The 57,671-nt window shown below is 67.5% G+C and carries 44 protein-coding genes, 1 pseudogene and 1 riboswitch (1 of these 46 only partly in view); of the genes and pseudogenes, 21 read left to right on the top strand and 24 right to left on the bottom strand.

Features of this window, described 5'->3' with window-relative positions; translation table 11 throughout:
• The 13 genes from leuD to J7J50_RS08425 form a co-directional block, all read right to left on the bottom strand.
• A protein-coding gene (gene leuD, locus J7J50_RS08485) for a 3-isopropylmalate dehydratase small subunit (RefSeq protein ID WP_215055666.1) crosses the window boundary here: on the bottom strand, nucleotides 1–369 show its 5' portion. The gene continues 276 nt to the left of window position 1, outside the view; only the first 369 of its 645 coding nucleotides appear in the window; the start codon lies at nucleotides 367–369; its stop codon lies off the left edge, out of view.
• On the bottom strand, nucleotides 369–1,805 hold the full coding sequence (leuC, locus tag J7J50_RS08480; protein ID WP_215055665.1) for a 3-isopropylmalate dehydratase large subunit: 1,437 nt from the start codon (nucleotides 1,803–1,805) through the stop codon (nucleotides 369–371). The genes leuD and leuC overlap by 1 nt, the downstream gene beginning before the upstream one ends.
• A 186-nt stretch (nucleotides 1,806–1,991) precedes the next feature.
• Nucleotides 1,992–3,578: a 2-isopropylmalate synthase gene (locus J7J50_RS08475; protein WP_215055664.1), complete on the bottom strand. Its 1,587-nt coding sequence runs from the start codon at nucleotides 3,576–3,578 to the stop codon at nucleotides 1,992–1,994.
• Nucleotides 3,575–4,723: a threonine dehydratase gene (locus tag J7J50_RS08470; protein WP_215055663.1), complete on the bottom strand. Its 1,149-nt coding sequence runs from the start codon at nucleotides 4,721–4,723 to the stop codon at nucleotides 3,575–3,577. The genes J7J50_RS08475 and J7J50_RS08470 overlap by 4 nt, the downstream gene beginning before the upstream one ends.
• Before the next feature lie 2 nt (nucleotides 4,724–4,725).
• On the bottom strand, nucleotides 4,726–5,763 hold the full coding sequence (locus tag J7J50_RS08465) for an aminotransferase class IV (RefSeq protein ID WP_215055662.1): 1,038 nt from the start codon (nucleotides 5,761–5,763) through the stop codon (nucleotides 4,726–4,728).
• Nucleotides 5,754–5,990 carry an ACT domain-containing protein gene (locus J7J50_RS08460; RefSeq protein ID WP_036111253.1) on the bottom strand — a complete coding sequence of 79 codons (237 nt, stop codon included), beginning with the start codon at nucleotides 5,988–5,990 and terminating at the stop codon, nucleotides 5,754–5,756. Before J7J50_RS08460 ends, J7J50_RS08465 begins: the two co-directional genes overlap by 10 nt.
• Complete coding sequence (gene ilvG, locus J7J50_RS08455) at nucleotides 5,974–7,728, bottom strand: acetolactate synthase 2 catalytic subunit (protein ID WP_215055661.1); 1,755 nt, start codon at nucleotides 7,726–7,728, stop codon at nucleotides 5,974–5,976. Before ilvG ends, J7J50_RS08460 begins: the two co-directional genes overlap by 17 nt.
• Nucleotides 7,728–8,753, bottom strand: a complete 1,026-nt coding sequence (gene ilvC / locus J7J50_RS08450; protein ID WP_215055660.1) for a ketol-acid reductoisomerase — start codon at nucleotides 8,751–8,753, stop codon at nucleotides 7,728–7,730. The genes ilvG and ilvC overlap by 1 nt, the downstream gene beginning before the upstream one ends.
• 57 nt (nucleotides 8,754–8,810) lie before the next feature.
• Nucleotides 8,811–10,544 (bottom strand): dihydroxy-acid dehydratase, encoded by a 1,734-nt coding sequence (locus tag J7J50_RS08445; RefSeq protein WP_215055659.1) that lies wholly within the window; start codon nucleotides 10,542–10,544, stop codon nucleotides 8,811–8,813.
• Nucleotides 10,545–11,064: 520 nt separating this feature from the next.
• Nucleotides 11,065–12,360 carry a threonine synthase gene (thrC, locus tag J7J50_RS08440; RefSeq protein ID WP_215055658.1) on the bottom strand — a complete coding sequence of 432 codons (1,296 nt, stop codon included), beginning with the start codon at nucleotides 12,358–12,360 and terminating at the stop codon, nucleotides 11,065–11,067.
• Between the two features lie 192 nt (nucleotides 12,361–12,552).
• Entirely contained in the window at nucleotides 12,553–13,548 is a 996-nt protein-coding gene (locus J7J50_RS08435; protein WP_215055657.1) for a homoserine kinase, read from the bottom strand.
• A complete protein-coding gene (thrA, locus tag J7J50_RS08430; RefSeq protein ID WP_215055656.1) occupies nucleotides 13,545–16,118 on the bottom strand; it encodes a bifunctional aspartate kinase/homoserine dehydrogenase I in 2,574 nt (857 codons plus the stop codon). The genes J7J50_RS08435 and thrA overlap by 4 nt, the downstream gene beginning before the upstream one ends.
• A gap of 347 nt (nucleotides 16,119–16,465) precedes the next feature.
• Nucleotides 16,466–17,050, bottom strand: coding sequence for a YbhB/YbcL family Raf kinase inhibitor-like protein (locus tag J7J50_RS08425; RefSeq protein ID WP_215055655.1), 585 nt, complete (start codon nucleotides 17,048–17,050; stop codon nucleotides 16,466–16,468).
• Nucleotides 17,051–17,103: 53 nt separating this feature from the next.
• Between J7J50_RS08425 and J7J50_RS08420 the strand changes: the two genes are divergently transcribed.
• Entirely contained in the window at nucleotides 17,104–17,283 is a 180-nt protein-coding gene (locus J7J50_RS08420) for a hypothetical protein (RefSeq protein ID WP_215055654.1), read from the top strand.
• Nucleotides 17,284–17,504: 221 nt separating this feature from the next.
• Nucleotides 17,505–18,668: a M23 family metallopeptidase gene (locus J7J50_RS08415; protein ID WP_215055653.1), complete on the top strand. Its 1,164-nt coding sequence runs from the start codon at nucleotides 17,505–17,507 to the stop codon at nucleotides 18,666–18,668.
• A 25-nt stretch (nucleotides 18,669–18,693) separates the two neighbouring features.
• Here the strand turns inward: J7J50_RS08415 and J7J50_RS08410 are convergent, their stop codons facing one another.
• Nucleotides 18,694–19,341, bottom strand: a complete 648-nt coding sequence (locus tag J7J50_RS08410; protein WP_251043989.1) for a hypothetical protein — start codon at nucleotides 19,339–19,341, stop codon at nucleotides 18,694–18,696.
• A gap of 162 nt (nucleotides 19,342–19,503) precedes the next feature.
• A riboswitch (TPP riboswitch) is annotated at nucleotides 19,504–19,607 on the top strand.
• 66 nt (nucleotides 19,608–19,673) lie between these two features.
• Between J7J50_RS08410 and thiC the strand changes: the two genes are divergently transcribed.
• The 8 genes from thiC (at nucleotide 19,674) to J7J50_RS08370 (ending at nucleotide 33,750) form a co-directional block, all read left to right on the top strand.
• Nucleotides 19,674–21,566, top strand: coding sequence for a phosphomethylpyrimidine synthase ThiC (gene thiC, locus J7J50_RS08405; RefSeq protein WP_215055652.1), 1,893 nt, complete (start codon nucleotides 19,674–19,676; stop codon nucleotides 21,564–21,566).
• Between the two features lie 274 nt (nucleotides 21,567–21,840).
• Nucleotides 21,841–22,527 carry an ion channel gene (locus J7J50_RS08400; protein WP_215055651.1) on the top strand — a complete coding sequence of 229 codons (687 nt, stop codon included), beginning with the start codon at nucleotides 21,841–21,843 and terminating at the stop codon, nucleotides 22,525–22,527.
• A gap of 288 nt (nucleotides 22,528–22,815) precedes the next feature.
• Nucleotides 22,816–25,149 carry a winged helix-turn-helix domain-containing protein gene (locus J7J50_RS08395; protein WP_215055650.1) on the top strand — a complete coding sequence of 778 codons (2,334 nt, stop codon included), beginning with the start codon at nucleotides 22,816–22,818 and terminating at the stop codon, nucleotides 25,147–25,149.
• A 143-nt stretch (nucleotides 25,150–25,292) separates the two neighbouring features.
• The gene (locus J7J50_RS08390; RefSeq protein ID WP_215055649.1) at nucleotides 25,293–26,207 is read left to right on the top strand and encodes a helix-turn-helix domain-containing protein; all 915 of its coding nucleotides are present in this window, start codon (nucleotides 25,293–25,295) and stop codon (nucleotides 26,205–26,207) included.
• An 805-nt stretch (nucleotides 26,208–27,012) separates the two neighbouring features.
• Nucleotides 27,013–29,937 (top strand): TonB-dependent receptor, encoded by a 2,925-nt coding sequence (locus J7J50_RS08385; protein WP_215055648.1) that lies wholly within the window; start codon nucleotides 27,013–27,015, stop codon nucleotides 29,935–29,937.
• Nucleotides 29,938–30,373: 436 nt separating this feature from the next.
• The gene (locus tag J7J50_RS08380) at nucleotides 30,374–31,738 is read left to right on the top strand and encodes a S8 family peptidase (protein ID WP_215055647.1); all 1,365 of its coding nucleotides are present in this window, start codon (nucleotides 30,374–30,376) and stop codon (nucleotides 31,736–31,738) included.
• A gap of 40 nt (nucleotides 31,739–31,778) precedes the next feature.
• Entirely contained in the window at nucleotides 31,779–32,876 is a 1,098-nt protein-coding gene (locus J7J50_RS08375; protein ID WP_215055646.1) for a M35 family metallo-endopeptidase, read from the top strand.
• A 241-nt stretch (nucleotides 32,877–33,117) separates the two neighbouring features.
• Entirely contained in the window at nucleotides 33,118–33,750 is a 633-nt protein-coding gene (locus J7J50_RS08370) for a hypothetical protein (RefSeq protein WP_215055645.1), read from the top strand.
• A gap of 135 nt (nucleotides 33,751–33,885) precedes the next feature.
• Here the strand turns inward: J7J50_RS08370 and J7J50_RS08365 are convergent, their stop codons facing one another.
• A complete protein-coding gene (locus tag J7J50_RS08365) occupies nucleotides 33,886–35,280 on the bottom strand; it encodes a serine protease (RefSeq protein WP_215055644.1) in 1,395 nt (464 codons plus the stop codon).
• Nucleotides 35,281–35,534: 254 nt separating this feature from the next.
• Nucleotides 35,535–36,083 carry an inorganic diphosphatase gene (gene ppa, locus J7J50_RS08360; protein WP_215055643.1) on the bottom strand — a complete coding sequence of 183 codons (549 nt, stop codon included), beginning with the start codon at nucleotides 36,081–36,083 and terminating at the stop codon, nucleotides 35,535–35,537.
• A 334-nt stretch (nucleotides 36,084–36,417) separates the two neighbouring features.
• Between ppa and J7J50_RS08355 the strand changes: the two genes are divergently transcribed.
• The 4 genes from J7J50_RS08355 (at nucleotide 36,418) to J7J50_RS08340 (ending at nucleotide 40,588) form a co-directional block, all read left to right on the top strand.
• Entirely contained in the window at nucleotides 36,418–37,413 is a 996-nt protein-coding gene (locus J7J50_RS08355; RefSeq protein WP_215055642.1) for a sterol desaturase family protein, read from the top strand.
• Nucleotides 37,410–37,910: a discoidin domain-containing protein gene (locus J7J50_RS08350; RefSeq protein WP_215055641.1), complete on the top strand. Its 501-nt coding sequence runs from the start codon at nucleotides 37,410–37,412 to the stop codon at nucleotides 37,908–37,910. The genes J7J50_RS08355 and J7J50_RS08350 overlap by 4 nt, the downstream gene beginning before the upstream one ends.
• A gap of 132 nt (nucleotides 37,911–38,042) precedes the next feature.
• The gene (locus J7J50_RS08345; RefSeq protein WP_215055640.1) at nucleotides 38,043–39,581 is read left to right on the top strand and encodes a M91 family zinc metallopeptidase; all 1,539 of its coding nucleotides are present in this window, start codon (nucleotides 38,043–38,045) and stop codon (nucleotides 39,579–39,581) included.
• A 449-nt stretch (nucleotides 39,582–40,030) separates the two neighbouring features.
• Entirely contained in the window at nucleotides 40,031–40,588 is a 558-nt protein-coding gene (locus tag J7J50_RS08340; protein ID WP_215055639.1) for a hypothetical protein, read from the top strand.
• A gap of 91 nt (nucleotides 40,589–40,679) precedes the next feature.
• Here the strand turns inward: J7J50_RS08340 and J7J50_RS08335 are convergent, their stop codons facing one another.
• From J7J50_RS08335 to J7J50_RS08330, 3 genes and pseudogenes are all read right to left on the bottom strand, one after another.
• The gene (locus tag J7J50_RS08335) at nucleotides 40,680–41,639 is read right to left on the bottom strand and encodes a prolyl oligopeptidase family serine peptidase (protein ID WP_215055638.1); all 960 of its coding nucleotides are present in this window, start codon (nucleotides 41,637–41,639) and stop codon (nucleotides 40,680–40,682) included.
• Nucleotides 41,640–42,094: 455 nt separating this feature from the next.
• The gene (locus tag J7J50_RS24745) at nucleotides 42,095–42,553 is read right to left on the bottom strand and encodes an OmpA family protein (protein WP_251044014.1); all 459 of its coding nucleotides are present in this window, start codon (nucleotides 42,551–42,553) and stop codon (nucleotides 42,095–42,097) included.
• A gap of 45 nt (nucleotides 42,554–42,598) precedes the next feature.
• Nucleotides 42,599–44,623: pseudogene (locus J7J50_RS08330) on the bottom strand (sodium-translocating pyrophosphatase); the annotation flags it as partial.
• A 620-nt stretch (nucleotides 44,624–45,243) separates the two neighbouring features.
• Between J7J50_RS08330 and J7J50_RS08325 the strand changes: the two are divergent.
• Both J7J50_RS08325 and J7J50_RS08320 read left to right on the top strand, forming a co-directional pair.
• On the top strand, nucleotides 45,244–45,435 hold the full coding sequence (locus tag J7J50_RS08325; RefSeq protein WP_215055636.1) for a hypothetical protein: 192 nt from the start codon (nucleotides 45,244–45,246) through the stop codon (nucleotides 45,433–45,435).
• 192 nt (nucleotides 45,436–45,627) lie between these two features.
• Nucleotides 45,628–46,161, top strand: coding sequence for a hypothetical protein (locus J7J50_RS08320; RefSeq protein WP_215055635.1), 534 nt, complete (start codon nucleotides 45,628–45,630; stop codon nucleotides 46,159–46,161).
• Between the two features lie 77 nt (nucleotides 46,162–46,238).
• Here J7J50_RS08320 and J7J50_RS08315 read toward each other — a convergent pair whose 3' ends face one another.
• From J7J50_RS08315 to J7J50_RS08300, 4 genes are all read right to left on the bottom strand, one after another.
• Nucleotides 46,239–47,048, bottom strand: coding sequence for a hypothetical protein (locus J7J50_RS08315; RefSeq protein ID WP_215055634.1), 810 nt, complete (start codon nucleotides 47,046–47,048; stop codon nucleotides 46,239–46,241).
• Between the two features lie 221 nt (nucleotides 47,049–47,269).
• Nucleotides 47,270–47,734: a VOC family protein gene (locus tag J7J50_RS08310; protein WP_215055633.1), complete on the bottom strand. Its 465-nt coding sequence runs from the start codon at nucleotides 47,732–47,734 to the stop codon at nucleotides 47,270–47,272.
• Nucleotides 47,735–48,208: 474 nt separating this feature from the next.
• Nucleotides 48,209–49,117 carry a helix-turn-helix domain-containing protein gene (locus J7J50_RS08305; RefSeq protein WP_215055632.1) on the bottom strand — a complete coding sequence of 303 codons (909 nt, stop codon included), beginning with the start codon at nucleotides 49,115–49,117 and terminating at the stop codon, nucleotides 48,209–48,211.
• 9 nt (nucleotides 49,118–49,126) lie between these two features.
• Nucleotides 49,127–50,431: a 6-phosphofructokinase gene (locus tag J7J50_RS08300; protein ID WP_215055631.1), complete on the bottom strand. Its 1,305-nt coding sequence runs from the start codon at nucleotides 50,429–50,431 to the stop codon at nucleotides 49,127–49,129.
• 184 nt (nucleotides 50,432–50,615) lie between these two features.
• On the opposite strand from J7J50_RS08300, the gene J7J50_RS08295 reads away from it, so the two are divergent.
• From J7J50_RS08295 to J7J50_RS08285, 3 genes are all read left to right on the top strand, one after another.
• Nucleotides 50,616–51,194 carry an adenylate kinase gene (locus J7J50_RS08295; protein WP_215055630.1) on the top strand — a complete coding sequence of 193 codons (579 nt, stop codon included), beginning with the start codon at nucleotides 50,616–50,618 and terminating at the stop codon, nucleotides 51,192–51,194.
• A gap of 250 nt (nucleotides 51,195–51,444) precedes the next feature.
• On the top strand, nucleotides 51,445–52,824 hold the full coding sequence (mpl, locus tag J7J50_RS08290; RefSeq protein WP_215055750.1) for a UDP-N-acetylmuramate:L-alanyl-gamma-D-glutamyl-meso-diaminopimelate ligase: 1,380 nt from the start codon (nucleotides 51,445–51,447) through the stop codon (nucleotides 52,822–52,824).
• A gap of 134 nt (nucleotides 52,825–52,958) precedes the next feature.
• Nucleotides 52,959–53,549, top strand: coding sequence for an LON peptidase substrate-binding domain-containing protein (locus J7J50_RS08285; protein WP_215055629.1), 591 nt, complete (start codon nucleotides 52,959–52,961; stop codon nucleotides 53,547–53,549).
• Here J7J50_RS08285 and J7J50_RS08280 read toward each other — a convergent pair.
• Entirely contained in the window at nucleotides 53,525–55,570 is a 2,046-nt protein-coding gene (locus tag J7J50_RS08280; protein ID WP_215055628.1) for a bifunctional DedA family/phosphatase PAP2 family protein, read from the bottom strand. The genes J7J50_RS08285 and J7J50_RS08280 overlap by 25 nt on opposite strands.
• Nucleotides 55,571–55,763: 193 nt before the next feature.
• On the opposite strand from J7J50_RS08280, the gene J7J50_RS08275 reads away from it, so the two are divergent.
• A complete protein-coding gene (locus J7J50_RS08275) occupies nucleotides 55,764–56,426 on the top strand; it encodes a serine/threonine protein kinase (RefSeq protein ID WP_215055627.1) in 663 nt (220 codons plus the stop codon).
• A gap of 156 nt (nucleotides 56,427–56,582) precedes the next feature.
• Nucleotides 56,583–57,401: an NAD(P)-dependent oxidoreductase gene (locus tag J7J50_RS08270; RefSeq protein WP_215055626.1), complete on the top strand. Its 819-nt coding sequence runs from the start codon at nucleotides 56,583–56,585 to the stop codon at nucleotides 57,399–57,401.
• Nucleotides 57,402–57,671: the final 270 nt, after the last annotated feature.

Raw genomic sequence — 57,671 nt, 5'->3', positions numbered from 1 at the left:
CTTGAGCGAATTGCTGCGGAAGATGTCCGCGATCTCGCTGCTGATCACCGCGCGCAGGCCCAGGTCGGTCAAGGCCCACGGCGCGTGTTCGCGCGAGGAGCCGCAGCCGAAATTGCGCCCGGCGACCAGGATCGCCGCGCCGGCGTTGTGCGGCTTGTTGAGTTCGAAGGCGGGATTGAGCGAGCCGTCGGCGAGATAGCGCCAGTCGTTGAAGGCGAAACGTCCCAGGCCCTTGCGCTCGGTAGTGGTGAGGAAACGCGCGGGAATGATCTGGTCGGTGTCGATGTTGCGTTCGCGCAGGACCACGGTGCGCGATACCAGTTCGACGAAACCCTGCGTGCCCGAAGGCGGATTGACGGAAGCGGACATCACGCGACATCCTTGACGACGGCGTTGAGATAATCGCGCGGATCGACCACATGGCCGGCGACCGCGCAGGCCGCCGCGGTCAGCGGCGAGGCCAGCAAGGTGCGCGCGCCCTTGCCCTGGCGGCCTTCGAAATTGCGGTTGCTGGTGGACACGGCCAACTGGCCGGGGCCGACCAGATCGCCGTTCATGGCGATGCACATCGAACAACCCGGCTCGCGCCATTCGGCGCCGGCCGCGCGCATGATCGCGTCGATGCCTTCGGCTTCGGCGTCGCGCTTGACCTGCTCGGAACCGGGAACCACCAGCATGCGCACGCGCGGATGCACGTGGCGGCCGCGCAGCACGTCGGCGGCCTGGCGCAGATCCGACAGGCGCGAGTTGGTGCAGCTGCCGATGAACACCACATCGACCGGACGCCCGGCCATGGTCGCACCGCCGTCGAAGCCCATGTAGGCCAGCGCCTTGGCTTCGTCGGGATCGTTGGCCTGCGGCAGGCGCGCGTCGATCGCCGCGACCTGGCCCGGATGCGTGCCCCAGGTCAGCGTCGGCTTGATCTTGCTCGCGTCGATATGCACGTGGCGGTCGAACACCGCACCGTCGTCGCTCTTGAACTGGCTCCAGCGCGCGACCGCGCGATCCCAGTCGGCGCCGCGCGGCGCGCGCGGGGTCTTGGCGAGATAGTCGTAGGTGACCTGATCCGGCGCGATCAGGCCGGCGCGCGCGCCGGCTTCGATCGACATGTTGCAGACCGTCATGCGCTCGTCCATCGACAAGGCGCGGATGGTCGAGCCGCGGTATTCGATGACGTGGCCGGTGCCGCCGTTGACGCCGATCTCGCCGATGATGTGCAGGATCAGGTCCTTGGCGCCGACGCCGGGCGACAGTTCGCCTTCCACCTCGATCGCCAGGGTCTTGGCGCGGCGTTGCAGCAGGCACTGCGTGGCCAGCACGTGGCCGACTTCGCTGGTGCCGATACCGAAGGCCAGCGCGCCGAACGCGCCGTGAGTGGCGGTGTGGCTGTCGCCGCAGACGATGGTCTGGCCCGGCTGGGTGAGGCCGAGTTCGGGACCGATCACGTGGACGATGCCGCGGTGCGGGCCGTCGTAGTCGAACAACTCCACGCCGTAGCGCGCGCAGTTGCCGCGCAGCGTATCGACCTGATGCTCGGCCTCGGCGGTGAAGAACGGCAGGCGGCCGTCGGCGCCGGCCGGCAGGGTCGGGGTGGAGTGGTCGAGCGTGCCCTTGGTCAGATCGGGCCGGCGCGGCGACAGGCCGCGCGATTCGAGTTCGGAGAAGGCCTGCGGCGAGGTGACCTCGTGGATCAGATGCAGGTCGATGTAGAGCACGGCGGGCGCGGTGTCGCTTTCGGGCGATACCAGGTGCGCGTTCCACAGTTTTTCGAACAAGGTGGTGGGATGAGGCGAGGTGGTGGTCATGGAGTCCGATGTTCTGCTTTGGCTGCTATGGCTGGAGCGGTTGTTGTACGGCTCTTGTTTTTGGCTCCTTCTCCCGCTCGCGGGAGAAGGCTGGGATGAGGGCGCCTTTGCTGTTGTTTACATCATCGGTTGGTGCCGAAGGCCCTCACCCCAACCCCTCTCCCGCAAGCGGGAGAGGGGTCCAAGTCAGGCCGTTGCGATGAGTTTGGGCGGCGACTGCTGCGTGCGATGCACCCGGTTAGCCACCTCCAACCACGCCAGCGCGCTGGCTTCGATGATGTCGGTGCTGGTGCCCGAACCGGTCAGCTCCACGCCGTTGACGCGCGCGGTCACGCTGGCCTGGCCTTGCGCGTCGTCGCCGGTGGTCACGCTGGACACGTTGTAGCTGTCGATGCGCAGGGCCACGCCGGTCGCGCGCGCCAGCGCCGCGAACAAGGCGTGCACCGGGCCGTCGCCGACCGCGGCTTCGCTGACGGTGGAACCCTCCGGCTCGACCAGTTGCACGCTCGCCGTCGGCAGGCTGCCGTCGGAGACACCGGTGCTGACGTGAGCGCGCACCAGACGATAGCCGCGCGCGGCCTTGGCGTCGGCGCCCAGCACCAGCGCTTCCAGGTCGGCGTCGAACACTTCGCGCTTCTTCTCGGCCAGGGCCTTGAAGCTGGCGAACACCGCGTTCAAGCGCGCTTCGTCCAGGCTGAAGCCCAGGGTCTGCAGGCGATCGTTCAAGGCGGCGCGGCCGCTGTGGCGGCCCATCACCATCTGCGATTCGGCCCAGCCCACGTCTTCCGGATTCATGATCTCGTAGGTGCCGCGATGCTTGAGCATGCCGTGCTGATGGATGCCCGACTCGTGCGCGAACGCGTTCTGGCCGACGATGGCCTTGTTGCGCTGGACCACCATGCCGGTGATGCGCGAGAGCAGGCGCGAGGTCGGCACCAGCCGGCGCGTGTCGATGCGGGTGGTCGCGCCGTAGTAAGCGTTGCGCACGCGCAGCGCCATCACCAGTTCTTCCAGCGCGCAGTTGCCGGCGCGTTCGCCGATGCCGTTGATGGTGCATTCGACCTGGCGCGCGCCGCCTTCGATCGCGGCCAGGCTGTTGGCGACCGCCAGGCCCAGGTCGTTATGGCAGTGCGCGCTGAACACGGCCTTGTCGGCGCCGCGGACGTTGGCGCGCAGGTATTCGAACAAAGCGCGGATTTCGCCCGGCGTGGTGTAGCCGACGGTGTCGGGAATGTTCAGGGTGCGCGCGCCGGCGGCGACCGCGGCGCTGCACACTTCGACCAGATAGTCGTGCTCGGTGCGCAGCGCGTCCTCGCAGGAGAATTCGACGTCATCGACATAGCCGCGCGCCTGCTCGACCGCGGCGACCGCGCGCTCCAGCACCTGCTGCTTGTCCAGGTTGAGCTTGTGCTGGCGATGCAGCGGGCTGGTCGAGATGAACACGTGGATGCGCGGCTTGGCCGCGCCTTCGAGCGCGCGCGCGCAGGCTTCGATGTCGCCCGGATGGCAGCGCGCCAGGGTGGCGAGGGTGGAGCCGCGCACTTCGCGCACGATCGCGCGCGTGCCTTCCAGATCGGCCTCGGAGCTGGCCGGGAAACCGGCTTCGATCACGTCCACGCCGAGTTCCGACAGCGCGTGGGCGAAGCGCAGCTTCTGGCTCGCGGTCATGCTGCAGCCGGGCGATTGCTCGCCGTCGCGCAGGCTGGTGTCGAAGATGGTGACGTGGTGTGAAGCCTCGGTAATGGGCGTTACCAGGCCGGGCGAGTCGTTCATGCGGGAATTTCCTCTGTTACGACTGGATGCTGGGAATGGTTTGCGATGACGGCGTCGGGCTGCGTGGCCTTGCGCTCGAATGACAGGTTGGCGAGTTGGTAAATGTCCGCCTCGACGGTTGCGGTTTCGCGACCGACGGCGTCGCGGGTGCGGCGGCGCGGACGGCGCGGCGCGCGCGGGCGCACTTCCGAGAGCAGGCGCGCGAGCACGCCGGCATCGAGATTGCCGCCGGAGACCACCGCGCACTTGCGCTTGGCGGCGATGCGGCGGCCGGCGGCCAGCGCCAGGGCGCCGGCGCCTTCGGCGATGATGTGTTCTTCCAATGCCAGCCGGACCAGGGTTTCGCGCAGCTCGGCTTCGCGCACGATGACCACGTCGTCCAGCAGCGTGCTCAGCACGCGCTCGGTCAGGCGACCGGGGTCCTTGACCCGCACGCCGTCGGCCAGGGTCGCGGCCGGTTCGATCAGGCGGCGATCGCCGCGCAGCGCGCGCGCCATCGAGTCGACGCCTTCGACCTGCGCGCCGATCACGCGCACGCGGCGCGCGGCGGCCGAGCCCGACAGCAATTCGGATTTCAGCGCCAGCGCGACGCCGGCGGCCAGGCCGCCGCCGCCGATCGGCACCAGCACCACGTCGGGCGCGAACGCGGCCAGTTCCAGCGCGACCGTGCCTTGGCCGGCGATGACGTCGGGATCGTCGAAGGCCGACAGCAGGCGGTAATCGTGTTGTTGCGCCAGCTCGATCGCGAACGCCTTGGCTTCGTCGTAGCTGTCGCCGTGCAGGCGCACGGTGGCGCCCCAGTGGGCGACGCCGGCGATCTTGGTCTGCGGCGCGGTGCTCGGCATCACCGTGATCGCGTTGACGCCCAGGCGGTACGCCGCCCAGGCCAGGCCTTGCGCGTGGTTGCCGGCGGAGGCGGCGATCACGGTGCGGTGATCGCCGCGTTCGCGCGCGGCCAGCAGCGCGTTCAAGGCGCCGCGCACTTTGTACGAACCGGTGCGCTGCAGGTTCTCGAGCTTGAGCCAGCAGCCGAAACGTTCGGCGTGGTGCAGCGGCGTGGGGTCCAGGTAGCGGCGCAGCCGCGCTTGCGCCGCCAGCAGGTCGGCGGCGCTTACTTGGGCCATGCGGGCTACGTCGCCGTCCATGATCAGACCGCGGTCAGCCAGGAGGCGTAACGCGTTTCCTGCCCGCGCACGACGCGGCCGTACAGCGCCGCCAGTTCGCGCGTGACCGGGTTGTCGCCGAATTCGCGGCGATCCAGCACGGCGATCGCGGTGGCTTCGGCGGCGGTGCCGCAGACGAAGACTTCGTCCGCGTCCAGCAGCTCGTGCAGGGTCACTTCGCGCGATTGCGCGCCGGACAACTCGATCATGGTGTCGCGGGTGATGCCAGGCAGCGCGTCGCGGTGATCGACCGAGGTCACCACGCCGTTCTTGACCATGAACACGTTGGCGCCGGTGCATTCGACGACATAGCCCTTGTCGTCGGTGAACAGCGCCTCGTCGAAGCCGCGCTGCTTGGCTTCGCGCTTGGCCAGGATCGAGTTGACGTAGGCGCCGCTGAGCTTCAGCGGCGGCATCGAGGTGGCCGGATTGCGCTTCCACGGCGACACCGTCAGGCGCGTGCGCGCGCCGCCCAGGTGCACGACTTTCGCCATCGTCGCGATCATCAGGTGCTGGCTCAGCGGATCGACGTCCAGGCCGATGCTGCCGGTGCCCATCCAGGTCAGCGGACGGATGTAGGCGTCGCGGTGGCCGTTGGCGCGCAGCGTCGCCAGGGTGGCCTGGGTCGCGCGCTCGGCATCGAACTCGATACCGAACATGTCCGCGCCCTTGCGCATGCGCTCCATGTGCTCGGGCAGGCGGAACACCGCCGCGCCGCCGTCGGCGGTGGCGTAGCTGCGGATGCCTTCGAACACCGCGGTGCCGTAATGCATGGCGTGGGTGGTCAGCGGGGCTTCCGGAGCATCGCCGGCGATGAAATTACCGTCGAACCAAATGAGTGGTTGATTCGCCGGATTCGGGACTTCACCCCGAGCATGGGACTCGGAACGCCCGGCCCCGGCCGACTTGCCCTCGATCTGACTGGGCGCATAAGCACGCTCACGAACCGCGGACGCCGCGAAGCCCCCATGCGCCGCTTCGGTGGCGGCCGGTTGATTGGCGATTTCGGTGTTCAGCTGCATGGAGAAACCTCAACGGCAAGACAGTCGTAAAGCTTGGCGAGCTGACTCTGCAGGGCGGTGTCGGCGCGATCGCCTTCCACCGTCATGCGCAGATGCCAGCGATCGCCGTCGGGTTGCGCTTCGCCGTCCACGGAAAGCGGACGGAAACCGCGGCGTTCGGCGGCGCCCAATACGCGTGCCAGCGCGCCTTCGGCCTGGCGCAGGGTCAGTTCAAGCTGGTATCGCATCGGCGTCCTCCTTTTCGGCGGTGGTGGGTGGCGTGAGGCTGGTGATGGCGTCCGCGTCGCCCGCTTCCGGGTCGAGCATCTGCGCGTTGTTGTGATTCGGCGGGACCAGCGGCCAGACGTTGGCGGCCTGGTCGATGGCCACGTGCAGCAGCACCGGGCCCGGGGTTTCCAGCATGTAGGTCAGCGCTTCCTCGACCGAGTCGGCGCGATCGACATACATCGCCTTGACCCCGAACGCGGCGGCCAGCGCGCAGAAATCCGGGTTGTCGGACAGGTCGATCTCGGAATAGCGGCGTTCGAAGAACAGCTCCTGCCACTGCCGCACCATGCCCAGCGCCTGGTTGTCGAGCAGCACGATCTTCACCGGCAGGCGATAGCGCGCGATGGTCGCCAGCTCCTGCACGTTCATCAGGAACGAGCCGTCGCCGCTGACGCAGATCACCTGCGCCTGCGGGCTTTCCAGTTGCGCGCCCAACGCGGCCGGCACGCCGAAGCCCATCGCGCCCAGCGCGCCGCTGGTCAGGTGCTTGCGCGGATCGTTGAACTGCCAGTGCTGCGCGACCCACATCTGATGCTGGCCGACATCGCACGAGACGATGGCTTCCGGCGCCAGTTCCGACAGGCGGCGCAGCAGCGCCGGCGCATACACGGTTTCGCCGGGCGCGTCGTAGCGCGGCGCGCATTCGCGCTTGCGCTGCAGGCAGGTGTCGCGCCAGGCGCGGCGCGCCGCGCCGTTGCGGGCCTGCAGTTGCGCGGTGACCGGGGGCGTCAGCGCGTCCAGCGAGCGGCGCAGGTCGCCGTTGACCGCGGCGTCGGCGTGACGCAGCTTGCCGATCTCGCAGGCGTCCAGGTCCATGTGCACGACACGCGCGTTCGGCGCGAACTCGGCCAGCTTGCCGGTGGCGCGGTCGTCGAAACGCGCGCCGACCACGATCAGCAGATCGCATTCCTGCACGGACAGATTCGCCGCGCGGTTGCCGTGCATGCCCAGCATGCCCAGGTTGAGGGCGTGATCGGCCGGCAGCGCGCCCAGTCCCTTCAAGGTCAGCACGGAAGGAATCTGGCTGCCTTCGACGAAGGCGCGGAACGATTCGACCGCGTCGCCCAGGGCGATGCCGCCGCCGCCGTACACCAGCGGCTTGCGTGCGTGCGCGATCAGCGCGGCGGCTTCGTGATACGCCGCGTCCGCCGCGGCCGGCACCGGATCGGTCGGCAGCGGCGCGTGCGCGGGCAGATGCGAGGCGTCGGAGTTCTGCACGTCCTTGGGCAGATCGATCAGCACCGGGCCGGGACGGCCCGAACGCGCCAGGCGGAAGGCATCGCCGACGATGCGCGGCAGGTCATCGACGCTGCGCGCGATGAAGCTGTGCTTGACGATCGGCATGGTCATGCCGAACACGTCCAGTTCCTGGAACGCGTCGGTGCCCATCAGCGTGGTCGCGACCTGGCCGGTGATGGCGACCATCGGCACCGAGTCCAGCATCGCGTCGGCGATGCCGGTGACCAGGTTGGACGCGCCGGGTCCGGAAGTGGCTACGCAAACGCCGACTCGCCCGCTGGCCCGGGCGTAGCCGTTCGCCGCGAAAGCCGCGCCTTGCTCGTGACGGACCAGGATGTGCTTCAGGTCCGAGCCGTGCAGGGCATCGTAGAAAGGCATGATCGTGCCGCCCGGATAACCGAACAGAACGTCGACGCCTTCTGCGGCCAGTGCTTGCACCAGCCAGCGGGCACCGTTCATCAGGCAGCCTCTTCCTGTCGTTCGCCGCGGGTGGCGGCGGGAGCGGCGGTCTGCGCCTTGGGCGCGTTGTCCAGCCACTTCATGTTGGCGCGCAGTTTCTTGCCGACCGCTTCGATCGGGTGCTCCAGGTCGCCCTGCTTGAGCGCCTTGTAGTTGGCGTTGCCGGCGGCGTATTCGGCGATCCACTGCTTGGCGAAGGTGCCGTCCTGGATTTCGGTCAGGACTTTGCGCATCTGCGCCTTGGTGTGGTCGTCGACGATGTAGGTGCCGCGGGTCAGCGCGCCGTACTGCGCGGTTTCGCTGATGAACTCGTGCATGCGGGTGACGCCGCCTTCGTAGAACAGATCGACGATCAGCTTCAGTTCGTGCAGGCATTCGTAGTAGGCCACTTCCGGCTGATAACCGGCTTCGACCAGGGTTTCCCAGCCGGCCTGGACCAGCTTGGTCGCGCCGCCGCACAGCACCGCCTGTTCGCCGAACAGATCGGTTTCGGTCTCTTCCTTGAACGTGGTCTTGATCGCGTTCTGGCGCGCGCCGCCGATGCCGCCGCAATAAGTCAGGGCGAATTCTTCCGCGCGGCCGGTCTTGTCCTGATGCACCGCGTAGACGCTGGGCACGCCGCGGCCGATTTCGTATTCGCGGCGCACCAGCGCGCCCGGGCCCTTCGGCGCGACCAGCACCACGTCGAGATCGGCGCGCGGGGCGATCTGGCCGTAATGCACGTTGAAGCCGTGCGCGAACAGCAGGCAAGCGCCTTGCTTGATGTTGGGTTCGATGACATCGCGATACAGCTGCGGTTGAACCATGTCGGGCGTCAGCACCGCGACCAGCTCGGCTTCGGCGACCGCTTCGGCCGGGGTCTTGACGGTGAAGCCGTCGGCCTTGGCCTTCAGCTCGGTCGGGCCGCCCGGACGCAGGCCTACGGTGACGTCGAAGCCGGAATCGCGAAGGTTGAGCGCGTGCGCGCGGCCTTGGCTGCCGTAGCCGACGATGGCGATCTTGGGGCGGAAGGTCGTTGCGGTCATGTCTGTGGTCTCGGGAAGGGGAGGAACTAGTTGAGAGGAGTGAGGAGTGAGTGGGGGTCAGGCGGGTTCGGGTGCAGGTTGTTCGATCAGGGTGGCTTCGATTCTTTTCGCCGGCGGCGATTGCAGCGGGCCGAGCGCGGTCACCGCGCCTTGCGAGGCCGAGCCAACCAGGCGCGCGTACTTGGCCAGCACGCCGGTGGTCACGCGCGGCGCGATCCGCGCCGGCTCGCGCGAGGACAGATCGGCGGCGACCTCCAACTTGCGCGTCTTGACGTCGATGCTGACGCGGTCGCCTTCGCGCAGGCGCGCGATCGGTCCGCCATGCGCGGCTTCCGGCGAGATGTGGCCGACCATGAAGCCGTGCGTGGCGCCACTGAAGCGGCCGTCGGTGATCAAGGCGACGTCGTTGCTCAAGCCCTGGCCGACCAGCGCGGCGGTCACCGCCAGCATTTCGCGCATGCCGGGGCCGCCGGTGGGGCCTTCGAAGCGGATCACCACGATGTCGCCGGCCTGGATTTGCCGCGCCTGCACCGCGGCGAACGCGGCTTCTTCCGAATCGAACACCCGCGCCGGGCCTTCGAAATGCTCGCGGCCGTGGCCGGCCAGCTTGAGGATGCAGCCTTCCGGCGCGAGGTTGCCGTAGATGATCGAGTAACCGCCGCGCGGCTTGATCGGATCGGCGACCGGACGCACGACGTCCTGCGCATCGGCCATGACCGCTTCGGACAGCTCCTGGAAAAAGGAACGGCCGGTGACCGTGGGAATATCCTCGATCAGACCGGCCGTCTTCAGCTCGCGCGCCACCAGCGCCGCGCCGCCGAATTCGAACATTTCCGCGGCGGTGTAGCGTCCGCCGGGTTTCAGGTCGGCGATCACCGGCGTATGCGCGGCGGCTTCGAATTCTTCCAGGTCGAAGGCGACGCCGGCTTCGTGCGCGATCGCCAGCAGATGCAGCGCGGCGTTGGTCGAACCGGCGGTGGCCGAAACCGCGCGCGCGGCGTTGCGCAGCGCATCGACGCTTAGCAGCGTGCGCGGGGTCGGGCCGCCGTCGCGCAGTTGCCGCATGACCAGTTCGCCGCACAGGCGCGCGGCTTCGGGCTTGTCCGCGTGGATCGCCGGGATGTCGTTGTAGCCCAGCGGCGACAGGCCCAGGAAGGTCAGCACCATCGCCATGGTGTTGGCGGTGAACTGGCCGCCGCAGGCGCCGGCGCCGGGGCAGGCGTGCGATTCGATGCGATGCAGTTCGCCGTCGTCGATGCGTCCGGCCGAGTGCGCGCCGACCGCTTCGAACACGTCCTGCACGGTCAGCGGCTTGTCGTCGCTTTGGCCTTTCTTCGACGGGCAATGGCCCGGCATGATCGTGCCGCCGTAGAGGATCACGGTCGGGATATCCAGGCGCGCGGCCGCCATCGCCGCGGCCGGGATGGTCTTGTCGCAACCGACCAGCAGCACCATCGCGTCCAGGCAGTGGCCGGACACGGCCAGTTCGATCGAATCGGCGATGGTTTCGCGCGACGCCAGCGACGCGCGCATGCCGTCGGTGCCCATCGCGATGCCGTCGGTGACGGCGATGGTGTTGAACTCGATCGGCGTGCCGCCGCCGTCGTGCACGCCGCGGCGCACGTGCTGGGCCAGATCGCGCAGGGTGATGTTGCACGGCGAGACGTCGGACCAGGTGTGGACGACGGCGACCAGCGGTCTGGCGATGGCCGCGTCGTCCAGGCCCGTGGCGCGCAGCATCGCGCGCGCGGGGGCTCGGGCCGGGCCTTGCTTGATGGCGTTGCTTCTCACGAACGGCGATTCCTGTGCTGTACGCGAATCCCTTCGCAAGAGCCCGTACATCCATGTGCGGACTTTCCAATGCATGGAACCCGAGGGCCGTAAAACGAAAAACCCCGCGCCTTTGGGGCGCGGGGTTCAGGTTCTTTCGACCTTGGGTTGTGTGTTTTTCTACACGAACCCGCTTCCCGCGCTGATAAACCCGGTAATAAGTACGAGTACGAGAATGGTCGTGGCGATGGCGGGCGCAAGGCGGAGCAAGACGCGCGCGGCGTCGTTCGAGGCCGGGGCCTTGATCGAGGTCGTCTGCGGGTGGTTGCTGCGTTGCGTCATGGATCGAGAAGACCATGGCCATCCAAGGCTTGTCAATAGTTTCCTGCGAAATCGTCGCGGTTCGTGATCGTGGTTACGACGGCGGCGAGAACGCGCACGCGGGAGCGGATCGAACCGCTGCGTCGGAGCGGAGGCGGCGACCTTGCTCGGGCGGTCGAGACGATACCCGCGCGGCCCATTCACGTCCGCGGCGGCGCCGTCAGCGGGCCGGATCGGCCAGGAAGGCGCGCAACGCGTCGTACTCCGACGCCATCGGCTCGGCGTGTGCCGGCCGCGCCAGCGACGCCGCCAGGGCCGGCGGCGGCTCGACCGCATGCCCCACCAGCGGTTCGACGATGCTCTCGAACTTGGCCGGATGGGCGGTGGCGACTACCGCCCACGGCCGCTCGTCGCCTTGCGCGCGCAGCGTTTCCAGCAGATGCAGGCCGGTCGCGGTGTGCGGGCAGGGCACCACGCCGTGGCGTTGCGGCGCGTTGCGGATGGTTTCGACGATGACGGCGTCGGCGATGCTTTGCGCCTGGGTGGCGCGGCGCAGTTCGGCGTCGTCGCGATGCCAATAGCGCAGTCGCTCGAAATTGCTCGGCGCGCCCACGTCCATGGCGTTGGCCAGGGTCGCCTGGGTCGGCTGGGCGAGATAGTCCGCGCCGGCGAAGTAGCGCGGCAAGGTGTCGTTGGCGTTGGTGGCCAGGCGGATCTCGCCGATCGGCAAGCCCATGCGCTTGGCGACGAAGGCCGCGCAGGCGTTGCCGAGGTTGCCGGTGGGCACGATGAAGTTCAGCGGCTCGCCGCGCTGCGCGTAGTGGCGGCCGGCGGCATGCGCGTAATACGCCGCCTGCGGCAGCAGCCGGCCCAGGCTGATGCTGTTGGCCGAGCTCAACGGCCGCTGCGCGCGCAGGGCGTCGTCGGACAGCGCCTGCTTGGCCAGGCGTTGGCAGGCGTCGAAGTCGCCGTCCACGCGCAAGGCTTGCACGTTGTCGCCCCAGCACCCCAGGCCGTGCGCCTGGCGCGGCGACACGCGTCCGTCGGGATAGAGGATGACCACCTGGAAACCCGCGCGGCGATGAAACGCGGCGGCGACCGCGGCGCCGGTGTCGCCGGAAGTGGCGACCAGGATCGTGGTGGGCGCGGCGGTGTCGTCGCGCAAGCCGGCCAGGGCTTGCGCGAGGAAACGCGCGGCGTAGTCCTTGAACGCGGCGGTGGGACCGTGGAACAACTCCAGCAGCCAGTCGTCGGGCTGCGACAGCGGACGCAGCGGCGCATCGAAGGAAAACGCGCGCGCACAGATGTCGCGCAGCGATTCGCGCAAGGCCGATCGTTCGAAGTAGGGCGCGAGGATCGCGTGCGCGGTCGCGTCCAGTCCGTCGGCGGCGAGCGGTTGCGACAGCGCGGGGAACCGCTCGGGCACGTACAGGCCGCCGTCGGGGGCGAGCCCGGCCGACAGGGCTTGGTCGATCGCGGTGGGCGGTGTTCGTCCGCGGGTGCTGAGGAAATTCATGAAATGGGCTCGCAGAGGGGGAGAGGCTTGGGAGGGCTGGGCGGAAAAGCAAATCCCCCCTAGCCCCCCTTTTTCAAAGGGGGGGACGCATTCGTGCGTCAGTGACGATGCCTCGCAACCCGCCTACCGCTTCCCCCCTTTGAAAAAGGGGGGCTAGGGGGGATTTGCTTTCGACCGCGACCAACGCTGTCATCACACCGAGCCGATCACATCCGCGCGCGGCCCCGCCACCGGCGTGACATAGGCGCGCGAGTCGAAACCGGCGGCGGCGAAAGCGATGCGCATCGCCGCCGCGGCGATCTGCGCCTGGGTCTTGGTCTCGAACCAGGCGAAACAACTCGGCCCGGCGCCGGAAATGCTCGCGCCCAGCGCGCCATGCTCCAACGCCGCCGCCTTGACCTCGGCGAATCCCGGAATCAGCGGCGCGCGCCGCGGTTCCACCAACAGATCGACCAAGCCCTCGCGCAGCAACTGCGCATCGTCGCGCTGCAAGCCGGTCAGAAACAAGGCCAGATGCGCGCTCTGCCTGACTACCTGCGACAGCGGATACGGATCGCTCAGCACCGCGCGCGCGCGCCGCGTCTCCAGCACTTGATCCGGATGCACCACCACCGCGTACAACCAGTCCGGCACCGACAGCGCGATCATCCGCGTCGAAGTCGCCATGACCACGCCGCCGAGCAGCATCGGCGCGACGTTGTCGCCGTGGCGGCTGCCGCTGGACACCGATTCGCCGTCGAGCGCGAATTCGTACAAGGCCTCGCGCGACAGCGGCTGGGCGAGCAAGGCGTTGGCCGCGACCAGGGCCGCGACGCAGGACGCGGCCGAGCCGCCAAGGCCGGAGCCGAGCGCGATGCCCTTGTCCAATTCCAGTTCGAACCCGTGCGCCAGCCCGAGCTTTTCGCGCAACGAGATCAACGCCTGCCCGGCGGTATTGCGCTCGGCCTGCAACGGCAGCGAGTCCGCGCCCGGCACGTCGCCGCGGATCGCGCGGATGCGCACCACCGGTTCGGCGATGCGCCGCACCGTGGCGACATCGCGCGGGCCCTGGATCGAATGGCCGAGCACGTCGAAGCCGACGCCGATGTTGCCGACGCTGGCCGGCGCGAACGCGCGCACCTGCTGCGCCGAGGACGCGTGAGCGTCGTCGTCGGAGCGGGCCGGGGAAGAAGGTGACGCAGCGCTCATGCGCGGGCTCCGAGGGTTTGCGCGATCGTCAGCATGTCGCCGAACACGCCGGCGGCGGTGACGTCCGGCCCCGCACCGGGGCCTTGCACGACCAGCGGATTATCCGCGTAACGGCGGGTGCGGAACTGGATCAGGTTATCGGTCAAGGCGCCGTGCAGCGAAGCATGCCCCGGCGGCGGCGAGACCACGCCGACGCTGGCGCGGCCGTCGCGATCGAGCCGGGCGATGTAGCGCAGGCTCAATCCGGCGGCGCGCGCGGCATCGAAACGCTGCTGCAAGGGCGCATCGAGTTCGTGCAGGCGCTCGAAGAATTCGTCCTTGGATACGCCGCGCAGCGCTTCGGGCACCAGGCTTTCGACCTCGATCTGCTCCAGCGACAAGGCCCGCCCGGCTTCGCGCGCCAGGATCACCAGCTTGCGCGCGACATCGGTGCCGGACAGGTCGTCGCGCGGATCGGGCTCGGTGTAACCCAGCGCGTGCGCCTCGCGCACCAGTTCGGAAAACGCGGTCTGGCCGTCGTAGCGATTGAACAGCCACGCCAGCGTGCCCGACAGGATGCCTTCGACTTCGGTCAGTTCATCGCCGGTGTCGAGCAGCGAACGCAGGGTCTGGATGATCGGCAGGCCGGCGCCGACGGTGGCTTCGTAACGGAACTGGCCGCCGTTGCGCGCGGCTTCGCGGATTGCCTCGTAACGCGCCAGCGGGCCGGCGCCGGCGTGTTTGCTCGGCGTGACCACGTGGATGCCGGCGGCGATCCATTGCGGGTAATACGCGGCGACCGCGTCGCTGCCGCTGCAATCGACGATCAGCGCATGCGGAATGTGCTCGGCGCGCACGTGCGCGGCGAAACGTTCCAGATCCAGCGTTTCGGCGTCGGCGGCGAAGCGGTCGCCGGCGTCTTCGAACGACATCGCGCGCGGCGCCAGATGCATGCGCCGGCTGTCGGCGAGCGCGCGCAGGCGCAGGTCCAGCTTGTACTGCGGGCGCGCATCGCGCTGCAGGCGCGGCTGCGCCGCGGCCAGTTGCGCGAGCAGCGCGCGGCCGACCTTGCCCGGGCCGATCAGCCCGATCGAAATGCACTGCGGCGACAGCCAGAACGCCGAATGCGCGGCGCGCAGCGCACGGGTCGCGTCGCGCGCGGCGATCGCCACGGAGATGTTGCGTTCGCCCGCGCCCTGGGCGATCGCGCGCAGGTTGATGCGCGCCTTCGCCAGCCCGTCGAACAACTGCGCCGCCACGCCCGGCAGGCCGACCATGCCGTCGCCGACCGCGGCGAGCACGCAGATGTCCGGGGTGACCGTGACGTGTTGGGTCTGGCCGTCGGCCATGGCGTCGGCGAAGGCGGCGACGATCGCGTCGCGTCCGCGCGCGGCCTGATCGGCGCGCACGACCACGCAGATGGAATGTTCCGAGGAGCCTTGCGAAATCATCGTCACCGACACGCCGGCGCCGCGCAGCGCGCCGAACAGGCGCTCGGCGGTGCCGGGCACGCCGACCATGCCGTTGCCGACCAGTTCCAGCACGGCGAGATCGTGGACCAGGCTCAGCCCCTTTACCGGCGTGCCGCCGTCGGCTTGCGGACGCAGGCTGATCAAGGTGCCCGGCGCGCGCGGATTGCGGGTGTTGCGGATGCGCAGCGGAATGCCGCGCTGCTGCACCGGCGCCAGCGTCTGCGGGTGCAGCACCTTGGCGCCGAAATACGCCAGTTCGCAGGCTTCGGCATACGACATCGACGGCAGGCAGACCGCGTCGGGCACCAGCCGCGGATCGGCCGAAAGCACGCCGTCGACGTCGGTCCAGATGGTCAGCGCGTCGGCGTCGAACAGATTGGCGAAGATCGCCGCCGAGTAATCGCTGCCGTTGCGGCCGAGCGTGGTGTCGCGGCCGTGCGAATCGCGGGCGACGAAACCGGTGACGATCACGTCGCGCGAGCGATGCTGCCTGCGCCACGCATCGAGGTTTTCGCGGCTGCGCGCCCAGTCCACGCCAACGCCCATTTCGCCCGGATGCACCACCAGCACTTCGCGCGCGTCCAGCCGCGTCCAGCCCGCGGTGTCGCCGCCGAGCGCGGCGTGCATGAGGTAGGACGAAAGCACTTCGCCCAGGCCCGGCAAGGCCGCGGCCAAGGCCTCGTCGGGTTGCGTGCGCAGGCCGTCGATGGTTTCGCGCAAGCGGGCGAATTCGGCTTCGATCGCCTCGATCGTGCCGTGGCGGTCGTGCGGGTCCAGCGACTGCGCCGCTTCGACATGGCGCCGGCGCAGCACCGCCCAGGCCGGCGCCCAATCCTGTCCATCGAGCGCGCTGGCGACCAGCGCGACCAGCGCATCGGTGACGCCCTGCATCGCCGAGACCACGACCACGCGTTCGCGCGAGCCGTCGTCGAGCAGGCCGACCGCGACGCGATAACGGGCGTCGTCGGCGAGGCTGCTGCCGCCGAATTTATGCGTGTGACGGGCCGGGACGACGGGATCGGCGGCTACGGGCGCGTCGAGATCGCTGGCGAGAGGTTCTTCAGCCACGGCCGCATCGGGCTGGGCATCGAAAGCGGCTTGGGGCGAGGCGGACGACATGGTGAAGCTCCTGTTGGAGCTCCGCGTTCCGGTCCGGGGCAGGGCGGCCAGCCCGCACCCGGATTCGGGTGCGGAGCGGCGTGGTCTGTTAGCTGGACACGCCCGTCCGCACCCCTGAAGAGGTGGTACCGGTACCGGTAGTGGTAATCGACATCGACCATACGATCGATACCCGGCCGAGCGGCGGGGTCGATACGTTGCGGGCGATGGCGAAGGCGGGGTGCATGGGCTAGCAATACCGCGCCGTTGTGCGGCGCGTCAAGAGGGGCGATGAAGATTTGTGCGGGCGGTGCGAAGGCCCCGGCGCCCGGCGCGATGCGGCCGCCGGGCGGCGACGGACGCTCAGGTCACCGAACCGGTGCCTGGGAATTTTTGCCTTCGGCCTGCGGGCGCTCGTACGGCGCGGTGAGCTTGGCCTGGCCCAAAGCGTTTTGCTTGATCATGAAAGCGGCCAGCGTGCCGCCGGCGCTGGGCTCGATCTTGAGCTTGTCGATCTTCAAGGCCCACACCGTGAATTCGTAACGATGCAGCTTGCCCGGCGGCGGGCACGGGCCGCCATAACCGGCCTGGCCGAAGTCGTTGCGGATCTGCAACGCGCCGGCCGGCAGGCCCGCGGTGCTGGCGCCGTGATCGAGCAGGTTGGCTTTCGCGGGAATGTTCACCACCAGCCAATGCCAGAAGCCGCTGCCGCCGGGCGCGTCGAGGTCGTAGACGGTGACCGCGAAGCTGCGCGTGCCGGCCGGCGGATTGCTCCACGCCAACCGCGGTGAGGTATTGCTGCCTTTGCAGCCCAGGACTTTGTGCACGAAGGCGTTGTCGATGGCCTGGCCTTCGCGCACATCGGGACTTTCCAGGGTGAAGTCGGCGGCCTGCGCCAGCGGCGCCAGCAGCGACAGGGCAAGCGAAGCGACATGGCGATGCAGCGTGTTCATGCGATGGATTCCATGGGAGGGCGAGGCGATACGACGGTCCGGATCGTGCGCACATGATGCGCGACTTCGGCCGGCTTTGCGCAAGCGCCGGGCCGCGGTCGGCGGCGTTTGGTTCGCGCTTCGCCGCGGCCGCGATGGCTGCGCGCCATCGGCGTCGCCGTTTGCGCACGATCGTTCAGCGCGATGCGCGCGCGGCGATCTGTGCGCTGCGACCGTTTCTCGCTGAACGCTGAAATCCAGCGGTTTTTAGCGCATTCCATTCTTGTGCGGATGTTGCAGCCGCAGTCTCATTTGCGTTTCGCCGATTTGACCGCGGTCGCACGACAGCGCTTGCGCGTGCGGTCAGAGTCGTTGCGGCTCGCACCAACCCGGGTGGCCGCCGCGAGCGAATGTCCGCGTACGACGACGCGGTGGTCTATCCGCGAGCCGCCCATCAAACCTCGGGAGCAAGACGATGTCGAACAAGACTGGCTCGAACCATGCGTTCTCCAAGATGGGACTGGGACTGCTGGCGTGTTGCGTGCTGGCCGCGATCAGTGGCGGCGCCGGCGCGGCCGAACGCGGCTTGAGCGGGCAGGACCTGGTGTATTCGTACGACGAAATGTTCGACTTCGACATCGATGCGTATCTGGCCAAGAACGCGCCGCATCTGTCGCGTCACGCCGAATCGATCTCGCACTGGGCCGGTTACAGCGGCATCAGTCCGAAGGTGCTGATCGCGTTGATGGAGCAGCAGAGCGGCGCGATCACGCGCAAGCACGCCGGCGCCGACGCGTCGAAGCGTCCGTTCGGCACGTTGGCGCAGGCGAAGGATTTCAACGGCCAGACCCGCGAAGTCGCGCAGGCCCTGCGCGAGGCGCTGTACGAGAACGACGGCCCCGACGCCAAGGGCGCGGTGACCCTGGCGCGCGCCAATCCGCTGCAGGCCTTGTTCGAACGCGCCGGCGCCAGCCAGGCCAGCGCCAAACTCAGCGGCGACGGCGAGTTCCAGCTGGTCTACGGCCGTTTGTTCAACGAGCCGCGCCAGGCCCAGATGCCGTCGGCGCGCTTCGCCAAGGCCGGGCCGGACGTGCAGCCGCTGTCGCCCAACGGCCTGCTGCAATTCCCGTTCCCGCGCGGCGCGCGCTGGCATGTCGGCGGCGCGCACACCAACACCGGCTCGGGCAACTACCCGATGTCGTCGCTGGACATGTCGCTGGGCGGCGGCTGGGGCAGCAACCAGAGCAACACCTGGGTATCGGCGTCGGCGAACGGTTCGTTCAAGCGCCACTCCTCGTGCTTCGCCGAGATCGTGCACAGCGGCGGCTGGTCCACGACCTACTACCACCTGATGAACATCCGCTACGCCACCGGCGCGAACGTCGGCAGCAACACCGCCATCGCCAATCCGGCCAACACCCGGGCGCAAGCGCTGTGCAACGGCGGCAGCTCGACCGGCCCGCACGAGCACTGGTCGCTCAAGCTTAACGGCAGCTTCTATCACCTCAACGGCGCCTATCTGTCGGGCTATCGCATCACCGCCACCGGCACCAGCTACGACACCAACTGCAGCCGCTTCTATCTGACCAAGAACGGACAGAACTACTGCTACGGCTGGTACACCAACCCGGGCCACTGACCGCCGCGGATTCGACGCCCGCGCTTCAGCCGCCCCACGGCGGCGGGGGCGCGGGCACCGGATGCGTCAGGTCGAATTCGACCCGGAACAGGCGCCCGGGGCGCGACAGTTCGTAGACGAAACGCTGCGCGTCGATCTCCACCGCCCACACGTTCGGCAGCGAGACTTCGCGGCCGAGTTTGCGGAACATGGTCTGGCTGTAGTCGTCGGCCGGGAATTCGTAGCGACCGGCGCCGGCGTCGCCGAGTTGATCGCCGCCGTACATCGTCAACGTATCGGAACCGCCGTCGCGATGACGATGATCGTGCTTGAGGCGCAGCCGGCCGTCGTGCGCGCTGATCACCCAGGTGCGCGAGCGATCGTCGCCGACGTGGAATGGAATGCGGATCGCATCGGCGCCGCATTCGCGCACATGCATGATCAGGGTCTTGCCGGCGAAAGGGTCCTCCGCGCTCTTGGGCGTGTCGGCGACGACGCGGCCGGCGTAGGCGTGGCCGCACAGCCCACGCAGCGCGGCGAGCGGGTCGGCGACGACCGCGGCGCTGGCGACCGAATCCGCGGGCTTGGGCGCTGGCGACGCGCACGCCGTCACGGTGAGGATCAGCGTCGTCGTCCACAGGAGGCGGCGCGCGAAAGAGGAGGGCGACAGGCGCCGGTTCGATGGGCTGGGCATGGCCACACGCTAGCCGGCGCGGCCGCGGCGGGCAATCGGGCCGGTCGCGGCGCCGGCCGTGCCCGGGTTCACGGATCGCGCCGGGCGGCCCCGGCGCCGGGATCGCCGGCGCCCGCTGAACGCCCGCGCATTGGCGCCGGCCCGCGTTTCCATGTCTAATGCGCACTGAAGCGGGGGTACCGCGGCGGCTTGCGCCGGCGGTTGAGACAGTCCCTTCGAACCTGATGCGGTTGACACCGCCGTAGGGAAGCTTCGCAAGACCCGGCTTTGCCGCGTCTGCGCGCGCCCGCTTCGTCCCGGCTCCGAAAGAGCGAACAACAGGACGACAGTCAATGAACGCGGTGCCCTCCGAACTGATCCAGCAAGCCGACAAGCTGTCGGCAGACGTCACTCGCCCGATCCCCGGTTCGCGGAAGATCTATGTGCAAGGTTCGCCCGATGCCGCTCATGGGCATGAGGTGCGGGCGCCGATGCGCGAGATCGAACTGGCGCGCACGCCGACCATCTTCGGCGGCGAAGACAACGCGCCGCTCGCGGTCTACGACACCTCCGGCGTCTACACCGATGCCGGCGCGACCATCGATCTGGCCTCGGGCCTGGCGCCGTTGCGCGCGGCCTGGATCGCCGCGCGCGGCGATACCCAGGAACTGACCGGCTTGTCGTCGGAATTCGGCCGCAAGCGCGAGCACGATCCGAAGCTGGCGCACGTGCGCTTCGGCAATCGTCCGCTGCCGCGCCGCGCGATCGGCGGCGCCAACGTCACCCAGATGCATTACGCGCGCCGCGGCATCGTCACCCCGGAAATGGAATACATCGCGATCCGCGAGAACCAGCGCCTGGATTCGATCCGCGAAGCGCACCTGCTCAATCAGCATCCCGGCCACGGCTTCGGCGCCGATATCCAGAAGATCATCACGCCCGAATTCGTCCGCGACGAAGTCGCGCGCGGCCGCGCCATCATTCCGAACAACATCAACCACCCGGAAAGCGAGCCGATGATCATCGGCCGCAACTTCCTGACCAAGGTCAACGCCAACATCGGCAATTCCGCGGTGTCCTCCGGCATCGCGGAGGAAGTCGAGAAGCTGGTGTGGTCGATCCGCTGGGGCGCGGACACGGTCATGGACCTGTCCACCGGCAAGCACATCCACGAAACCCGCGAGTGGATCATCCGCAATTCGCCGGTGCCGATCGGCACGGTGCCGATCTATCAGGCGCTGGAAAAGGTCGATGGCCGCGCGGAAGAACTCACCTGGGACATCTTCCGCGACACCCTGATCGAACAGGCCGAGCAGGGCGTGGACTACTTCACCATCCATGCCGGCGTGCTGCTGCGCTACGTGCCGCTGACCGCCAAGCGCGTGACCGGCATCGTCTCGCGTGGCGGTTCGATCCTGGCCAAGTGGTGCCTGGCGCATCACAAGGAGAATTTCCTCTACACGCACTTCGAGGACATCTGCGAAATCATGAAGGCCTACGACGTGGCCTTCTCGCTCGGCGACGGCCTGCGTCCGGGCTCGATCGCCGACGCCAACGACGCGGCCCAGTTCGGCGAACTGGAAACGCTCGGCGAGCTGACCAAGATCGCCTGGAAGCACGACGTGCAGACCATGATCGAAGGGCCCGGCCACGTGCCGATGCAGTTGATCAAGGAGAACATGGACAAGCAGCTCGAGGTCTGCGGCGAAGCGCCGTTCTACACCTTGGGCCCGCTGACCACCGACATCGCGCCGGGCTACGACCACATCACCAGCGCGATCGGCGCGGCGATGATCGGCTGGTTCGGCACCGCGATGCTGTGCTACGTCACGCCGAAGGAGCACCTGGGCCTGCCGAACAAGCAGGACGTGCGCGAGGGCCTGATGGCGTACAAGATCGCCGCGCACGCGGCCGATCTGGCCAAGGGCCATCCGGGCGCGCAGGCGCGCGACAACGCGATGAGCAAGGCGCGCTTCGAGTTCCGCTGGGAGGATCAGTTCAACCTGGGCCTGGACCCGGAGCGGGCGCGCGAATACCACGACGAAACCTTGCCGAAGGACGCGCACAAGGTCGCGCATTTCTGTTCGATGTGCGGGCCGCACTTCTGTTCGATGAAGATCACCCAGGACGTGCGCGAGTACGCGAAGGAACACGGCGTGGAAGAAGCCGCGGCGCTGGACGAGGGCATGGCCGAGAAGGCCGCCGAGTTCCGCGCGCAAGGTGCGCAGGTGTATCGCCGGGCTTGATTCGCGCTTGGCTGTCGCCGGGCCGACGCCCGCGTGTTGCCTGGCAGGCGCGCGCGGGCGTTTTGTTTGGCGGGTAAAGCAAATCCCCCTCAATCCCCCTTTTCAAAGGGGGAAGACCAGCCGCTACGGCTTGAGGTGCGCCGAGACCCGAAACCGTCGCCAGATCCCACGCCCTAACCCGAAGGACTTCCCCCTTTGAAAAAGGGGGATTGAGGGGGATTTGCTCCACCCGCCCCTCTGTCCGCCGCCCGCCAAGTCCTGCAAACTTCCGCGCATGAGCGATCTGAGCTACGCCAGCCTGAAATGGCGCGCCCTCGCGCGCCGGCATCCGTCCGCCTTCCTGCTCGCGGCGCAGTTGCTGAGCATGCTGGCGTATCCGCTGTTCGAACCCGGCGGCCACGGTCGCGTGGTGTTCGGCGCGTTCGGCGTGCTGGTGCTGGCGCTGGCGGTGTGGGTGGTCAATCGCAGTCCGGCGATCAAATGGATCGCGTGGATATTGGCGGTGCCGGCGTTCGTGTTGTCGGTGCTGTCAGTAGTTATCGTCAGCCCCGGCCTGCTGGTGCTGTCCTCGGCGCTGGAAGCGGCGGTGTATTTCTACGCGGCCGGCGCGTTGATCGCCTACATGATGAGCGACCACAAGGTCACCGCCGACGAATTGTTCGCGGCCGGCGCGACCTTCACCTTGCTGGCGTGGGGATTCGCGTACGCCTTCCTGGTCTGCCAGGCCTGGTACCCGGGCAGTTTCGTCGGCGCCGAGCGGCCCGGCGAGCCGCGGACCTGGATCGAATTGCTGTTCCTGAGCTTCACCAATCTGTCCGCGGTCGGCCTGGGCGACATCCTGCCGATGAGCCCGGCGGCACGCGTGCTGACCATGTTCGAGCAGTTCGCCGGGGTGGGCTATATCGCCGCCGTGGTGTCGCGCCTGATCGGGCTGACGATGCTCCGGCATGAACGGCGCTGAAACGAACCGGCGCTGATATCGCGATGGGTTACACATAAACACACGCTTTTTTGCGTGTTTTGGAACGATACGTTTCAACCCATCAGCGCACTAAACGGCCCCTGCGACGCTCGAACAGCCTCGGCTCAGCTTCGCGGACGTTAGAATGGCGGCTAGAACAAGAAAGATCCGCGCGCTTTTCCGATCGCGCCATCGCGCTATGCCGGATATGTCGATTCGCCCTTCATGCCGCCTATGCGTTCAGGCACATGACCGGCAATAGGCAAGTGCGCACCATTAGCAGGATTCATGCCGCGACTCCATGAGCCATCGACGCCGCCATTGCCCGCCGAACATCTGCGGGTAGGCGATTGCGTGGTCGATATTCCCCTGCGCGAGATCCGCGCGCCTGGGGCGCGTCGGCCGCGCAGGATCACGCCCAAGTCGATGGGCGTGTTGCTGGTGCTGGTCGATCATGCCGATCGCGTGGTCAGCCGCGACACGCTGCTGGCCGAGGTCTGGCCCGATACGCTGCCGACCGACGACGTGGTCACCCAGGCCGTTACCCAGCTGCGCAAGGCCTTCGACGAAGACCGCGGCAATCCTCGCTACATCGAAACCATCGCCAAGAACGGCTACCGCCTGCTGGCCAAGGTCGAGTGGCTGAGCCCGGAAGCGACGCCGGCGCACGACGCCGAGCCGGCCGTGGACGTGGAGCTGATCGGCGCCGGTAATGGCAATGGCGCCGAGACGGCGCGGATCGACGAGCACGTCGATCCGGTGCCGGTGCCGCTCCAGGCGCGGCCGCGCGGCACCTGGCATTCCATCCTCGGGGTGATCGCGGCGGTGGTGCTGCTGGTCGCCGGCCTGGTGTGGTGGTCGATGGCGCGGCAGCCCACCGCGGCCGGCGCGGCGGTGGCGCCGCTGGACCCGGCCAAGATCGCCGGCGCGGCCCGGCCGTATCGGCTGATCACCTCGATGCCGGGCTTCGAGCTCGCCCCGACCCTGTCGCCCGACGCCGCCCTGGTCGCCTACGTGGCGGTGCCCGAGGGCCAGCGCGGCACCGCGATCCTGGTCCAGACCACCGACCAGACCCCGCCGCGGCAGCTGACCCGGCCCAGCGGCCTGGCCGAGGACAGTGCCCCGTCGTGGTCGCCGGACGGCCGCTCGATCGCGTTCCTGCGGGTCGAGCCGGGCGTGTCCTGCGAAGTGCTGATGATCGCCGCCAACGGCGGCGCCGAGCGCGATATCGGCACCTGCGATCCGCGCAGCCCGCCGACCTTCGAGTGGACCCCCGACGGCCGCGGCCTGATCTTCGGCAGCATGCTCACCGCGCAAGGCCTGGTTGGCATGCGCGTGCTGGATCTGGCCAGCGGCGAATGGCGCGCGGTGCCGTATCGCTCCGGCTCCGGCAACGTCGATCTGTCGCCGCGGTTCTCGCCCGACGGCCGCTGGATCGTGTTCCTGCGCAACAACCCGCAAGGCGATTTCTGGCGCCTGCCGGCCGAGGGCGGCACCGCCGAGCGCCTGAGCCAGCTCAGCGCCGACGTGCGCGGCTGGGACTGGCTGCCCGACAGCCGCAGCATCCTGTTCGGCCGCCTGATCGACGGCGATACCCGCATGTTCCGCCTGGACCTGGAAACCGGCCAGGCCCGCGACCTGGGCATCGAATCGGCGCAGGCGCCGGCGGTCGCGGCGGCGCGGCCGGCGGCGGCCTTCGTCCAGCGCAAACCGTATTTCGGCCTGTTCCGGGTCGTGCTCGGCGACAGCAGCCAAGGCGCGGTGCACGTGGTCGATCCGCTGTTCCCGTCGTCGGCGCGCGACATGCTGCCGATGGTCGCGCCGGACGGCCGCCAGATCGTGTTCTTCTCCGACCGCTCCGGCAGCAACCATCTGTGGTGGGCCGACCTGGATCAGCCCGACTCGCTGCGCATGCTGCAGGGCGTGCAGCCGGGCACGCGCTACGCCGCGTCGTGGTCGGCCGACAGCACCCGCGTCACCGTGGTCGGGCCGGACGCCGATGGCCGCAACGTGGTCTACGAGATCGTCCCCGCCAGCGGCCGGGTCAACCGCCTGCCGATTCCCGCCGGCGAGCCGATGCAGGCGCTGCAACCGCCCGACCCGGCCCGGCTGCTGATCCTGACCAGCGTCGGCGACGGCCGCCTGCGCCTGAACCTGTTCGACCGCCAGCGCACGCCGTGGCGCCTGGCCGGCGCGATCGACGACATCTCCCAGGTCCGGGTGGACGGCGCCCGCAATCGCCTGCTGTTCACCCGCCAGACCCAAGCCGGCCTGTGGCAGTCCGATCTGGCCCTGACCCCATCCAGCGTGCGTCGCATCGACGACAGCGAACCGGTCGCCGAGCGCTATCGGCTGTGGGACGTGGCGACCGAGACCGGCGAGTTGCGCTACCTGGACCAGCAGCCGACCTGCCTGGCGATGCTGCGCCGGATCGCCTCTCCGCAGTTGCCGCCGTCGGTGCTGTGCCTGGACCAAAGCCGGCGTTCGGCCCCCAACGGATTCAGCCTGAGCCCGCGCGGCGACACCGTGTATTTGTCGCTGGCCAAGTGGGACGGCGCCGATATCGGTTACATGGATCTGCCCGAAGAGCCGAAGACCTTCGTGCCAGGCTGGCTCAACTGATTGATTCGGAAGTAAAAACCTCTTTCGGAAAAGCTTCGGTTGTGACGTCGTTCCGAATTCGTCTAACTCTCCGTCAAATTTCCGGCACCGGGTTCGTTGCTCAGGCAAATAAAAACCTCATTCCCCGCAAATGAGGTGGACCAATGGAGCAAGCATTGTGGGCCGATCGCGGACAGCTTCTGCAGCTGGACGCTCAGGATCTGTCCGTTCAGGCAAGTTGCGTCGGCGTCTCGCGACTGGGCAGCGCCCAGTTGTCCGGAACTCACTTCTCGATCTGGGTACAGCTGCGCGGCAGCTCCTGGGTCGAGGCCAAAGAAGGCAAGTTCCGCCTCAAGCGCGGTGACTGGATCGCGTTCGAGCGCGACTCCAAGCCGGTCCTGCAGGCCGACCGCTATGGCGTGTGCATCGGGCTGAACCTGACCGCCGACGCGATCAAGTCGATGGCCCGCCTGGCCGACAGCAGCCTGTACGCCGGCCGCGGCCGCATGAGCCGTCACGACGCCCGCATCGCCCTGCGCCTGTGGCGCCAGGCCCATGCCCGCGGCGGCGAGGCCGACACCGGCTTCGACATCAACGCCCTGCGTCCGATCCTGCTGCACCTGGCCGGCGTCCAGCGCGACCTGACCGCCCGCATCCAGCGTTGCCCGGGCCGCTCGCGCAGCCGCAAGCGCCAGGTGTTCGGCCGTCTGCAACGCGCCCGCCTGTACCTGGAAGGCAACTGCGACCGCGTCGTGCGCATCAGCGAGCTGGCCGAGCTGACCAGTTTTTCGAGCTGGTACTTCTCCAAGACCTTCCACAGCCTGTACGAAGAAAGCCCGCAGGCCGCTTCGGCGCGCATGCGTCTGGAGCACGCGGCGGATCTGTTGAAGAACACTTCGATGATGATCGGCGAAGTCGCGGCCGCCAGCGGTTTCGACAACTGCTGCAGCTTCGCCCGCGCCTTCCGCGCCCGCTTCGGCACCTCGGCCACGCGTTACCGCAGCGCCGCGGCCAGCGCCAAGCTCGAGTCGGCCAAGCCGGCGGTGGTGCCGATGCGCAAGCTGGCGATGGCGAGCTGAGTCCCGCGACGGCGCAAGCCGTCAGGACGAAAGCGCTACGAAAGATCGAAGTGGTGGTACGAAAGAAGTAAGTCGGTGAGCGCGTCGTAAGTCGTCGCGGCCTAGATCATCGAAGTTGTCCGGCAAGACCGCATCACCTGGCGCCCGCTGTACGCCTGCCCGATCCATTGCGCAGACGCGTGCCCGCCAGCCTCCCCCCGCGGTAGTTACACGATCCGATGAAGACCGCCGAGGTTTCGACTGCGCGCCCGCGCGCAGCGAAGCCTCGGCGCCGGTAGGGCGCAAAGCCGGGCACGGTCGTCGCGATTGCCCGCACACACTTTCCATTCGATCCGGTTCGCGCCGATGCAATGCCGTGCGCGTAGCGATCGGTCATCGCCGTCGGTCGTTGCCGCGCTCGTGTGTGCGAGCGACGCCGCATGCAGGCAAATACGAGTTCGTTGAACATCGCCCGCGCGTCATCGATATGCGATTCATCGCCTTGCATTCGCTTCGCAAAGAATGCGATCCACACAAAACGCAGCGAAAATTGTGCGAGCCGATTCGGCAAAGCGTGCGAACACCCAGCGCAAAATAGACGCGATATGTGCCGATATTCGACTGCTGAATGCGCTGTCGGTCAAAAATAACGCCAACACATCACATTTCAGGCGCGCTGCGCGATTCTTACTGTGACGTGACCCAGACCGCGAGGGCCGATTCGGCAAAGTCACCCGGCGTCACCCGCAAAGCAGCATCGCCGCTTCGAACGTAATTTTGCAGGGCGTTTTAACACGCCCATAACGAGATTACTGGAGAGAGATAGATGAACCATCGCAGTCTGCGCCCCTCGGCGCGGTACGGCTTGCTGCCGTCCGCTATCGCCGCGGCGTTAGTGTCGGCTCTGGTCCCGGCGATTGCCGGCGCCCAGGAAGCTGACGCCTCCAAAACCCCCACCACCCTCGACCGCATCGAAGTCACCGGTTCGCGCATCCGTCAGGCGAATCTGGAAACCTCGCAGCCGGTCGTCACGATGACCCGCGCCGAAATCCAGAAGCAGGGTTTCACCAGCATCGCGGACATCGTCCAGAACATCACCGCGACCGGTTCGCCGGCGATCTCGCGCGCTGACGCGTTGGCGTCGGGCGAAGACGTGGGCGGCCAGTACGTCGATCTGCGCAACCTCGGTCCGCAGCGCACGCTGGTGCTGATCGACGGCAAGCGCATGGGCATCAGCTCCAGCGGCTACTCCGACCTGGCGGCGATCCCGAGCTCGATCGTCGAGCGCATCGAAGTCCTCACCGACGGCGCCTCGGCGCTGTACGGCTCGGACGCGATCGCCGGCGTGGTCAACATCATCACCCGCAAGCGCTTCGACGGCCTGGAAGGCAGCGCATACCTGGGCCAGTACGGTCAGGGCGACGGCACGAAGGAAGTCTATAACTTCGTCATCGGCCAGACCGGTGAGCGCGGTTCGGTGACCTTGGGCGCCGAGTACAGCAAGGAAGATCCGGTGTTCGCCCGCGATCGTTCCTTCACCGCTTCGCCGCAGGGCCGCGCGCATCCGAACCCCGATCTGGGCGGAGCCGGCGGCACGCCGCGCACCAACGGCTGGAGCGGCATCAACCAGTGGGGCACGCTGTTCGATGCGGACGGCAATGCGCTGACCGCGAACCGCGGCACCACCAACACCAAAGACCTGAACAATTTCCACGCGACCGATCCGCTCACGGATTATTCGAACGCGAACCAGGAAATGTACCTGTCGACGGGCCTGGAGCGCCGTTCGGTGTTCGCCAACGCCGAGTTCGACATCACCGACAACGTCCGCGCCAAGGCCGACGTGCTGTACACCGATCGCGAAGCGACCCAGCAGATCGCCGGTTATCCGTTCCGCTCCAGCGGCTTCAGCGACCGCTATGCGGGCGACCTGACGCTGAAGGGCGACAGCGCGTTCAACCCGCTGGGTTACGACGCCGACTTCTTCCGCCGTGGCTGGGAAGTGCCGCGTCAGACCAAGTCCGAGCTGACCACCTACCGCTTCAGCGGCGGCCTGGAAGGTTCGTTCGAATTCGCCGGCAAGCCGTGGGATTGGGACGTCGGTTACCTGTACAACCAGAACAAGGGCGTCAAGACCGGCACCGGCAATCTGTTCCTGCCGAACGTCGAGAAGGCGCTGGGCCCGTCGTTCGTCGATGCCAGCGGCGTCGCGCGCTGCGGCACCGCGGCCAACCCGATCGCCGGCTGCTACGCCTGGAACCCGCTGCTGGGTCCGGACGTCAACGCCCCGGGTTCGCTGAACAACAAGGATCTGCAGAAGTTCCTGTACCTGCCGACCCACGACACCTCGACCACCAAGACTCAGGTCTACAGCCTCAACCTCAGCGGCGTGCTCGCCACGCTGCCGGCGGGCGACCTCGGCATCGCGGCGGGTTACGAGCACCGCAAGGAAGAGGCTCACTACTCCCCCGACGCGCTGCTGCAGTCGGGCCTGAGCACCGACCTGGCCGGTAGCGAAACCCAGGGCGGCTACTCGCTCGACGAGTTCTACGTCGAGTTGGCCGTGCCGGTGCTGTCGGATGTGGCCTTCGCGAAGGAACTGTCGTTCAACATCGCCGGCCGTTACTCCGACTACAACACCTTCGGCGACACCACCAACGGCAAGTTCAGCCTGAAGTGGAAGCCGATCGACGACCTGCTGGTCCGCGGCACCTACGCAACGGGCTTCCGCGCCCCGACCGTGGCCGACCTGTACGGCGGCGTCAGCGAGAGCTTCGACAACTACACCGACCCGTGCGACACGCTGTTCGGTTCGGCCGTGCGCAACCCGGGCGTCGCCGCCCGCTGCAACGGCGCGGTCCCGGCGAACTTCCGTCAGGTCGCTTCGGGCGGTCGCCCGGCCACCGGCCCGAACGCTCAGTCCGACAATGCGTTCCTGTCGGGTTCGAATTCGGCGCTGCTGCCGGAAACCTCGAAGTCCACCACCGTCGGTTTCGTCTACAGCCCGAGCTGGTTCAACGGCTTCGACATCAGCCTGGACTGGTGGAAGATCAAGATCGACGACGTGATCGCGGCTGAGACCGTCACTTCGATCCTGAACAACTGCTACGTGCTCGGCATCAACTCGGCTTGCGATCGTTTCGTTCGCGACAGCGACGGTCAGGTCGTCGATGTGACCCGTAACCTGATCAACGCCGGCTACCAGGAAACCGCGGGTTACGACCTGGGCATCTCCTACCGCCTGGCCGACACCCGTTATGGCAACTTCGCTTTCACCTGGAAGACCACCTACGTCGATTACCTGGAATACAAGCGCGACAACGAGTCCACGACTCCGGTCGAGCAGCGTTCCAGCTGGGTGGCCGACGGCGCGAGCAACTTCCGCGTGCGTTCGAACTTCAACGCCGATTGGAGCTGGGGCGATTTCGGCGCGAGCTGGGGCATCCGTTACTACTCCGGCCTGAAGGAAGAGTGCGCGTACGATCTGAACGGCGGCGCCGAGTGCGACAAGCCGGGCTATCGTTCGGCGTACAAGGGCGCGGTGCCGGTGCGCGAAGTGGGTGCCAACACCTTCCACGACGTGCAGGTCCGTTACAACACCCCGTGGAACGCCACGGTCTCGCTGGGCGCGAACAACGTGTTCGACCACATCGGCCAGACCATGTACAGCCAGCCGAACAGCAGCTTCAGCTACAACGGCAGCTTCGACATCGGCCGCTTCGTGTACATGAAGTACACCCAGCGCTTCTGATAAGAAGTCAGGCGGTACCGCAATACGACTACGGCCCCGAAAGGGGCCGTAGTTTTTTGTGTTCGGGATTTGGGATTGGGGATTGGGGATTCGAAGCGAAGTTGCGAGGCGAGGTCCGAATCGCTCCCTCTCCGCTTGCGGGAGAGGGCCGGGGTGAGGGCCTGAGCGCCGCGGGCGCGAAGGCGGGTGCGATAAAGCTCTGAGGATCGCCGGGCCCTCACCCCAACCCCTCTCCCGCAAGCGGGAGAGGGCTACTGAGAGCCCGCCCAAGACAGTTACCCCTGAAACTTAAAACTGGCGGTTCAGTCACACCTGCATGAACGGATTCAGCGGATTCAGCGAATGCCGCAGCGCAGCATGTTTGTGACGGACTTCGCAAATACAGTCTTCGCGCGGCCATGCCTGCCGCGAGCCAATACCTGAAGGGTACTAGCCAATGAAGTCATCGTTTCGTGTTGCGTTGTTGTGCGGCGCCGTCGTGTCCGCGCTCGGTATCTCTTCCGCCGCGGTCGCCGGCGGACGTCCGGATCTGGTCCTCGCCGGGCTCAAGGCCGGCCGCGCTCATCAGGCGGATGAGCTGCTGGTCAAGTACCGCGACGGCACCAGCGCCGTCCAGCAATCCTCCGCGCGGCAGGCTTTCGGTCTGCAGAAGCTGGAGACGCTTCGCGCCGGCAACGCCAAGCGCGGCGAACTGGCGCTGATGCGCGTTGCGGCCGGCCGCGATCTGGCGGCGACGCTGTATGAGCTCAGCCAGAATCCGAACGTCGAATACGCCGAACCCAACTGGCAGTACCAGCACCAAACCGCTTCGAACGACACCTACTACACCAACGGCTCGTTGTGGGGCATGTACGGCTCGAACTCGACTCCGGCCAACCAGTACGGCTCGCAGGCCGCGGTGGCGTGGGCCGGCGGCCATACCGACTGCGGCAACACCGTCGTGGGCATCATCGACGAAGGCTACATGTACTCGCATCCGGATCTGGCCGCGAACGCGTGGACCAATCCCTACGATCCGGTCGACGGCATCGACAACGACGGCAACGGCTACGTCGATGACGTGCACGGCTGGGATTTCGAAGGCAACGACAACGAAGTCTTCGACGGCGCGGGCGACGATCACGGCACCCACGTCGCCGGCACCATCGCCGGCGCCGGCGGCAACGGCCAGGGCGTGGCCGGCGTGTGCTGGAGCGGCGTCAAGCTGATCAGCGGCAAGTTCCTGGGACGGCGCAGCGGCACCACCGCCAATGCGGTCAAGGCGATCGACTACTTCAACGATCTCAAATCGCGCCATGGCCTGAACATCGTCGCCACCAACAACTCCTGGGGCGGCGGTCCGTTCTCGCAGGCGCTGCAGGACGCCATCGGCCGCGCCAACACCGCCGGCATCCTGTTCGTGGTCGCCGCGGGCAATGCGGGCGTGAACTGCGAGACTTCGGACTGCTATCCGGCCGAGTATCCGAACCCGAACGTGCTTTCGGTCACCGCTGTGAAGTCCGACGGCTCGCAGATCTACAGCTACGGCTCGACCACCATCGACATCGGCGCGCCGGGCTATGGCATCTGGTCGACGGTGCCGGTCTCTTCGAAGGGCCAGGTCGTGCCGAGTTACGCAAGCTACAACGGCACCTCGATGGCGACACCGCACGTCACCGGAGCGGTGGCGCTGTACGCGTCCTCGCATCCCGGCGCGACCGCGGCCGACATCAAGAGCGCGATCATGAGTTCGGCGATCGCGACGCCTTCGCTGAGCGGAAAGACCGTGTCCGGCGGCCGTCTGAATACCGGCGGCTTCTGAGTCTGGACTTCGCGTTTCGTTGAATTGTGAGGATTGCACGATGAAGAAGATCGTTCTGATGCCCGCCATCGCGGGCGGCATGGTCCTGGCCGGCGCGCTCGCTTCGGTCACGGCCGCGCCACCGGCTGACCGCGCCAGTCCGCTGCGCGTCGGCCTGATGGCCGTGGCCGATCCGGCCGGCGGCTTTCAAGGCCTAGTCGAAGTCAGCATCACCAATACCAGCCGCCACACCGCGCGCGTACCCAAGTGGCAATTGCCGTCGAGCCTGGTCGAATCCAAGCTGTTCCAGATCAGCCGCGACGGCGTCGCGGTGGCCTATCAGGGCCCGATGATCAAGCGCGGCCTGCCGCAGGCGGAGGATTTCGCGATCCTGCGCGCGGGCGAAACGCTGCGCAGCGTCGTCGATTTGTCCAAGGCCTACGACTTCAGCCAAAGCGGCGAGTACGTCGTCGCCCTGAACTCGGCCCTGCAGTTCGCCTCCTTGTCCGACGGCACCATGCTGCGTCAAGGCAACGGCCTGCCGCAGGTCGCCAAGAGCGCGCCGTTGAGCCTGTGGGTCGCCGGCAAGGGCCAGACCGCCGGCGCGCAAGGCAAGCCGAGCGGCGGCGGCAGTTCGGTGGTGGGCGGCGTGTCGTACAAGAGCTGCAGCGCCACGCAGATCGACAGCATCGGCAGCGCGGTAACCGCCGCGCGCGGTTACGCGGAAAACGCCAAGGGTTACCTCAACGCCGCTAGCGTCGGCCCGCGCTACACGACCTGGTTCGGCGCCTACACTTCGGCGCGTTATTCGACGGCGAGCCAGCACTTCGTCGCCATCGACGCGGCGCTGGATCAGAGCAACGGCGAAGTCACGGTCAACTGCGGCTGCAATCAGAAGTATTACGCGTACGTCTATCCGAATCAGCCGTACGAGATCTACGTTTGCCGCGCCTTCTGGACCGCGCCGCTGACCGGCACCGATTCCAAGGCCGGCACCCTGATCCACGAGACCAGTCACTTCACCGCGGTGGCCGGCACGGACGATCACGTGTATGGCCAGTCCGGGGCGAAGAATCTGGCGATCACCGATCCGGCCAGCGCCTTGGACAACGCCGACAGTCACGAGTACTTCGCCGAAAACACGCCTTCGCAAAACTAAACCGTCGCTGTCGGGCCCCGGGGCGACCCGGGGCCTTTGCGTTTGCAAGTCCGGCGTCGCCGTCCGGGCCGGCGCTTCGCGCTAAGATCGGACACAGGGGCGGAACTTCAAGCATGGACGCGGGCGCCTGCGGGCATCGGCGCGGTTTTTCGCATGTCCTGGACCACACGCACCACGACGAGGTGTCACGATGAAACTTCTAAAGCGCTCCGCGCTCACTGCGCTGCTTGGCCTGAGCCTGATGGCGACGGCGCAAGCGCAAACGGTCGGCTACAACATACGCACCGGCGATGTCTGGGTGGATACGCGCCTGGGCGAGATCAACGATTACGGACGGCGTTATCCGGAACCCTTCGTCGATGAGATCAGCGGCTACTACGGCGCGCCGCGGTCCTACGTCGAAGAGTTGTTGCAGCGTCGGCGTTGGGCGCCGGGCGATGTCTACTACGCGTGCGCGCTGGCGCGCTCGCTCGGCGTGCCTTGCCAGAACGTGGTCCGCGAATACGATCGCAATCCGGGTCAGGGCTGGGGCGCGGTCGCGCAACGCATGGGCATCAAGCCGGGCTCGCCCGCCTTCCACGCGCTCAAGCGCGGCGCGGTGACCACGTACGATCGTTGGGGCTATCCGATCCGGCTCGATCAATCCGTGCACGTGAACTGGGCGGAGCACGGCCCCGGCAAGGGCAAGGGCCATTCGAAAGGGCCGGGCGGGTCCAAGCACGATTCCGATCGCTACGACCGTCCTTCGTCGAAAGGCCATGGAAAGGGCGGATCGAAGGGCGATGATTTCCGTGGCAATGGAAAGGGGCACGGCAACGGAAAGGGACACGGAAACGACAAGGGAAATGGCAAAGGAAACGGTAAAGGCCATTGAGCCGCTGAGTATTCGCATGCCGGCGCTGCCCGCATGCAGTCTCGGATAAACCGTTTACTACGGCGCCTGGCCAAGACCGCGGCGCCCATAGCCCCCTCCCGATCCCGGGAGGGGGCGTTGTTCAGACAGAAAAGATCAAGGCGAGAAGTAAGACGAAATACTCGACCACACCCCATCCAGGCGCGAGTACGAGTCCGGCTTGTCCGGGCCCAGCGATCCCTTTTTCTTGCACGCCGAGTAGCCGCCGTACAGACCGCCGCGCAGCTGATAGTCGCCGGAGCTGTTGATGGTAAACAGTCCGGAACCCGACGAACCGCCTTCGGTCACGCCCGCATTCCAAACCACCTGGGTGAGCGGCGTCTTGCCGTCGAGCGTCGTCGACAAGCCTTTCACCGTGCCCTGCGAGTACTTCTTGAGGTCGCCGGCGGGGTGGTGGATGCCTTCGATCGAGGTTCCGGTGGCGGCGATGGCGGCGGTGTTCCAGCCGGCGTAGAACGCGCCCGTCGGCGGCGCGCTCTTCAGCTCCAGCAGCGAGGTGTCGCGAGTGGTGTCGGCATGGCGCAGATAGGCGCCGCCGGACAAGGTGACCGCGCTCGGATTGGCGGTGTCGTTATTGCAAGCGGTGGCGTCGAAGAACCAGTAGGTCTGCAGCGTGTCGGCGACCGTCTGCGTGCTGATGCAATGCGCCGCGGTCCAGAACAGATTCCGCTTCGGCGAGTTGCTGTTGTTGAGCAGCGTTCCCGAGCACAGATAGGACCCCGCGCTGGTGGTGAAAACCATCCGCGCCACCGCCTTGCTCGTATCGAGAAAACTGGCGCTCGGGGTGACGCGGCAGACGATGTCCTGCTCGCAGGCCTGGCTTGCGCCCACGCCGGAGGCCTTGGCGAACTCGCGCGAGCTGCCGGCCGGATCGATGTCCAGATGCGACAGCTGCGGCACGCTCAGCGAGAAAGCGTCGGGGCGTTGACCCGCGGCCAGGACGATTTCGACGGTGATCGTGTCGCCCGCGACCACCGGCGACCAACCCGGCGCCTTGCCGGAGAACGTGCCGCCGTCCTGGGCGAAGACGCGCCCGTCGCTGCCGGCGAAGCGGAAGGTGACCGCCGAGGCGGCGGCTTTGCCGGTCGCCCGCAGTTGCAGGCCGGCCCGCAGCGCGACGGCGTTGGTGGAGGTCAGGGTGAAGCGCGCGCCGCGCGAACCGTCGGCCAGGGTTTCCCAGTCCAGGCCTCCCAAGTCGATGCGGCTGCGGCCGACGTTGCGGGCGAAGCCGATCTCGAGCGGCTGGCCGTTCTTGACCTGGTCGGCGCGACGGCCCTTGATCGCGGCGAACGCGGCTTGTTCCGGCAGGCCCAGATCGACCGCCCGGATGGCCTTCGACTTGCTGTCGGTGGCGAACTCGACGCCGCCCAGGGCCTTGGCCGAGGGCGCCGCGGTGACGGGCGCGGGGCCCATTTCTTCCGCCGAGACGATAGTCGTGAAACCCGACAATCCGGCGAGCAAGGCAAGCGATAGCGCGGTCTTTGCGATCATGGGCATGAATTCCTGAGTGCGGTGGGTTAGCCGATAGCCCCATCGAAGCGGGAGAGGGGCAGTAGTTGTAACGCCGCCCACTCGCGGTCTCCCTACCCATACGATGTGGACAGAAAGTGCCTTCGACGTTCGACCGTGAGATCGGTCGCAATTCGCAAGACGCCCAAGCCGCGCAGCAGTCGGCGCGCGGCGAAAAAAAAGGCCGCCCATCGGGGCGGCCCTTTTGCATCCGGTCGTGCGATGCGGCGAATCGATCAGAAATTCGGCTTGTCGGCCTCGGCCGCGTAGCGCTCGATCGACTCCACCAGGATCTTCTTGGCTTCCTCGGCGTTGCCCCAACCGTCGAGCTTCACCCACTTGCCCTTCTCCAGGTCCTTGTAGTGCTCGAAGAAGTGGCCGATGCGCTCGAGCCAGTGCGGGCTGACCTGGTCGATGTCGTTGATGTGGCTGTAACCGGCGAAGACCTTGTCCACCGGCACGGCCAGGATCTTTTCGTCGCCGCCGGCCTCATCGACCATGCGCAGCACGCCGACCGGGCGGCAGCGGATCACCGAGCCGGGGATCAGCGGCAGCGGCAGCACCACCAGCACGTCGGCCGGGTCGCCGTCGCCGCAGACGGTGTGCGGGACGTAGCCGTAATTGCAGGGGTAGCGCATCGGGGTCGAGAGGATGCGGTCGACGAAGATCGCGCCGGAGGCCTTGTCGACCTCGTACTTGACCGGCTCGGCGTCCTTCGGGATTTCGATGATGACGTTGAGCTCGTGCGGCGGGTTCTTGCCGGTGGGAACGAGGTCCAGACCCATGTGTGCTCCGACTGCTGAGGCCCGCGCAGGTGCGGGCCGGATGAAAGAAAGGGGTGCGCCATTCTACGCGGCCGGCTGTTGCATTGCAGCACGCGGGGACGGGCGGACTGGAGCGGCCCCGGCCGGCGCGTAAACGTCCAATCGGCGGCAAAGCCCGGTCTTCATGCTGCGATCGGCGGCGAAACGCGCGGTCGAGCGCCGTAGTCCGACGCCACCCTGGGAGGCGTCCAAAAAACGCAAACCCGCCGTCCAACGCCCGCGCGACCGCTTGCTTGCCGGCGGCCGTCCCGGCTGTCTATCCTCGATTTAGATCGATATAAATCCGGGAGCGGCGATGCAGTGGTGGGGGCATGTCCAGCAGGAGTTGGTCGGCTTTTTCGGCCTGGGCGCATTGCTGGAGCTGTTGGCCGAGCGCGGCTACCGGGCCCTGCTCAGCGCCGACGGCGCGGCGGCGCTGCTGTATCCGGTGATCCCGGTCCTGCTGGTCTATGAGCTGCTGCGCACCATCGCCCATCGCCAGTTCAAGCTCGAGGACTACAAGCTCCCGTTCCTGACCATGCTGGCCAACCGGCTGATCTCGGCCTTCCTGACCTTCGGCGTGGTCACGCTATGTATCGGCCTGTTGCAGCCGTATGCGCCGTTCCAGGTCGGCATCGGCGTGCCGGGGCTGATCTACGGCTATCTGGTCTGGGAGTTCGCGCACTTCGTCTACCACTACCTCGCGCACAAGGTGCGGCTGCTGTGGTGCCTGCATTCGACCCATCACGCGCCGGTGGCGATGAATCTGTCCGTCAACTACGCGCACTTGTTCCTGGAAGCGCCGTACGCGGACCTGATCCGCACCAGCATCTGCATCCTGGCCGGCGTCGAGCCGCCGCTGTTGCTGCTGATCATGTTCATCGACGGCCTGTGGGGGCAGTTCATCCATCTGGGCGAACACGCGCTCAAGGACGGACGCCTGGGATTCCTGCACCGGATCATCCTCACGCCCGCGCATCACCGCGTGCATCACGCGCGCAACGTGGTCTACATGGACACCAATTTCTGCAATCTGCTCAACGTCTGGGACCGCGTGTTTCGCACCTATCAGCCGCAGCGCGAAGACGTGCGCATCGAATACGGCATCACCCGGCCGATGAAGCCCGGCAGTTTTCTCGACGCCTACCTGGGCGAGTTCCACGCCTTGGGCCGCGATATCGCCAAGGCGCCGGGACTGAAGAACAAGTTGTTGTATCTGCTGATGCCGCCGGGGTGGAGCCACGACGGCGACCACAAGACGGCTGAGGCGAGCAAGCGTGCGTGGTTGGCGCAGCAAAGGGCATCGGTATGAATCGTTGGTGCGGGTGGGGCGTGGCGGTGAGTCTGGTTTTGCTGGGGTGGTCGGCGCAGGCCTTGGAGCCGGCGCGGGTCAACGTGGCCTTGCACCGTCCTACCACGGGCTCGGCGATCTGCAAGCCCGGCGAGGAAGCGCAGAAAGCGGTCAACGGCTTGCTCGCCAGCAAGACCCACGACAAGTTCTGCTCGCTGGAGCGGCCGGCGTGGCTGCAGGTGGATCTGCAATCGCTGCGCACGCTGCACGGCTTCACGGTCAAGCACGCGCAGGCCGGCGCGGAACCGGCCTCGATGAACACCCGCGCCTTCGCCCTGTCGGTGTCGAGCGACGGCGCGACGTGGCGGCAGGTGGTGAAGATCGACGACAACGTCGAAGGCGTCAGCACGCACCGCATCGCACCGGTGCGGGCGCGCTACGTGCGCCTGGACGTGAGCCAGCCCGCGCAGGACCCGGCCGATCCGGCCACGCGGATTTACGAACTGGAAGTCTGGTAACCCGCGCCGCCGGCCCGTGCCGGCCGCGGACCGACCCTGGTGCCGACCCTAGCTTGGGTACGCCCTAGCTTGGATGCGGCCATACGTCTGCGTATCTATGGAGCCTCGAACTCCGTCCATCGCAGGTCCGACATGTCCGTACAGCTCGATGCCACCCGTCCCGCGCCGCCCCCGGCCGACAGCTACTGGGACAACCCGGCCGCCAACGACCCGAGCCGTCTGCTCGATCCGCAGCCGCCAGTGACCGCCGATCCGGCCGCCTTGCTGGCGCCGGCGCAAAGCGCGGCGGCGGGCGATGCGGTCCGGATCGAGGGCACCGACACCAATCCGCAACAGCGCAGCCAGGGCAGCACGCCCGACGGCAAGACCGTGCAGATCGATCCGCTGCATCAGGGCACCGAAGTCTCGATCGCGCGCGAGCAGACCCTGGCCGATGCCGGCGGCGGCCGCACCTACGTCAGCACCGACCAGGTGGTGCTGAGCACCGGCGCGAAGAACGACGACGTGCAGATCACCCAGCGCGACGACGGCACCCTTGATGTCGGCGTCAACGGCGAGAAATACGAAGTACGCCTGGGCGAAAATCAGGAGCTCACCATCCGCAGCGGCGCCGGCAACGACACCATCAACGTCGCCTCCAACGTCAAGGTCAATATCGTCGTCGATGGCGGCGCGGGCGACGACAAGATCGCCACCGGCGCCGGCGCCGATCGCATCGACGGCGGCCTGGGCAACGACGACATCAGCACCGGCGCCGGCCGCGACGATGTGTTCGGCAACAGCGGCGACGACCGCCTCGACGCCGGCAGCGGCGACGACGTGGTCTATGGCGGCGACGGCGTCGATCGCCTGGCCGGCGGCGACGGCGTGGACTTCCTGGAAGGCGGCAAAGGCAGCGACACGCTCGACGGCGGCGCCGGCAAGGACATGCTGTCCGGCGGCCTGGACGACGACACGCTGCGCGGCGGCGAAGGCGACGACGCGGTCTACACTGGCGCGGGCAAGGACACGGTCGATAACCAATCCGGCACCGACACCGTCTACGCGCAGACCGCGGCCGATCTGATCAACGCCGCGAGCGGCGCCAAGAACACGGTCATCAACGTCGAGATCAGCTCCAGCAAGGGCGTGAGCATCGAAGGCTCGGATGCGTTCAAGCAGCGCGTCGGCGCCGAGATCGATTTCCTGCGCAGCTCGCCGAACGGGCAGCAGATGCTGGCCGAATTCGACAAGGCCGCCGCGCGCGGCAACACCGTGACCATCAAGGAACTGGCCAACGAACAAAACGGCTACGCCCAGACCTTCAGCAACGACGCCGACATCGTCAACGGCAAGCCGGGCAAGGGCGGCGACGTGCAGATCAGCTACAACCCCTCGTTCCACATGGCCGAATTCCCGGCGCCGGTGGTGGTGCTGTATCACGAGATGTCGCATTCCTATAACGGCGTCAACGGCAGCTTCCAGCCGGGCACGTACCGCGGCACCGGTCCGGACAACGGCCAGGTGCCCAATGCCGAACGTCAGGCGGTGGGCCTGGAAACCAGCGCGCCGGCTTACGACTTCGACGGCGATCCGAGCACGCCCAAGACCACGGCCAATCCCGACCATCTGACCGAGAACGGCCTGCGCGGCGAACTCGGCTTGCCGGACCGGCCGAGCTACTCGCTCTGAGCACAGCCGCAGCGAAGTCTTTTGTAGGAGGGGCTTCAGCCCCGATGCTTTCCTTTCAGATCGCCGCATCGCACCGAACAGCATCGGGGCTAAAGCTCCCTCCCACAGCAGGCCCCCCGAGGTCTTTTGTAGGAGGGGCTTCAGCCCCGATGCTTTCCTTTCAAATCGCCGCATCGGACCGAACAGCATCGGAGCTAAAGCTCCCTCCCACAGCAGGCCCCCGAGGTCTTTTGTAGGAGGGGCTTCAGCCCCGATGCTTTCCTTTCAGATCGCGGTGTCGGACCGAACAGCATCGGGGCTGAAGCCCCTCCTACAAAAACAGTACCGTTTCCCTTTATCCGAGTCGCGGTATGAAACTTAAAAAATCTGCATCCCGTTTCCCCATCGCGTTGCTCGCCGCAGTCGCGGCAGCCTCGTCTCCCTGTTTCGCCGCGGAGCCCGGCCGAACCATGTCTGCTTCCACCCATGCCTCACCGGCCGCCGCGGCGAAAACCCAGGTGCAAGGGCAGGGCGCCGAGCTGTCCGCATCCTTCGCCTACGATCCAACCAAGCGCGTGCTGCGCGTGGACTACCGAGTGCGCAACACCGGCGCGCAGGCGCTGGCGGTGTTCGATCGCGGTAATCGCCATGCCGTCGCGAGCGGCCGGCAGAGCGCCGGCGCGATCGCCGCGCCGACATTGCGCAGCGTCGGCGACGATATCGTGCTCGAACACATCGCCTTGCCGTTGCCGCGCCCGGCGCCGGTATCGCCGCCCGCGCCGCTGGCGGCGAAGCTCGCGGCGGGCGCGCAATCCAACGGGCATTTCGAATTCGCGTTGCCCGTTCTGCAGGCGCCGAAGCGATTGCGTTGGTGCCTGGGCGTGGCCGCGTTCGCCGATGCCGATTTCAATTCACCGGAACAGGTCGGCGATGTCGAACTCTGGCGCGCATCGTTCGCCGTGGTCGAACGTCAGCAGACCCTGTGCACGCCTTGGTTCGATGTCGCGCGCATGGCTTTTGAATCTTGAAGCCCGTAAGGGCGCCGCGCCTTGCGACAGGCGCGGAACGTGAGCGCAGTGGCCGCGCTCACGCATAGTCCGAGCGATCGGCCGCGGTCGCTTACGGAAGCAACTGCGAAAGCTCCGCCTCGCTGAACCCGATATCGCTGCGCTCGCCGCGATCGGCGATGATTTTCTTCGCGATCAACTCGTTGGCCGGCGCCAACGTGCTGAAGTGGGTCGCGCGCGGGATCAGGAAATACTTCGCCTGCGGGCTTTGATTGAGCTTGCGCAACAGCAGCAGGTCTTCGGTGTTGGCGTCGTGGTCGCCTTCGAACACGAACACCGGGCTGCGGATCGATGCGGTCCAATGCACCGGCGAGCGCAGGCGGATCGCCGCTTCGTTGTCCAGTGCGACCGGCAGCATGCCTTCGCCGTAGTCGGACACGTCCGCGACCGGGCCGAAGGCGAACACGCCGCGGAAACGCGGATCGGTTTCGGCGACCAGCAGCACCAGGGTGCCGCCGGTACTGTGCCCGCCCAGGTAAATGCGCCTGGGATCGACGAAATCGAGCTTGGCCAGATAATCGGCCGCGGCCAGGATGTCCTGTACTTCGCCGTAGAACGCTTCGCGCACCCCGGGGTTGTCGTTGCCGCCGCGCAGCGAGGGATACATCGTCACCACGCCGGCCTGGCGAAACGCCATCGCGCTTTGATCGTTGTCGCGCGACTGCGGCGTCCACGCGTCGCCGATGGTGTTGGAGTCGCCGCCGCTGATCCAGATGATCGCGGGATGCTTGCCCGGCTGCGCGGGACGCGGACTCAGATAGGCGGCCAACTCGCCGGCCGCGGCGGGATAGCGCACCAGATCGAGCGTGCCCGGCGGCGGCACCGGCACCGGCGTGCCGTCGCGTTGCTGGCGGATCAGCTGCGGATCGACCGAGGCGCGCGCCTGGGTGAGGGTTTTCGCTTCCATGTCCGCGTTCGAAGCCGCGCCCGACGGGTTCGCATCGACGCCAGAGCGCGAGCAGCCGCCGGCGATCAGCGCGAACATCAACAGCCATCCATAGTTCGTTTTCATCGAGTCCTTCCTGTGAGCCCCGTGATGAATGCGGGCGTTGAGCCCGAATGACTCGGCGCAATCATAGCTACAACCTGCGCATGCTTCAGAATCTGTTGTAGGAGGGGCTTCAGCCCCGATGCTCTTTTTTCAGATCGCAGCGCCGGATCGAACAGCATCGGGGCTAAAGCTCCCTCCCACAGCAGATCCCCGAGGTCTTTTGTAGGAGGGGCTTCAGCCCCGATGCTCTTCTTTCAGATCGCAGCGCCGGATCGAACAGCATCGGGGCTAAAGCTCCCTCCCACAGCAGATCCCCCGAGGTCTTTTGTAGGAGGGGCTTCAGCCCCGATGCTCTTCTTTCAGATCGCAGCGCCGGATCGAACAGCACCGGAGCTAAAGCCCCCTCCCACAGCAACGCCGAAAACGAAAACGGCGGCCGAAGCCGCCGTCGTCGCATGCAGCTTGCGCCGCCGGTGTTACTCGACGGTGATCTCGACCCGACGCGCTTGCTTGGCGTCGCCGCCGCCGACAGCGATCGCCGGTTTGTCTAGGACGATGCGGTCGGCCACGATGCCCTGCGATTCGAGCCACTGCTGCACCGCCTGCGCGCGCTTCTTGGCCAGCTCCGCGTTGGTCGCGGCGCTGCCGGTTTCGTCGTGGAAGCCGGAGATGCGCGCCTTGGTGTTGGCGTCGTCCTTGAGCGCGGCGACCACGCCGGCCAGATCGGCTTCGGCATTGGCCGGCGGCTGCGACTTGCCGACGTCGAAGTAGAGCTTGGCGCTGCGCTGCGACAAGGCGGCGTCGCTGCCGCTCGCGTTCGCATCGCCGCTGGCGGCGGCCGAAGCGCTAGCATCCGGGGCCGGAGCTTCGGTCGCGGGCTCGCTGCCTACGTCGGACCCGACCGAGCTGTCGACCGGCGCGGTCAACGCCGGCATCGGCGGCGGCGCGCCGGCGTCGGACGCGTTCAGACCGCCGACCGGCAACAGCGGCACCAGCAGCAGCGCGACGATGTTGATGATCTTGATCAGCGGATTGATCGCCGGGCCGGCGGTGTCCTTGTACGGGTCGCCGACGGTGTCGCCGGTGACTGCGGCCTTGTGCGCCTCGGAGCCCTTGCCGCCGTGATGACCGTCCTCGATGTACTTCTTGGCGTTGTCCCAGGCGCCGCCGCCGGTGGTCATCGAGATGGCGACGAAGATGCCGGTGACGATGGTGCCGATCAACAGGCCGCCGAGCGCTTTCGGACCCAGCAGCAGGCCGATCACCACCGGCACCGCGACCGGCAGCAGCGAGGGCACGATCATTTCCTTGATCGCCGACTTGGTCAGCATGTCCACGGCTTTGTCGTACTGCGGCTTGCCGGTGCCTTCCATGATCCCGGGAATGTCGCGGAACTGACGCCGCACTTCCTCGACCACCGCGCCGGCCGCGCGGCCGACGGCTTCCATCGCCATCGCGCCGAACAGGTACGGAATCAGGCCGCCGATCAACAGGCCGATGATGACCATGTGGTCGGACAGATCGAAGTTGAACACCACGCCCGGATGCGCGGCCTGCAGGTTGTGCGTGTAATCGGCGAACAACACCAGCGCGGCCAGCGCGGCCGAACCGATCGCATAGCCCTTGGTCACCGCCTTGGTGGTGTTGCCGACCGCGTCCAGCGGATCGGTGATGGCGCGGATTTCCGGCGGAAGCTCGGCCATCTCGGCGATGCCGCCGGCGTTGTCGGTGATCGGGCCGTAGGCATCGAGCGCCACGATCATGCCGGCCATCGACAACATCGAGGTCGCGGCGATGGCGATGCCGTAGAGGCCGGCGAGGTAGTGCGAGCCCCAGATCGCCACGCACACCGCGATCACCGGCAGCGCGGTCGATTTCATCGACACGCCCAGGCCGGCGATGATGTTGGTGCCGTGACCGGTGGTGGAAGCCTGCGCGACATGCTTGACCGGCGCGTACTGGGTGCCGGTGTAGTACTCGGTGATCCACACGATCACGCCGGTGAGGATCAGGCCGATCAGCGCGCAGCCGTAGACGTTCATCGCGCCGAAGCTGGAATCGCGCATCAGCTCGGTGGTGATCGGATAGAACGCGATCGCCGCCAGCACCGCCGAGACGATCACGCCCTTGTACAGCGCGCCCATGATCGAGCCGCCGGTTTTCACCTTGACGAAGAACGCGCCGATGATCGAGGCGATGATCGACACGCCGCCGAGCACCAGCGGATACAGCACGCCGTTGCCGCCGACTTCGCTGGCCATCAGCGAGCCCAGCAGCATGGTCGCGATCACCGTCACCGCGTAGGTTTCGAACAAGTCCGCGGCCATGCCGGCGCAGTCGCCGACGTTGTCGCCGACGTTGTCGGCGATCACCGCCGGGTTGCGCGGGTCGTCCTCGGGAATGCCGGCTTCGACCTTGCCGACCAGGTCGGCGCCGACGTCGGCGCCCTTGGTGAAGATGCCGCCGCCCAGTCGGGCGAAGATCGAGATCAGCGAGGAACCGAACGCCAGGCCGACCAGCGCGTGCAGGGCTTTCTCGCCGCTGACGCCCATCTTGGCCAGCACCAGCCAGTAACCGGCCACGCCCAGCAGGCCCAGGCCGACCACCAGCATGCCGGTGATGGCGCCGCCGCGGAACGCCACGTCCATCGCCGGGCCCATGCCCTTGCGCGCGGCTTCGGCGGTGCGCACGTTGGCGCGCACCGATACGTTCATGCCGATGTAGCCGGCCGCGCCCGACAGCACCGCGCCGATCAGAAAGCCGATCGCGGTATGCCAGTTGAGGAAGATGCCGATCAGTACGAACAACACCGCGCCGGCGATGGCGATGGTGGTGTATTGGCGATTGAGATAGGCGCGTGCGCCTTCCTGGATCGCGCCGGCGATCTCCTGCATGCGTGCGTTGCCGGCGGGTTGAGCGCTGATCCAGCGCGCGGACACGATGCCGTAAAGGATCGCGATGACGGCGCAGCCTAGCGCCAGAATCAAACCGTACTGCTCCAGCATGAACCCCTCCCCGAGTTAGAAAGTGGACATCACAGGACAACGGATCGAGTTGTAAGCCGCGAATTCGCTCGTTGGCCGATGTGCCGTGGAATCGCGTCCCGCGCGCTGCGCGTGCTGCATTGCAGCGACGCCGTGCTGCGAACACGGCGTGGGCCGACTATGGCATAGGCACTGGGCCGACGAAACCACGCGCCGTTGACGCGCCGGGGCCGCGGAGACCTTCGATGCGGGCTTGCGACCCATGTCACGGAACCCGTCGGGTTTGTTCCCGACTCGATCCCGGCGCGGGCTTGACCTGCGTCTCTGCGCGGGAGTGGTTTGAGGCTGAATGCGTGGCCGGGACGCGGGTGCGCGCGCGGTCGCGCGGTCGGCCGCGCGAGCGTGCGCACCGGCGTCCACCCGCGCATGGCGGGCCGGTTTGACACTGCCGCGGCACGCGGCTTAGATCGCAGCGCGTGCCGCAAGGTCATGGAATCGCCACGACCGGCGCGGCGCGCGCCGCGGAGCGCTGCATCCGCGGCCGAGCGCCGGGCACCGAGTCGCGATGCGATCCGGCGCCCGCGCGCTTGAAGTGCAGGACAGGATGTTCCGTCGAACTTCAAACGATTGGGGAGAAACGAATGAGCAAGAAGCTGATCGCGGGCTGCGTGTTTTTGTTCGGCATGGGCCTGGGCGTGACCGCCTTCGCCGGTAGCGCGAGCATCACCCCGGAAATGGCGCAGTGCATCTACGAGTGCAAGCAGGGCGGCGGCACTCAGGCCTACTGCTGGGCCTGCTGCGTGCAGAAGCAGTGCCCGGTGCCGATCGACTGAGCCGTGCGCGCCGGCGGCCGCGACGTGCCGCCGGCTTTCGCCGCAGCCGCCAACGAGAAGGAGCCGTCATGCGCAGGAAATGGATCGTCGCTGGCCTCTTCGTTGCCGCGCGAACGCCCGCGCGGCTGGGGTGAAGTGACGGTTCAGCCGCTGCGTGCGAGGCTGCGTCGGCCTTGCGAACCGGAGCCGACGATGCGTTACGTCCCCGTCCTAGTCAGTGTCAGCCTGTTCAGCGCCCTGGCGTTGACCGCCGCCCCGGTGTCCGCCGCCGATCCGGCGCCCGAGATCAAGCGCGATGCCGCGGCGCCGGCTCAGCCGGTCGGCGAGGTGCGCACGCTGCGGCAGATTCCCGAAGCCTGCGCGCGCCTGGAGGGCGCGTTCACCGGCCAAGCCGCGCAGCCGTACAAATTCGCCGTTGTGCGCACCAGCCCCAATTGCCAGCCGCGCGCGCGTTTCGTCGATGCGGCCAAGGCGCAACCCTCCGTGGCCGGCGGCTGGTTGTTCAACGATCTGATCCGGGTCTCCAGCGCGGCCTGCGCGCAGCAACAGGCGGTGGTGCGGATCTGGCGCAAGCCGGCCGCGATCGCGCCGCCGACGCTGGACGCGCAAGGCAAGTCGCGCCTGTATCTGCAGGAAGAAAAAGAAAAGGCCGCGGCCAGCAAACTGGCGGCGGTGCCGATGTTCGCCGCGTCGATGACGGTGGAAGGCAAGGCCTGCGGCGGCTGAGCGCGGCGGCTTCCATGCTTCGATAAAGCAAGAGGGCCGCTTTCGCGGCCCTCTGCGTTTCTTGCGTAAGCGCCGGCTTACTTGATGCCGACGCAATCCTTGAGCTCGACCACGAAGTCGGTGTCGTTGTACTCATCGAAGGTGCCGGTGAGCTGGATCCGGTCGTTGGCGCGCAAGGTCAGCGCATAAGCCTTCTGGTTGGGCTGCAGCAGGCAGCGCACGCGCGTGGCGAACAGCTCGCGATCGCTGCCGGCCAAGCCCGGGATCAGCGAGGTGGTGGCCTGGAAGGTGACGTAGTAACGGCCGTTCTTGCCGTCGCTGACGCCAGCGTTGGAGCCCTTCACCGTGTACATGCGGCCCTTGTAGCGGTCGGCGACCACGGCGGCGTTTTCCTTCGCCTGCGCTTCGATTTCCCGCGCCAGGCGCGGCGCGTCGATCACGGTCGGCAGCGGCTTGGGCGCGGCGGCGCGCGAGGGCGCGGTCTTGCCCGGCTTGAGCGAGCCGATCATCTCGCAGATGCCTTTCTTGATTTCTTCCGTATGGCCGACCGAGGCCTTGCGCAGCTTCAGCGACGCGGTCACGGTGCCGCTGTTGTCGGCGGTGACCTGCAGCGGCAGCGGACGGCTCATCGCGGTGGACGGCTCTTCCAGCACCAGGGTGCCGGCGTTCAGGTCTTCGTCGAGCACGACCATGTTGCGCGCGATGCCCGCGTTGCGGACCTGGCCGATGGCGCTGGCCGCCGACAGACCGCTGACCTGGACCGAGGTGAAGTACTCGGTGCCGGTGATCATGTTGCCCTTCTTGACGAAATTGGTTTCGCACTGGCCGGCGACGGCCGAGACGGAAGGGATCAGCAGCACCAACGGAACCAGAAACTTGCCTTTCATGAAGGACTCCCTGTAATGATGAATCGTTGCGTCCCTGCGCTCTGATCCCGCACGAACGCCGACGGCGGCAGATTGCCGCAATCGGGTGGGCGATTCAACGTTTTTCGGTGGCTGTCCCGCCCCGCAGGGCGGGATTAGGCGACGCGGCGCACAGATGCGGCGACCGCCGGCCACGCGCCGCGGCGGGCCGGCCGGGCGCTATCGTCCGGCCCCGGCGGGCTTCAGTCGGACGCGGTTTCGGCGCCGGCGCAATCCGGGTCCAGGGCGTAGCGGCGCTGCATTTCCTCCGGCGCCAGGGCCTCGATGCTGTGGCCGATGTTCCAGCGATGGCCGAACGGATCGATCACCGTGCCCGAGCGTTCGCCGTAGAAATGATCGCGCGGCGCCATGGTCAGCCGCGCGCCGGCGGCGACCGCGCGGGCGACGGTGTCGTCGGCGTCGTCCACGTGCAGATGCAGGGTGTGGCTGTGGCCGCCCTGAGGCTGCGGGCGGCGGATGTCCACTTCGGGAAATTCCTCGCACAGCATCAGGGTGGTGCCGCCCAGGTCGAGCTCGACATGGCCGATGCGCCCGCCCGGTTCGACCAGGCGGAACTTCTCGCTGGCCTCGAACACCTTGCAGTAGAACTCGACCGCGGCCTGGGCGTCGGCCACGCACAGGTAGGAGAACAATTCGTGGACGGCCATGAAGGGGCTCCGTGTGGGAAGTGAGCGCGAGTCTGCGGTGTCGTTGGCGCTGTGGATTGGACGAAATTTACCGGGTGTGGGAGAGGCGGCTTTTTGTAGGAGGGGCTTTCAGCCCCGATGCTTTCCTTTCAGATCGCGGTGTCGGACTGAACAGCATCGGGGCTGAAGCTCCCTCCTACAAAAGACCTCGAAGTTTCTCGCGGGAGGGGCGGCTTTTTGTGGGAGGGGCTTCAGCCCCGATGCTTTTCTTTCAGATCGCGGTGTCGGACCGAACAGCATCGGGGCTGAAGCTCCCTCCTACAAAAGACCTCGAAGTACTCGCGGGAGGGGTGGCTTTTTGTGGGAGGGGCTTCAGCCCCGATGCTTTTCTTTCAGATCGCGGCGTCGGACCGAACAGCATCGGGGCTGAAGCTCCCTCCTACAAAAGACCTCGAAGTTTCTCGCGGGGGAGGGGCGGCTTTTGTGGGAGGGGCTTCAGCCCCGATGCTTTCGGCTCAAATCGCCGCACCCCACCGGCAAGTGATGCGCCGAAGCCGCCCCCGCCGCCAGATACTCGCTCGGACTCACCCCGGCGAAGCGGCGGAACTCGCGGATCAGATGCGACTGATCGAAATACCCCGCATCCACCGCCAACTGCGCCCACTGCGGCCGCGGCGTCGCCGATAACGCGGCGAGCAGACGCTTGAAACGCAACACCCGCGCATAACGCTTCGGCGCCAGGCCGGCAAGATCGCGGAAACCGGCGATGAAGCAGCGATGGCTGCGGCCACTGGCCCGGGCCAGCGCGGCGATGCGCAAGTCGTCGTCGTCATCTTCATCGACGACGATCGCTTCCAATCGCGCCGCTGCCTGCAACGCCGGCGCGCTGCGCTGCAGACTGCTCACCGCCTGCGCGATCTGCGGGTCGAGCCCGCGCACCGGCCGCAGTTGCGCGTGCAGGAAGCGTTCGAACAAGGCATGGCGGCGACGCGGATCGGCGCAGGCGGACAGGCGTTCGTACAAGTCGTCGGCGCGTGCGCCGCACAACGCACGCAGATCGACGTGGCGGCCTTCCAACTCGGCCGCCGACACCCCGAACAGCGCCAGCGCCGCGCCCGGGCGCAGCACCGCGCCCACCGACGCGGCCGGCAACGAGGTGTCCTTGATGCAGTACGAAGCCCGGACACCCGCCACCACCGCCGCCGAATAATCGCGTCCGACCCGATCGTCCGCATCCGCGTACAACCGCAGCGGTGGCCCGTCGAGCCGGATCGCCAGATGCATCGATCCGCTCGGCAGCGAATGCTCGCGCGCATGCGCCGGCGCCGCGTCGGCGCGCGCGCTGACCCAGACCTGTTCGATCCAGGGCCGCAGGGGCGGCAGCAGCGGCGCGCGGCTGGACACGGCCGACGCTCAGCCCTCGAACGGCGGCAGCTTGGGTTTCACCGCGGTGTTCTTCAGTGTCACGTACTGCGGCAGACCGTCGCGCCCGTACGGCGGCGGCGCTTCGCCGCGGATCAGCGGCTCCAGGTATTTGCGCGCGCTGGCGGTGATGCCGTAGCCGTCCTTGCGCAGGAACCCGGCCGGCATCTTCTTCTCGTGATTGGCCACCTTGTTCAGCGGCGCGGCTTCGATCTTCCAGCGGTACGGCGCGTCGGAGGTGCGCACGATCACCGGCATCACCGAGTTCATGCCCTTGAGCGCGAATTCGACCGCGGCCTTGCCGACCGCGCGCGCCTGTTCGACGTCGGTCTTCGACGCCACGTGCCGCGCCGAGCGCTGCAGATAGTCGGGCAGGGCCCAATGCACCTTGTAGCCCAGCGCGTCCTTGACCCGCCCGGCCAGATGCGAGGCGACGCCGCCCAGCTGGGTGTGGCCGAACGAATCCTTGCCGCCGCCGGCATCGGCGACGAAGCGGCCGTCGGCGGTCTGGATGCCTTCGCTGGCCACCACCACGCAGTAACCCACGCGCTCGACCGTGGCCTTCACCTTGGCGAAGAAATCCGCTTCCTGGAACGGCCGCTCCGGGAACAGGATCAGGTGCGGCGCGGCGTCCGGACCGTCGCCGGCCAGGCCGGCGGCCGCGGCCAGCCAGCCGGCGTGGCGGCCCATGGCCTCGTAGACGAAGACCTTGGTCGAGGTTTCGGCCATCGCCGCCACGTCCAGCGCGGCCTCGCGCACCGACACGGCCGTGTACTTGGCCGCCGAGCCGAAACCCGGGCAGCAGTCGGTCACGGCCAGATCGTTGTCCACGGTCTTGGGCACGCCGATGCAGGTCAGCGGGTAATCGAATTCGGCCGCCAGCTGGGAGACCTTGAGCGCGGTGTCGGCCGAATCGTTGCCGCCGTTGTAGAGGAACCAGCGCACGTCGTGGGCCTTGAGCACGGCCAGCAGGCGCTCGTAGCGGGCGCGGTCGGCGTCCAGCGATTTGAGCTTGACCCGGCACGAGCCGAACGCGCCGCCCGGGGTGTGGCCCAGGGCGCGGATCGCCGCGGCGGTTTCCTTGGAGGTGTCGATCAGCTCCTCGCGCAGCGCGCCGAGGATGCCGTTGCGGGCGGCCAATACCTTGACCCCGCGGGCGCGGGCGGTCTCGATCACCGCGGCGGCGGTGGCATTGATGACGGCGGTCACACCGCCGGATTGCGCGTAAAGCAGGTTTCCGGCGATCTTGCCCGAAGAGGGGCGGAGCGACTTTCTGGCGGGGGTTCCGGTCGGCATGGGAATTCCAGGATTGGCGCCGGTTTGCGGTAAGCTGACCGCAATATTTTGCCCGGCGGGTGGTTGGCAGCTTCGAGTGTAGCGCCGCCCCGCGGACTGGCCAGCCTCAAGCGCGGCCGGCGGGCCGGGTCCGTCGCCAGGGCGCACGGACGCCACGGTTTCATGTGTCTTAGGAGCGATGTTGATGCGATTGGTACTACTGGGCGCGCCCGGTTCCGGCAAGGGCACGCAAGCCACGCGGCTCAAGGAGCATCTGCAGGTGCCGCATATTTCCACCGGCGACCTGTTGCGCGGCGAAGTCGCCGCCGGCACCAGGCTGGGACTGGAAGCCAAGGCGGTGATGGATGCCGGCAACCTGGTCAGCGACGAAATCCTGCTGGGCATGCTCGAGGACCGCTTCTCGCGTCCCGACACCGCCGGCGGTTTCATCCTCGACGGCTACCCGCGCAATCTGGCCCAGGCCGATGCGATGGACGTGCTGCTGAAGAAGATCGGCCAGCCGATGGACTTCGCCGTGCAGCTGGAAGTGCCGATCGAACTGCTGGTCGAGCGCATCGCCGGCCGCGCCGCCGAGCAGGGCCGCAAGGACGACAGTCCGGACGCGGTCCGCACCCGTCTGAAGGTCTACGACGAAGTCACCGCGCCGGTCATCGAGTACTACCGCCAGCATGGGCGCCTGACCGTGGTCGATGGCGTGGGGTCGCTGGATGAGGTGTTTACCCGGATTGTCGAGGCGTTGTCGCCGGCTCCGGTTGTGGGCTGATTGGCTTTTCTCCCTCTCCCGTTTACGGGAGAGGGGTGGGGTGAGGGCCCGACGGCCTTCCCCGTGTACGTCGTCGATCGTCTGGAATTCGCGCTGAGTATCGAAGGCTGGCTCGTTGCGGGATGATGAGTTCGCTGTCGGTTGACTTGCGCGCGCCCTCACCCCATCCCTCTCCCGCTAGCGGGAGAGGGGGAGTCGGCGCCAGCGGGAATCGCTACGTTGAGCATTCGCTGTTAATCCAGGACTTCGGATCTTGAAGCTACATATCTTGGGCATCGCCGGTACTTTCATGGGCGGCGTCGCCGCGCTCGCGCGCGAACTCGGCCATGCAGTCGAAGGCAGCGACCAGGCGGTGTATCCGCCGATGTCCACCCAGCTCGAACAACTCGGCATCGCCCTGCAGCAGGGCTACAAACCCGAGCACATTTCCGCCGATTGCGACGAAATCGTGGTCGGCAATGCGCTCTCGCGCGGCAATCCCGCGGTCGAGCAAGTCCTCGACGACGGCCGCAAATACACCTCCGGCGCGCAGTGGCTGTCCGAGCGAGTACTGCCGGGCCGCGACACGCTCGCCGTCGCCGGCACCCACGGCAAGACCACGACCACCAGCATCCTCACCTGGCTGCTTGAAGCCGCCGGCCGCAAGCCCGGCTTCCTGATCGGCGGGGTGGCGGAGGACTTCGGCGTGTCCGCGCGCATCGGCGCGGGCCGCGAGTTCGTGGTCGAGGCCGACGAATACGACACCGCGTTCTTCGACAAGCGCAGCAAGTTCGTCCACTACCGGCCGCTGGTGGCGATCCTCAACAATCTGGAATACGACCACGCCGATATTTTTCCCGACGTGGCCGCGATCCAGCGCCAGTTCCATCACCTGGTGCGCACCGTGCCGCGTCGCGGACGCCTGATCGTCAACGGCGAGGACGAGCGCCTGAGCGAAGTGCTGGCGATGGGCTGCTGGACGCCGGTCGAGCGCTTCGGCCTGGAAGGCAAGGCCGGTTACGACTGGACCGCGCGCATGATCCACGAAGACGGCAGCGCCTTCGCCGTCGTGCATCGCGGCCGCGAGATCGGCGAAGTGCGCTGGCCGCTGCTCGGCCGCCACAACGTGATGAACGCGCTGGCCGCGCTCGCCGCCGCCAACGCGGTCGGTGTCGATGTGGCGACGGTGCTGCCGGCGCTGGCGGAATTCCGCAGCGTCAAGCGCCGGCTGGAAGTGATCGGCGAAACCGGCGGCGTCACCGTGTACGACGATTTCGCCCATCACCCGACCGCGATCGCGACCACGCTGGCCGGCTTGCGCGCGCGCGTGGGTTCGGCGCGGATCGTGGTGGCGATGGAGCCGCGCAGCAATTCGATGCGGCTGGGCGCGCATTCCGAAGCGTTGGCGCCGTCGTTGAACGATGCCGACGCGGTGGTGTTTCTGCATCGCCCCGAATTGGCCTGGGACGCGGGCAAGGTCGTGGGCGGATTGCGCGGCGAAGGCGTCACCGTGCCCGACGCCGATGCGCTGATCGCGGCGTTGCGCGAACGCGCGCGCGCGGGCGACCACGTCGTGTTCATGTCCAACGGCGGCTTCGACGGCGCGCCGCGCCGGTTCTTCGCCGCCTTGCGCGAATCGCCGGCGCGCTGACGATCGTTTCGTCGCGGGCCACGCGCCCGCCGCCATCGGCGACCGCATCGCCCGACTCGGTCTGCGATGCCGGTCGCAGGCTCCGCTGTCGCGACCGGCTGGGTGAGCGCGCGCCTCGCGGTTACACTGCGGCCATGTCCGCCGACACCGCCGCCGCCGAGACGTTGGGACTGTTCCCCTTGCACACCGTGCTGCTGCCGGGCGGCTCGCTGGGCCTGCGCGTATTCGAACGCCGCTATCTGGATCTGGTGCGCGAATGCGGCCGCCAGGGCCGCGGCTTCGGCGTGTGCCTGATCATCGACGGCAGCGAAGTCGGCAACCCGGCATCGGCCGCGGCCTACGGCACCGAGGCCTTGATCGAAGACTTCGGCACCGGCGACGACGGCCTGCTGACCTTGCGCGTGCGCGGCGCGCGCCGCTTCCACGCCAGCCGCGTGCGCGTGCGCGACAACGGCCTGCAGGTCGCCGAAGTGCAGTGGTGCGCCGGCGACGGCGAGGAAATCGTAAGGCCGCAGCATTCGCTGCTGGTGACCTTGCTCGAAAGCCTGTTGGAACAAGCCGGCGGCGAACACGCCAAGGCCCCGCATTCGTGCATGGACGACGCGGCCTGGGTCGGCTGGCGCTTGGCCGAACTGTTGCCGCTGTCGTTGCCGCAACGGCAGATGCTGTTGCAGATGGACGATCCGCACCTGCGCCTGGATCAGTTGCTGGCGCTGTTGCCCTGAGGTTGGGCCGAGGCGGGCGCATCGCCCGGCGGCCGATACTGCGAACGCACTCGCAACACCTCCACGCCGTTCTTCGGATGCGCCTGCTGGATCATGGTGAAACCGGTCAGGGCATGGCGCACCTGCGCGTGCGCGTTGCCGTCGTCGGATTGCGGCAGCCACAGCGCCGCCGCGCCGAAGGGCTGGTTGAGGCGCAGGGTCTGGGTGGTGCCGATCCACAGCGGCGTGCCGTCGGACAATACCGACGGCGCCGGCCACAGGCGCAGCGCGTATTGCACGTCGGGCGTCGGGCCGTCGCGCAGCATCAACAGCGATTCGGCCTGCGCGTCCAGCGTCGCCGGCAGGACGACTTGCTCGCGCGGCGGCGTGTCGTCGTCGAGCAGCGCGATGGTCGCCAGCCAGTCGGCCTGTTCCTGCACGCGCCAGCCGGCCGCTTCCAGACTCACGCGCAGCGGCGGCAACGGGCCGGCGATCTGGATGTCCAGCGGCCAGCGCCGGCGCGCGTCGCGTTCGTTGCGCTGCGCCGGCAGTTGCGTCCAGTCGCGTTGCCACCATTGCGCCGCGTCGAGCACCGTGGTCGGCGTGGCCGAAGCGAACTTGGCCAGCAGCGCATCGGCCGAACGCGGCGCATGCCACAAGGCCGCGATCACGAACACGCTGTAGAACAACCACGCCAGCGGCCGCATCCAGAACGAACGCGCCACGTGGCGGCGATAAGCGATGCCCAGCAGCAACAGCCAGACGATGCCGAACAAGGTGCCGCCGACCAGATCGCTGGGCCAGTGCGCGCCCAGATACAGCCGCGCGAATCCGACCAAGGTCGTGACCACGCCCGCCAGCAAGTACGGCCACACCCGTTGCCGTCCCGGCAGTTCGCGCGCGATCAGCACGGCGAAGAAGCCGAACACGATCGTGGTCATGGTGACCGCGACGGAAGGAAAGCCGAACCCGGCCGGCGCGGTCGGCGGACGCGGCATGTCGATGGCCGCTTCCAGCACCGAGGTCAGCACCAGGCCGAATACGATCGCGCCGACCCAATGCGCCGCGGCCATCCAGCGCCGGCGCCAGGCCAGATACGCCAGCACCGCGATCGACGCCGGCGCCAGCACCTGCAGATCGCCCAGGCCGGCGAGCGCGGCCATCATCCGGTCGGCGAGCGGATTGCGCAAAGTCCACATGAACTCGTGGACGGTGTGGTCGATCTGCAGCGGCCCGCCGCTGGCCAGCAAGGTGGCGAGCAGGGTGAACCAGATCCAGCTGATCGCCAGCAGGCATACCGCCAGCATCACCAGCGACGCCGATTCGGGCCGGTTCGGATCGATCAGCGCGGCGGCGTAACGGCCCAGGCGCGGATGCGCGCGGGTCCAGCGAAGCGCGCGCGCGAGCAGGTTGTCGGCGTGATTGGCGAACCAGCGCCAGGTGTAGAGCACGGTCGCCCACACCAGCGCGACCGCGACCACCAGACTGCCGAGCACCACCGCGAGCCGGTCGGCGACCGCCGCGACCGCGTCGTAGGACGCGCCCAGCACCCAGCCCGGGGCCAGGAACAGCGCCGACCAGCCGACGCAGGCGATCAGGCTGGGCAAGGCGTAGCGGCGCATCGGCATGCGCAGCATGCCGGCGATGGCCGGCACGAACGGACGGATCGCGCCGACGAAGCGGGCGATCAGAATGGCCTTGCTGCCGTTGCGGCGGAACAGATTCTCGCCGCGGTCGAGCCATTGCGGATATTTCGAGAACGGCCAGCGCTCGCGCAATTGCGGGCCCCAGCGGTGGCCGATGTAATAGCTCAGCCCGTCGCCGGCGAAGGCGCCCAGGGTCGAGCAGATCAGCGCGTACGGGCCGTTGATGTGGCCCAGGCCGACCAGCGTGCCGACCGCGAACAGCAACGGCAGCGCCGGCACCACGATGCCGAGGATGATGAGTGCATCGCAGAACGCGATCAGGAAGATCACGATGCCGGCCGCGATCGGATTGGCCGCGATCCATGCGGTCGCGCTTTCTAGCCAGGCTGAGTCCATCGGACGATTATAGGCAGGGCATTCTGTGGCGCGGGTGACTGGTGGGCGTGACTGAGGGCACGGGACAGGAGCGGGGCGAGGGGCGTGGACAGGGGCCCCTCTCCATGAATCGAGTCGCGGCGGGCCCGCGAGTTCCGCAGTCCCCACACCCTGCGTCCAATGCCCCCGACCGGGCCCGAAGTACACTTCCCCGATGTCCGACGTCAGTGAAATCGAAGTGGCCGCGCTGAAAGCCGACAGTTTCGGCCGCATCGCCTTGATGCGCGATGCCGGCGGCCTGTTCGTGCGCCGCGATCTGGCCCACGTGCCGCTGTGGCTGCGTCTGCCGGCCTGGTGGCTGGCGAGGCGCGAGGCCCGCGCGCTGCAGCAAGTGCGCGGATTGGAGGCGACGCCGCAGCTGTTGCGCTGGAACGGCCGCCGGCTCGATCGCAGCTATATGGAAGGCGCGGCCATGTACCAACGCCCGCCGCATGGCGATCTGGCCTATTTCCGGCTCGCCCGGCGCCTGTTGCAGCGCCTGCACCGGCGCGGCCTGGCGCATAACGATCTGGCCAAGGAAGCCAACTGGCTGGTGTTGGCCGACGGCACCCCGGCGATCATCGATTTCCAGCTCGCCGTGCGCGGCGACCCGCGCTCGCGCTGGATGCGCCTGCTCGCGCGCGAGGACCTGCGCCATCTGCTCAAGCACAAGCGCACCTACTGCGCGAACGCGTTGACGCCGGTGGAGCGGCGCGTGCTCAAGCGTCACTCGTGGGTGCGCGAAGCCTGGTTCGCGACCGGCAAGCCGGTATACCGCTTCGTGACCCGGCGCATCCTGCATTGGGAAGACAACGAGGGGCAGGGGCCTAAGCCCTGAGGGGCTGGGAATCGGGAATCGTTTAAAGCGGTAGCGTCGTCGATCTGATCTCGGCCAGAGGTCGGGATTGGGATTAGGATTGAGACGCTGCTTTTGCTTGACCGATTCCCGATTCCCGATTCCCGATTCTCGATTCCCCAATCACGGCCCAAACCCATGAGCACTCTGTCCGGCAAGACCCTTTTCATCACCGGCGCCTCGCGCGGTATCGGCCGCGAGATCGCGCTGCGCGCCGCGCGCGATGGCGCCAACATCGCGATCGCGGCCAAGTCCTCGGTCGCCAATCCCAAGTTGCCGGGCACCATCCACAGCGTCGCGGCCGAAGTCGCCGCCGCCGGCGGACGCGCGCTCGCGCTCAAGTGCGACATTCGCGAAGAAGACGAGGTCAACGCCGCGGTCGCGGCGACGGTGGACGCGTTCGGCGGCATCGACATCCTGGTCAACAACGCCAGCGCGATCTGGTTGCGCGGGACCCTGGACACGCCGATGAAGCGGTTCGACCTGATGCAGCAGGTGAATTCGCGCGGCAGTTTCCTGTGCGCGCAGGCATGTCTGCCGTATCTGCAGCAGGCGCCGAACCCGCACATCCTGACCCTGGCGCCGCCGCCGAGCCTGGAGGTGAAGTGGTGGGCGCAGCACACCGGCTACACCTTGGCGAAGATGGGCATGAGCTTCGTCACGCTGGGCCTGGCCGGCGAGTTCGGTCCAACCGGAGTGGCGATCAACGCCCTGTGGCCGAGGACCATCATCGCCACGGACGCTCTCAACCTGATCCCCGGCGTCCCGCTGGATCGTTGCCGCAAACCCGAAATCGTCGCCGACGCGGTGCACGCGGTGCTGGTGCGGCCGGCGAAGGACTTCTACGGTCATTTCCTGATCGACGAAGAGGTGTTGAGCGAGGCGGGGGTGACCGATTTCAGCAAGTACGCGGTCGATCCGGGCAAGCCGTTGCTGCCGGATTTGTTCTTGGATTGATGTAGCGTTTTTGCCGGCTGCATTTCGTTCCGGCAAATGGCGGAGCCTGCGTTGCAGTGGCTCTTGCCATAGCGCTTGCTAGTGCCAAGATTTTGCTCTGGCCTTGCTCTGGCCTTGCTCTGGCTTTTCTCTGCTCCGGCTTAGCTTTGCTTTTGCCGTTGCCCGGCGTCGCTAGTTACTCGCGAGACCAGGGACACCCGGAGGGCGGCGCACATGGACGTGCGCCGGGTCCCACCTTGGGCAGGATGCCCAATGTGGGACCTGCCTGCG

The sequence above is a fragment of the Lysobacter sp. ISL-50 genome, from assembly GCF_018612875.1.
Lineage (GTDB): Bacteria > Pseudomonadota > Gammaproteobacteria > Xanthomonadales > Xanthomonadaceae > Lysobacter.
The sequence above is the reverse complement of the archived record's forward strand: the minus strand, read 5'-3'. Positions and strand labels throughout refer to the sequence as shown.

Excerpts from the sequence above, each read along its gene's own strand:
- leuC (WP_215055665.1), bottom strand. The coding sequence starts at position 1,805 with ATGACCACCACCTCGCCTCATCCCACCACCTTGTTCGAAAAACTGTGG.
- J7J50_RS08475 (WP_215055664.1), bottom strand. The coding sequence starts at position 3,578 with ATGAACGACTCGCCCGGCCTGGTAACGCCCATTACCGAGGCTTCACAC.
- J7J50_RS08470 (WP_215055663.1), bottom strand. The coding sequence starts at position 4,723 with ATGGACGGCGACGTAGCCCGCATGGCCCAAGTAAGCGCCGCCGACCTG.
- J7J50_RS08465 (WP_215055662.1), bottom strand. The coding sequence starts at position 5,763 with ATGCAGCTGAACACCGAAATCGCCAATCAACCGGCCGCCACCGAAGCG.
- J7J50_RS08460 (WP_036111253.1), bottom strand. The coding sequence starts at position 5,990 with ATGCGATACCAGCTTGAACTGACCCTGCGCCAGGCCGAAGGCGCGCTG.
- ilvG (WP_215055661.1), bottom strand. The coding sequence starts at position 7,728 with ATGAACGGTGCCCGCTGGCTGGTGCAAGCACTGGCCGCAGAAGGCGTC.
- ilvC (WP_215055660.1), bottom strand. The coding sequence starts at position 8,753 with ATGACCGCAACGACCTTCCGCCCCAAGATCGCCATCGTCGGCTACGGC.
- thrC (WP_215055658.1), bottom strand. The coding sequence starts at position 12,360 with ATGAATTTCCTCAGCACCCGCGGACGAACACCGCCCACCGCGATCGAC.
- J7J50_RS08435 (WP_215055657.1), bottom strand. The coding sequence starts at position 13,548 with ATGAGCGCTGCGTCACCTTCTTCCCCGGCCCGCTCCGACGACGACGCT.
- thrA (WP_215055656.1), bottom strand. The coding sequence starts at position 16,118 with ATGTCGTCCGCCTCGCCCCAAGCCGCTTTCGATGCCCAGCCCGATGCG.
- J7J50_RS08425 (WP_215055655.1), bottom strand. The coding sequence starts at position 17,050 with ATGAACACGCTGCATCGCCATGTCGCTTCGCTTGCCCTGTCGCTGCTG.
- J7J50_RS08420 (WP_215055654.1), top strand. The coding sequence starts at position 17,104 with ATGATGCGCGACTTCGGCCGGCTTTGCGCAAGCGCCGGGCCGCGGTCG.
- J7J50_RS08415 (WP_215055653.1), top strand. The coding sequence starts at position 17,505 with ATGTCGAACAAGACTGGCTCGAACCATGCGTTCTCCAAGATGGGACTG.
- J7J50_RS08410 (WP_251043989.1), bottom strand. The coding sequence starts at position 19,341 with ATGCCCAGCCCATCGAACCGGCGCCTGTCGCCCTCCTCTTTCGCGCGC.
- thiC (WP_215055652.1), top strand. The coding sequence starts at position 19,674 with ATGAACGCGGTGCCCTCCGAACTGATCCAGCAAGCCGACAAGCTGTCG.
- J7J50_RS08400 (WP_215055651.1), top strand. The coding sequence starts at position 21,841 with ATGAGCGATCTGAGCTACGCCAGCCTGAAATGGCGCGCCCTCGCGCGC.
- J7J50_RS08395 (WP_215055650.1), top strand. The coding sequence starts at position 22,816 with ATGCCGCGACTCCATGAGCCATCGACGCCGCCATTGCCCGCCGAACAT.
- J7J50_RS08390 (WP_215055649.1), top strand. The coding sequence starts at position 25,293 with ATGGAGCAAGCATTGTGGGCCGATCGCGGACAGCTTCTGCAGCTGGAC.
- J7J50_RS08385 (WP_215055648.1), top strand. The coding sequence starts at position 27,013 with ATGAACCATCGCAGTCTGCGCCCCTCGGCGCGGTACGGCTTGCTGCCG.
- J7J50_RS08380 (WP_215055647.1), top strand. The coding sequence starts at position 30,374 with ATGAAGTCATCGTTTCGTGTTGCGTTGTTGTGCGGCGCCGTCGTGTCC.
- J7J50_RS08375 (WP_215055646.1), top strand. The coding sequence starts at position 31,779 with ATGAAGAAGATCGTTCTGATGCCCGCCATCGCGGGCGGCATGGTCCTG.
- J7J50_RS08370 (WP_215055645.1), top strand. The coding sequence starts at position 33,118 with ATGGCGACGGCGCAAGCGCAAACGGTCGGCTACAACATACGCACCGGC.
- J7J50_RS08365 (WP_215055644.1), bottom strand. The coding sequence starts at position 35,280 with ATGATCGCAAAGACCGCGCTATCGCTTGCCTTGCTCGCCGGATTGTCG.
- ppa (WP_215055643.1), bottom strand. The coding sequence starts at position 36,083 with ATGGGTCTGGACCTCGTTCCCACCGGCAAGAACCCGCCGCACGAGCTC.
- J7J50_RS08355 (WP_215055642.1), top strand. The coding sequence starts at position 36,418 with ATGCAGTGGTGGGGGCATGTCCAGCAGGAGTTGGTCGGCTTTTTCGGC.
- J7J50_RS08350 (WP_215055641.1), top strand. The coding sequence starts at position 37,410 with ATGAATCGTTGGTGCGGGTGGGGCGTGGCGGTGAGTCTGGTTTTGCTG.
- J7J50_RS08345 (WP_215055640.1), top strand. The coding sequence starts at position 38,043 with ATGTCCGTACAGCTCGATGCCACCCGTCCCGCGCCGCCCCCGGCCGAC.
- J7J50_RS08340 (WP_215055639.1), top strand. The coding sequence starts at position 40,031 with ATGTCTGCTTCCACCCATGCCTCACCGGCCGCCGCGGCGAAAACCCAG.
- J7J50_RS08335 (WP_215055638.1), bottom strand. The coding sequence starts at position 41,639 with ATGAAAACGAACTATGGATGGCTGTTGATGTTCGCGCTGATCGCCGGC.
- J7J50_RS24745 (WP_251044014.1), bottom strand. The coding sequence starts at position 42,553 with ATGCCGGCGTTGACCGCGCCGGTCGACAGCTCGGTCGGGTCCGACGTA.
- J7J50_RS08325 (WP_215055636.1), top strand. The coding sequence starts at position 45,244 with ATGAGCAAGAAGCTGATCGCGGGCTGCGTGTTTTTGTTCGGCATGGGC.
- J7J50_RS08320 (WP_215055635.1), top strand. The coding sequence starts at position 45,628 with ATGCGTTACGTCCCCGTCCTAGTCAGTGTCAGCCTGTTCAGCGCCCTG.
- J7J50_RS08315 (WP_215055634.1), bottom strand. The coding sequence starts at position 47,048 with ATGAAAGGCAAGTTTCTGGTTCCGTTGGTGCTGCTGATCCCTTCCGTC.
- J7J50_RS08310 (WP_215055633.1), bottom strand. The coding sequence starts at position 47,734 with ATGGCCGTCCACGAATTGTTCTCCTACCTGTGCGTGGCCGACGCCCAG.
- J7J50_RS08300 (WP_215055631.1), bottom strand. The coding sequence starts at position 50,431 with ATGCCGACCGGAACCCCCGCCAGAAAGTCGCTCCGCCCCTCTTCGGGC.
- J7J50_RS08295 (WP_215055630.1), top strand. The coding sequence starts at position 50,616 with ATGCGATTGGTACTACTGGGCGCGCCCGGTTCCGGCAAGGGCACGCAA.
- J7J50_RS08285 (WP_215055629.1), top strand. The coding sequence starts at position 52,959 with ATGTCCGCCGACACCGCCGCCGCCGAGACGTTGGGACTGTTCCCCTTG.
- J7J50_RS08280 (WP_215055628.1), bottom strand. The coding sequence starts at position 55,570 with ATGGACTCAGCCTGGCTAGAAAGCGCGACCGCATGGATCGCGGCCAAT.
- J7J50_RS08275 (WP_215055627.1), top strand. The coding sequence starts at position 55,764 with ATGTCCGACGTCAGTGAAATCGAAGTGGCCGCGCTGAAAGCCGACAGT.
- J7J50_RS08270 (WP_215055626.1), top strand. The coding sequence starts at position 56,583 with ATGAGCACTCTGTCCGGCAAGACCCTTTTCATCACCGGCGCCTCGCGC.